The organism is Streptomyces sp. NPDC017529, assembly GCF_044329785.1.
Lineage (GTDB): Bacteria > Actinomycetota > Actinomycetes > Streptomycetales > Streptomycetaceae > Streptomyces.
The window spans coordinates 416,563-470,602 of record NZ_JBIRJY010000004.1; the positions used below are offsets into that span (position 1 = coordinate 416,563).

The 54,040-nt window shown below is 71.6% G+C and carries 54 protein-coding genes and 1 riboswitch (1 of these 55 cut by a window edge); of the genes, 22 read left to right on the forward strand and 32 right to left on the reverse strand.

The window, feature by feature from the left end:
* Positions 1 to 16 precede the first annotated feature (16 nt).
* Both ACH4K4_RS12565 and ACH4K4_RS12570 read right to left on the reverse strand, forming a co-directional pair.
* Complete coding sequence (locus ACH4K4_RS12565) at positions 17 to 211, reverse strand: hypothetical protein (protein ID WP_398166838.1); 195 nt, start codon at positions 209 to 211, stop codon at positions 17 to 19.
* Positions 212 to 318: 107 nt separating this feature from the next.
* Positions 319 to 738 carry a Fur family transcriptional regulator gene (locus ACH4K4_RS12570; protein ID WP_360133195.1) on the reverse strand — a complete coding sequence of 140 codons (420 nt, stop codon included), beginning with the start codon at positions 736 to 738 and terminating at the stop codon, positions 319 to 321.
* A gap of 156 nt (positions 739 to 894) precedes the next feature.
* Here ACH4K4_RS12570 and ACH4K4_RS12575 point away from each other — a divergent pair, with 156 nt between their 5' ends.
* The gene (locus ACH4K4_RS12575) at positions 895 to 2,358 is read left to right on the forward strand and encodes a catalase (RefSeq protein WP_398166840.1); all 1,464 of its coding nucleotides are present in this window, start codon (positions 895 to 897) and stop codon (positions 2,356 to 2,358) included.
* Positions 2,359 to 2,461: 103 nt separating this feature from the next.
* Here the strand turns inward: ACH4K4_RS12575 and ACH4K4_RS12580 are convergent, their stop codons facing one another.
* Positions 2,462 to 2,875 carry a cyclic nucleotide-binding/CBS domain-containing protein gene (locus ACH4K4_RS12580; RefSeq protein WP_398167190.1) on the reverse strand — a complete coding sequence of 138 codons (414 nt, stop codon included), beginning with the start codon at positions 2,873 to 2,875 and terminating at the stop codon, positions 2,462 to 2,464.
* A 162-nt stretch (positions 2,876 to 3,037) separates the two neighbouring features.
* The gene (hisN, locus tag ACH4K4_RS12585; RefSeq protein ID WP_360133189.1) at positions 3,038 to 3,841 is read right to left on the reverse strand and encodes a histidinol-phosphatase; all 804 of its coding nucleotides are present in this window, start codon (positions 3,839 to 3,841) and stop codon (positions 3,038 to 3,040) included.
* 141 nt (positions 3,842 to 3,982) lie between these two features.
* On the opposite strand from hisN, the gene ACH4K4_RS12590 reads away from it, so the two are divergent.
* Entirely contained in the window at positions 3,983 to 4,645 is a 663-nt protein-coding gene (locus ACH4K4_RS12590) for a TetR/AcrR family transcriptional regulator (protein WP_398166842.1), read from the forward strand.
* Positions 4,646 to 4,658: 13 nt separating this feature from the next.
* On the opposite strand, the gene ACH4K4_RS12595 is transcribed toward ACH4K4_RS12590, so the two are convergent.
* The 4 genes from ACH4K4_RS12595 to ACH4K4_RS12610 form a co-directional block, all read right to left on the reverse strand.
* Entirely contained in the window at positions 4,659 to 4,982 is a 324-nt protein-coding gene (locus ACH4K4_RS12595; protein WP_398166843.1) for a DMT family transporter, read from the reverse strand.
* A gap of 90 nt (positions 4,983 to 5,072) precedes the next feature.
* Positions 5,073 to 6,080, reverse strand: a complete 1,008-nt coding sequence (gene rsgA, locus ACH4K4_RS12600; RefSeq protein ID WP_398166845.1) for a ribosome small subunit-dependent GTPase A — start codon at positions 6,078 to 6,080, stop codon at positions 5,073 to 5,075.
* 13 nt (positions 6,081 to 6,093) lie between these two features.
* Entirely contained in the window at positions 6,094 to 7,461 is a 1,368-nt protein-coding gene (gene aroA / locus ACH4K4_RS12605) for a 3-phosphoshikimate 1-carboxyvinyltransferase (protein WP_398166846.1), read from the reverse strand.
* Positions 7,462 to 7,561: 100 nt separating this feature from the next.
* Positions 7,562 to 8,275 carry a M50 family metallopeptidase gene (locus ACH4K4_RS12610; protein WP_398166848.1) on the reverse strand — a complete coding sequence of 238 codons (714 nt, stop codon included), beginning with the start codon at positions 8,273 to 8,275 and terminating at the stop codon, positions 7,562 to 7,564.
* Between the two features lie 35 nt (positions 8,276 to 8,310).
* Between ACH4K4_RS12610 and ACH4K4_RS12615 the strand changes: the two genes are divergently transcribed.
* Together ACH4K4_RS12615 and ACH4K4_RS12620 are read left to right on the forward strand one after the other, a co-directional pair.
* On the forward strand, positions 8,311 to 9,129 hold the full coding sequence (locus ACH4K4_RS12615; RefSeq protein ID WP_398166850.1) for an SOS response-associated peptidase: 819 nt from the start codon (positions 8,311 to 8,313) through the stop codon (positions 9,127 to 9,129).
* A gap of 66 nt (positions 9,130 to 9,195) precedes the next feature.
* Positions 9,196 to 9,822: an alpha/beta family hydrolase gene (locus ACH4K4_RS12620; RefSeq protein ID WP_398166851.1), complete on the forward strand. Its 627-nt coding sequence runs from the start codon at positions 9,196 to 9,198 to the stop codon at positions 9,820 to 9,822.
* A 30-nt stretch (positions 9,823 to 9,852) separates the two neighbouring features.
* On the opposite strand, the gene ACH4K4_RS12625 is transcribed toward ACH4K4_RS12620, so the two are convergent.
* On the reverse strand, positions 9,853 to 10,446 hold the full coding sequence (locus ACH4K4_RS12625) for a helix-turn-helix domain-containing protein (RefSeq protein WP_398166852.1): 594 nt from the start codon (positions 10,444 to 10,446) through the stop codon (positions 9,853 to 9,855).
* Between the two features lie 344 nt (positions 10,447 to 10,790).
* Here ACH4K4_RS12625 and ACH4K4_RS12630 point away from each other — a divergent pair, with 344 nt between their 5' ends.
* From ACH4K4_RS12630 to def, 4 genes are all read left to right on the forward strand, one after another.
* Complete coding sequence (locus tag ACH4K4_RS12630) at positions 10,791 to 11,480, forward strand: sigma-70 family RNA polymerase sigma factor (RefSeq protein WP_398167192.1); 690 nt, start codon at positions 10,791 to 10,793, stop codon at positions 11,478 to 11,480.
* Positions 11,477 to 11,884 carry a mycothiol system anti-sigma-R factor gene (rsrA, locus tag ACH4K4_RS12635; RefSeq protein WP_398166854.1) on the forward strand — a complete coding sequence of 136 codons (408 nt, stop codon included), beginning with the start codon at positions 11,477 to 11,479 and terminating at the stop codon, positions 11,882 to 11,884. The genes ACH4K4_RS12630 and rsrA overlap by 4 nt, the downstream gene beginning before the upstream one ends.
* A gap of 634 nt (positions 11,885 to 12,518) precedes the next feature.
* Positions 12,519 to 13,505, forward strand: coding sequence for a tetratricopeptide repeat protein (locus tag ACH4K4_RS12640; protein WP_398166856.1), 987 nt, complete (start codon positions 12,519 to 12,521; stop codon positions 13,503 to 13,505).
* A 68-nt stretch (positions 13,506 to 13,573) separates the two neighbouring features.
* Positions 13,574 to 14,215, forward strand: coding sequence for a peptide deformylase (def, locus tag ACH4K4_RS12645; RefSeq protein WP_398166858.1), 642 nt, complete (start codon positions 13,574 to 13,576; stop codon positions 14,213 to 14,215).
* Between the two features lie 75 nt (positions 14,216 to 14,290).
* Here def and ACH4K4_RS12650 read toward each other — a convergent pair whose 3' ends face one another.
* Entirely contained in the window at positions 14,291 to 15,364 is a 1,074-nt protein-coding gene (locus tag ACH4K4_RS12650) for a ribonucleotide-diphosphate reductase subunit beta (protein ID WP_398166860.1), read from the reverse strand.
* A 2-nt stretch (positions 15,365 to 15,366) separates the two neighbouring features.
* A complete protein-coding gene (locus ACH4K4_RS12655; RefSeq protein WP_398166862.1) occupies positions 15,367 to 17,820 on the reverse strand; it encodes a ribonucleoside-diphosphate reductase subunit alpha in 2,454 nt (817 codons plus the stop codon).
* Between the two features lie 160 nt (positions 17,821 to 17,980).
* A riboswitch (cobalamin riboswitch) is annotated at positions 17,981 to 18,122 on the reverse strand.
* A gap of 299 nt (positions 18,123 to 18,421) precedes the next feature.
* On the opposite strand from ACH4K4_RS12655, the gene ACH4K4_RS12660 reads away from it, so the two are divergent.
* Positions 18,422 to 19,768, forward strand: a complete 1,347-nt coding sequence (locus ACH4K4_RS12660) for a TolB family protein (RefSeq protein ID WP_398166864.1) — start codon at positions 18,422 to 18,424, stop codon at positions 19,766 to 19,768.
* Between the two features lie 82 nt (positions 19,769 to 19,850).
* Positions 19,851 to 21,203, forward strand: a complete 1,353-nt coding sequence (locus ACH4K4_RS12665; RefSeq protein ID WP_398166865.1) for a TolB family protein — start codon at positions 19,851 to 19,853, stop codon at positions 21,201 to 21,203.
* A gap of 30 nt (positions 21,204 to 21,233) precedes the next feature.
* Here ACH4K4_RS12665 and ACH4K4_RS12670 read toward each other — a convergent pair whose 3' ends face one another.
* The 6 genes from ACH4K4_RS12670 to ACH4K4_RS12695 form a co-directional block, all read right to left on the reverse strand.
* Positions 21,234 to 21,746: a GNAT family N-acetyltransferase gene (locus ACH4K4_RS12670; protein ID WP_398166867.1), complete on the reverse strand. Its 513-nt coding sequence runs from the start codon at positions 21,744 to 21,746 to the stop codon at positions 21,234 to 21,236.
* 49 nt (positions 21,747 to 21,795) lie between these two features.
* Positions 21,796 to 23,430, reverse strand: coding sequence for a monocarboxylate uptake permease MctP (gene mctP / locus ACH4K4_RS12675; RefSeq protein ID WP_398166869.1), 1,635 nt, complete (start codon positions 23,428 to 23,430; stop codon positions 21,796 to 21,798).
* A complete protein-coding gene (locus ACH4K4_RS12680) occupies positions 23,427 to 23,702 on the reverse strand; it encodes a DUF3311 domain-containing protein (RefSeq protein ID WP_398166870.1) in 276 nt (91 codons plus the stop codon). Before ACH4K4_RS12680 ends, mctP begins: the two co-directional genes overlap by 4 nt.
* 125 nt (positions 23,703 to 23,827) lie before the next feature.
* The gene (locus ACH4K4_RS12685; RefSeq protein ID WP_398166872.1) at positions 23,828 to 24,025 is read right to left on the reverse strand and encodes a CstA-like transporter-associated (seleno)protein; all 198 of its coding nucleotides are present in this window, start codon (positions 24,023 to 24,025) and stop codon (positions 23,828 to 23,830) included.
* Positions 24,022 to 26,178 (reverse strand): carbon starvation CstA family protein, encoded by a 2,157-nt coding sequence (locus ACH4K4_RS12690; protein WP_398166874.1) that lies wholly within the window; start codon positions 26,176 to 26,178, stop codon positions 24,022 to 24,024. Before ACH4K4_RS12690 ends, ACH4K4_RS12685 begins: the two co-directional genes overlap by 4 nt.
* A gap of 77 nt (positions 26,179 to 26,255) precedes the next feature.
* Complete coding sequence (locus ACH4K4_RS12695) at positions 26,256 to 27,014, reverse strand: GntR family transcriptional regulator (protein ID WP_398167193.1); 759 nt, start codon at positions 27,012 to 27,014, stop codon at positions 26,256 to 26,258.
* Positions 27,015 to 27,361: 347 nt separating this feature from the next.
* On the opposite strand from ACH4K4_RS12695, the gene ACH4K4_RS12700 reads away from it, so the two are divergent.
* From ACH4K4_RS12700 to ACH4K4_RS12715, 4 genes are all read left to right on the forward strand, one after another.
* A complete protein-coding gene (locus tag ACH4K4_RS12700; RefSeq protein ID WP_398167194.1) occupies positions 27,362 to 28,594 on the forward strand; it encodes an extracellular solute-binding protein in 1,233 nt (410 codons plus the stop codon).
* Positions 28,595 to 28,737: 143 nt separating this feature from the next.
* A complete protein-coding gene (locus ACH4K4_RS12705) occupies positions 28,738 to 29,721 on the forward strand; it encodes a carbohydrate ABC transporter permease (RefSeq protein WP_398166875.1) in 984 nt (327 codons plus the stop codon).
* Positions 29,718 to 30,548, forward strand: coding sequence for a carbohydrate ABC transporter permease (locus ACH4K4_RS12710; RefSeq protein WP_398166877.1), 831 nt, complete (start codon positions 29,718 to 29,720; stop codon positions 30,546 to 30,548). The genes ACH4K4_RS12705 and ACH4K4_RS12710 overlap by 4 nt, the downstream gene beginning before the upstream one ends.
* Before the next feature lie 8 nt (positions 30,549 to 30,556).
* Positions 30,557 to 32,095, forward strand: a complete 1,539-nt coding sequence (locus ACH4K4_RS12715) for a glycoside hydrolase family 3 protein (protein WP_398166878.1) — start codon at positions 30,557 to 30,559, stop codon at positions 32,093 to 32,095.
* A gap of 133 nt (positions 32,096 to 32,228) precedes the next feature.
* Here the strand turns inward: ACH4K4_RS12715 and nagB are convergent, their stop codons facing one another.
* On the reverse strand, positions 32,229 to 33,011 hold the full coding sequence (nagB, locus tag ACH4K4_RS12720; RefSeq protein ID WP_398166879.1) for a glucosamine-6-phosphate deaminase: 783 nt from the start codon (positions 33,009 to 33,011) through the stop codon (positions 32,229 to 32,231).
* 321 nt (positions 33,012 to 33,332) lie between these two features.
* Between nagB and ACH4K4_RS12725 the strand changes: the two genes are divergently transcribed.
* The gene (locus ACH4K4_RS12725; protein ID WP_398167195.1) at positions 33,333 to 34,415 is read left to right on the forward strand and encodes an SIS domain-containing protein; all 1,083 of its coding nucleotides are present in this window, start codon (positions 33,333 to 33,335) and stop codon (positions 34,413 to 34,415) included.
* Between the two features lie 78 nt (positions 34,416 to 34,493).
* On the opposite strand, the gene ACH4K4_RS12730 is transcribed toward ACH4K4_RS12725, so the two are convergent.
* Positions 34,494 to 35,249, reverse strand: a complete 756-nt coding sequence (locus tag ACH4K4_RS12730; RefSeq protein ID WP_398166881.1) for an SDR family oxidoreductase — start codon at positions 35,247 to 35,249, stop codon at positions 34,494 to 34,496.
* A gap of 80 nt (positions 35,250 to 35,329) precedes the next feature.
* On the opposite strand from ACH4K4_RS12730, the gene ACH4K4_RS12735 reads away from it, so the two are divergent.
* Complete coding sequence (locus tag ACH4K4_RS12735; RefSeq protein ID WP_398166882.1) at positions 35,330 to 35,986, forward strand: TetR/AcrR family transcriptional regulator; 657 nt, start codon at positions 35,330 to 35,332, stop codon at positions 35,984 to 35,986.
* A 402-nt stretch (positions 35,987 to 36,388) separates the two neighbouring features.
* Positions 36,389 to 37,858 carry a sensor histidine kinase gene (locus ACH4K4_RS12740; RefSeq protein WP_398167196.1) on the forward strand — a complete coding sequence of 490 codons (1,470 nt, stop codon included), beginning with the start codon at positions 36,389 to 36,391 and terminating at the stop codon, positions 37,856 to 37,858.
* A 430-nt stretch (positions 37,859 to 38,288) separates the two neighbouring features.
* Here the strand turns inward: ACH4K4_RS12740 and ACH4K4_RS12745 are convergent, their stop codons facing one another.
* Positions 38,289 to 38,546: a WhiB family transcriptional regulator gene (locus ACH4K4_RS12745; protein ID WP_003983230.1), complete on the reverse strand. Its 258-nt coding sequence runs from the start codon at positions 38,544 to 38,546 to the stop codon at positions 38,289 to 38,291.
* A gap of 322 nt (positions 38,547 to 38,868) precedes the next feature.
* A complete protein-coding gene (locus ACH4K4_RS12750) occupies positions 38,869 to 39,837 on the reverse strand; it encodes a diacylglycerol/lipid kinase family protein (protein WP_398166884.1) in 969 nt (322 codons plus the stop codon).
* Between the two features lie 82 nt (positions 39,838 to 39,919).
* Between ACH4K4_RS12750 and ACH4K4_RS12755 the strand changes: the two genes are divergently transcribed.
* Positions 39,920 to 40,516: a hypothetical protein gene (locus ACH4K4_RS12755; protein WP_398166886.1), complete on the forward strand. Its 597-nt coding sequence runs from the start codon at positions 39,920 to 39,922 to the stop codon at positions 40,514 to 40,516.
* 263 nt (positions 40,517 to 40,779) lie between these two features.
* On the opposite strand, the gene ACH4K4_RS12760 is transcribed toward ACH4K4_RS12755, so the two are convergent.
* From ACH4K4_RS12760 to ACH4K4_RS12775, 4 genes are all read right to left on the reverse strand, one after another.
* Positions 40,780 to 41,709 (reverse strand): RNA polymerase sigma factor SigF, encoded by a 930-nt coding sequence (locus ACH4K4_RS12760; RefSeq protein ID WP_398167198.1) that lies wholly within the window; start codon positions 41,707 to 41,709, stop codon positions 40,780 to 40,782.
* A gap of 43 nt (positions 41,710 to 41,752) precedes the next feature.
* Complete coding sequence (locus ACH4K4_RS12765) at positions 41,753 to 42,166, reverse strand: anti-sigma regulatory factor (RefSeq protein ID WP_398166888.1); 414 nt, start codon at positions 42,164 to 42,166, stop codon at positions 41,753 to 41,755.
* A gap of 269 nt (positions 42,167 to 42,435) precedes the next feature.
* Complete coding sequence (locus tag ACH4K4_RS12770; protein ID WP_398166889.1) at positions 42,436 to 42,924, reverse strand: GNAT family N-acetyltransferase; 489 nt, start codon at positions 42,922 to 42,924, stop codon at positions 42,436 to 42,438.
* 72 nt (positions 42,925 to 42,996) lie between these two features.
* Positions 42,997 to 43,257: a UBP-type zinc finger domain-containing protein gene (locus ACH4K4_RS12775; protein ID WP_398166891.1), complete on the reverse strand. Its 261-nt coding sequence runs from the start codon at positions 43,255 to 43,257 to the stop codon at positions 42,997 to 42,999.
* A 99-nt stretch (positions 43,258 to 43,356) separates the two neighbouring features.
* On the opposite strand from ACH4K4_RS12775, the gene ACH4K4_RS12780 reads away from it, so the two are divergent.
* Positions 43,357 to 44,961 (forward strand): Na+/H+ antiporter, encoded by a 1,605-nt coding sequence (locus tag ACH4K4_RS12780; protein WP_398166893.1) that lies wholly within the window; start codon positions 43,357 to 43,359, stop codon positions 44,959 to 44,961.
* A gap of 19 nt (positions 44,962 to 44,980) precedes the next feature.
* Here ACH4K4_RS12780 and ACH4K4_RS12785 read toward each other — a convergent pair whose 3' ends face one another.
* The 3 genes from ACH4K4_RS12785 to ACH4K4_RS12795 all read right to left on the reverse strand — a co-directional run bounded on the left by ACH4K4_RS12785 (position 44,981) and on the right by ACH4K4_RS12795 (position 46,956).
* Entirely contained in the window at positions 44,981 to 45,898 is a 918-nt protein-coding gene (locus ACH4K4_RS12785; RefSeq protein WP_398166895.1) for a 1-aminocyclopropane-1-carboxylate deaminase/D-cysteine desulfhydrase, read from the reverse strand.
* Between the two features lie 28 nt (positions 45,899 to 45,926).
* Complete coding sequence (locus tag ACH4K4_RS12790; protein WP_398166896.1) at positions 45,927 to 46,520, reverse strand: N-acetylmuramoyl-L-alanine amidase; 594 nt, start codon at positions 46,518 to 46,520, stop codon at positions 45,927 to 45,929.
* A 202-nt stretch (positions 46,521 to 46,722) separates the two neighbouring features.
* On the reverse strand, positions 46,723 to 46,956 hold the full coding sequence (locus ACH4K4_RS12795) for a hypothetical protein (RefSeq protein WP_398166898.1): 234 nt from the start codon (positions 46,954 to 46,956) through the stop codon (positions 46,723 to 46,725).
* Between the two features lie 103 nt (positions 46,957 to 47,059).
* Here ACH4K4_RS12795 and ACH4K4_RS12800 point away from each other — a divergent pair, with 103 nt between their 5' ends.
* The 3 genes from ACH4K4_RS12800 (at position 47,060) to ACH4K4_RS12810 (ending at position 48,996) form a co-directional block, all read left to right on the forward strand.
* The gene (locus ACH4K4_RS12800; protein WP_398166899.1) at positions 47,060 to 47,779 is read left to right on the forward strand and encodes a helix-turn-helix domain-containing protein; all 720 of its coding nucleotides are present in this window, start codon (positions 47,060 to 47,062) and stop codon (positions 47,777 to 47,779) included.
* 10 nt (positions 47,780 to 47,789) lie between these two features.
* On the forward strand, positions 47,790 to 48,701 hold the full coding sequence (locus ACH4K4_RS12805; protein WP_398166901.1) for a glutaminase: 912 nt from the start codon (positions 47,790 to 47,792) through the stop codon (positions 48,699 to 48,701).
* A 70-nt stretch (positions 48,702 to 48,771) separates the two neighbouring features.
* The gene (locus ACH4K4_RS12810) at positions 48,772 to 48,996 is read left to right on the forward strand and encodes a hypothetical protein (protein WP_398166903.1); all 225 of its coding nucleotides are present in this window, start codon (positions 48,772 to 48,774) and stop codon (positions 48,994 to 48,996) included.
* Positions 48,997 to 49,053: 57 nt separating this feature from the next.
* On the opposite strand, the gene ACH4K4_RS12815 is transcribed toward ACH4K4_RS12810, so the two are convergent.
* The 4 genes from ACH4K4_RS12815 to ACH4K4_RS12830 all read right to left on the reverse strand — a co-directional run.
* Positions 49,054 to 49,479, reverse strand: a complete 426-nt coding sequence (locus tag ACH4K4_RS12815; protein WP_398166905.1) for a VOC family protein — start codon at positions 49,477 to 49,479, stop codon at positions 49,054 to 49,056.
* A 73-nt stretch (positions 49,480 to 49,552) separates the two neighbouring features.
* Positions 49,553 to 50,491, reverse strand: a complete 939-nt coding sequence (locus ACH4K4_RS12820; RefSeq protein ID WP_398166907.1) for a beta-ketoacyl-ACP synthase III — start codon at positions 50,489 to 50,491, stop codon at positions 49,553 to 49,555.
* Between the two features lie 223 nt (positions 50,492 to 50,714).
* Positions 50,715 to 52,991, reverse strand: a complete 2,277-nt coding sequence (locus tag ACH4K4_RS12825; protein ID WP_398166908.1) for a heavy metal translocating P-type ATPase — start codon at positions 52,989 to 52,991, stop codon at positions 50,715 to 50,717.
* 83 nt (positions 52,992 to 53,074) lie between these two features.
* A protein-coding gene (locus tag ACH4K4_RS12830; protein ID WP_398166910.1) for a helix-turn-helix transcriptional regulator crosses the window boundary here: on the reverse strand, positions 53,075 to 54,040 show its 3' portion. Its footprint extends 72 nt past the window's final position; only the last 966 of its 1,038 coding nucleotides appear in the window; its start codon lies beyond the right edge, outside the window; its stop codon occupies positions 53,075 to 53,077.

Below are 54,040 nucleotides of genomic sequence, written 5' to 3' on the forward strand. Positions count from 1 at the left end.
GGCTCCGCGTGGCGCGTCACCCGCCGGAGCGTTCGCCCTTCGGGCCCTGGCCGCGCCGGGTCCGCGGACCGCTGCTGCGCCAGCCCTCCTCGTTCTGGAGGGTCTCGTTGGCCTCCTCGTTGGCCTGCTGATCGTTGATTCCGCTGTTCTCGGCGTCCTTGCGGAGCCGCGCGCGGCGGGTGTCGTACTTCTTGCTACCGGGCTCGGGCACGGTGACCACCTCCTGGGCCCTGGGTGCCCCGGCGGATCGGGAGAAAACGCCCGATCCGGTGCATGGCGGTCAGGGCTCCAGGGATGTCGCCGTGGTGACGCGGTGGCTCAGGAGTGCGAGTGGCAGTTGGGGCAGATGCCCCGGTAGGTGACCGAGACCTCGGAGACCTGGAAGCCGAACCGTTCCGGCACCGGGAGCGCGGCCAGCGGGTCGCCGTCGAGGTGCACGTCCCTTATGGTCCCGCAGCGCGAGCACACCAGGTGCTGGTGGTCGTGGTGGGCGTTCGGGTCGTACCGCTTGGCGCGGCCGTCCGTGCTGACCTCGATCACCTCACCGAGCGAGACCAGCTCGCCCAGGGTGTTGTACACGGTCGCGCGCGAGATCTCCGGCAGTCGCTCGATCGCCCGCGCGTGCACTTCGTCAGCGGTGTAGTGGACGTGGTCCCCGTCGAGGACCTCGGCGACGACGCGTCGCTGCGCGGTCAGCCGCCAGCCGCGTCCCCGGAGTCGTTCCAGCAGGTCACTCATGCCAATCACCTATCAGTCAGATAAGGCAAGGGTAGCAGTGGCTCGTCCATCACCGGATCAGGTACGAGTTTCGGTAACTTCTTGACTTAGACAAAGTCCAATGTAGGATCTGTTTCGGCGCAAGCCAAGGGCAGGCAGAAGACTCAGGAGGCGCACGTGTCGGTACAGAGCAGCACCGGACCGCTGACCACGGAGGCCGGGGCTCCGGTCGCGGACAACCAGAACAGCGAGACGGCCGGCATCGGCGGCCCCGGACTCGTCCAGGACCAGCTCCTGATGGAGAAGCTCGCGCACTTCAACCGCGAGCGCATCCCGGAGCGCGTGGTGCACGCCCGCGGCGCCGGCGCCTACGGCACCTTCACGGTGACCGCCGACGTGACGAAGTACACCCGCGCCAAGTTCCTCTCCGAGGTCGGCAAGCAGACGGAGACGTTCCTGCGCTTCTCGACGGTCGCGGGCAACCTCGGCTCGGCCGACGCGGTGCGCGACCCGCGCGGCTTCGCGCTGAAGTTCTACACCGAGGACGGCAACTACGACCTCGTCGGCAACAACACCCCGGTGTTCTTCATCAAGGACGCCATCAAGTTCCCGGACTTCATCCACACCCAGAAGCGCGACCCCTACACCGGCTCCCAGGAGGCGGACAACGTCTGGGACTTCTGGGGCCTGTCGCCCGAGTCCACCCACCAGGTGACCTGGCTCTTCGGCGACCGCGGCATCCCGGCGTCCTACCGCCACATGGACGGCTTCGGCTCGCACACCTACCAGTGGAACAACGAGGCCGGCGAGGCCTTCTGGGTGAAGTACCACTTCAAGACCGACCAGGGCATCAAGTGCCTCACCCAGTCCGAGGCCGACAAGCTCGCCGGTGAGGACCCCGACAGCCACCAGCGCGACCTGCGCGAGGCCATCGAGCGCGGCGACTACCCGAGCTGGACCGTCCAGGTGCAGATCATGCCGGTCGCCGAGGCGGCGGCGTACCGCTTCAACCCGTTCGACCTGACCAAGGTCTGGCCGCACGAGGACTACCCGACGATCGAGATCGGCAAGCTGGAGCTCAACCGCAACCCGGAGAACGTCTTCGCCGAGGTCGAGCAGTCGATCTTCTCCCCGCACCACTTCGTGCCGGGCATCGGCCCCTCGCCCGACAAGATGCTCCAGGGCCGCCTGTTCGCGTACGGCGACGCGCACCGCTACCGCGTCGGCATCAACGCCGACCACCTGCCGGTGAACCGCCCGCACGCCACCGAGGCGCGCTCGCACGGCCGCGACGGCGCGCTCTACGACGGCCGCCACGGCCGCGCGAAGAACTACGAGCCGAACAGCTTCGGCGGCCCGGTGGAGACCGGCCGGGCGCTGTGGCAGCCGATCGCGGTGAACGGCACGACCGGCGAGTCGGAGGCGCCCTCGCACGCCGAGGACAACGACTACGTCCAGGCCGGCAACCTCTACCGCCTGATGACGGAGGACGAGAAGGAGCGCCTGATCAACAACCTGGCGGGCTTCATCTCGAAGGTCTCGCGCGACGACATAGCGCAGCGCGCGATCGAGAACTTCCGCAAGGCGGACGCGGACTACGGCAAGCGGTTGGAGGCCGCGGTCCAGGCCCTGCGTGGCTGACCCTCCCTTGCCGTAACACCGAAGAGGCCGGACGCCAGTGGGCTCCGGCCTCTTCGCGTACGCGGCGGGCGCCCCGCGCCCCGTCACTCCCGTTCGCGCTCCGTCACGCCGGTACGGCGCCGATCCGCTCCTCGCGCCGCTCCGAAACGGAGGCCCGGCACCGGATGATGTCGCGGACCGACACGATCCCCACCGGCTCCAGGTCGTCGAGCACGATCAGATGCCGGAAGCCGCCGTGCACCATGGCGTCGGCGGCCTCGTCGAGGGTCCACCCGGGCGCGGCGAAGACCACGTCCGAGGTCGTGTGGGCCTGTGCGGTCTCCAGATCCGGGTCCTCTCCCGCGCCGAGGGAGTTGAGGATGTCGCGTTCGGTGAGGATGCCGAGTCCGCTGGTGTCGGTGTCGAGGACGACGGCCGCGCCGACCCGGCGTGCCGCCATCAGGTGGGCTGCCTGGCGGAGCGTATGGGCGGGCCCGATGGTGAGGACCACCGTGCTCATGGCGTTGCGCACGTACATGGGCATGGGATGGAGCCACCTCCTTCGTGCTTGCGGGTGCACCTTGCGAATCGATTCACAAGTTCACAAGCGTCGGTGTTCTCATGTTCACATGCGCCCGGAGGAGCAACAAGGGGCGCGGAACGGACGGTTGCCGTTCCCGCGCCCCTGGGAAGCCGGTTCTCAGCGGCGGCCGTCGCCGATGTAGTTCAGCAGTTCCTCGTGCAGCAGGCCGTTGGAGGCCGCGGCGTTCCCGCTGTGCGGGCCCGGCACGCCGTCCAGGCCGGTGAACCGGCCGCCCGCCTCCTGCACGACGACGGCGCAGGCCGCCATGTCCCACAGCGACAGCTCCGGCTCCGCGCAGATGTCCACCGAGCCCTCGGCGACCATCATGTACGGCCAGAAGTCGCCGTAGCCCCGGGTGCGCCAGCAGTCCCGCGACAGTTCGAGGAAGCCGGGGAGCCGACCCTGCTCCTCCCAGCCGGTGAGCGAGGAGTACGCGAACGACGCGTCCTGGATGCGGCCCACCTGCGACGCCTGGAGCCGGCTCGCGGAGGTCAGACTGCGGCCCGTGTACGCGCCCAGGCCCTCCGCCGCCCACCAGCGGCGGTTGAGCGCGGGCGCGGAGACGACGCCGACCACCGGGCGGTCGCCGCCCTCGCCGCGCTCCATCAGGGCGATGAGCGTGGCCCAGACCGGGACCCCGCGCACGTAGTTCTTGGTGCCGTCGATGGGGTCGATGATCCAGCGGCGCGGGCCCGAGCCCTCGCTGCCGAACTCCTCGCCCAGGACGGCGTCCCGTGGACGGGCGCGCTGCAGATGACCGCGGATCAGTTCCTCGGCCGCCTTGTCGGCCTCGCTCACCGGGGTCATGTCCGGTTTGGTCTCGACCTTGAGGTCGAGAGCCTTGAACCGCTCCATGGTCGCGGCGTCGGCGGCGTCCGCCAGGACGTGACCGAGGCGGAGGTCATCGTGATAGTCGGGCATGTGCGAACAGTATCGATTGGTATACGACACGAGCCACATGACCACGATTCCCCGGCGCGTACGGACCCTTGACAGCTCCTGGTGGCGAGTCAATTCTGTGCGGCACACCGGCCATCTGGGCCGGCGGCCTGGGAGGCGACGATGCCTACAGCGCGTGAATCCTTGCTGGACGCCGCCTACGCGGCGCTCGCGGCCAGGCCGTGGGCGGGCGTCCGGATGGTCGATGTCGCGGCCGAGGCCGGGGTGTCCCGGCAGACCCTCTACAACGAGTTCGGCAGCAAGGAAGGGCTGGCCAGGGCCCTGGTGCGCCGGGAGACCGAGGGCTATATCGCCGGCGTGGCGCGGGCCCTGGAGGAACCGGCGCCGCCGGCCGGCGCGGGCACCGGCGCCGAGGCCCGGGTCGTCGCTGCGGCCACGTGGACCGTACGGGCAGCGCGGACCAATCCGCTGGTACGGGCGGCCCTGACGGGTTGCTGGAGCGAGCGCCTTCCCACGCCGGTGGGCGCGGTGTACGACTCGGGCGTACCGGGGCAGCGTGGGGCGCACACCGGCGCCGGCGCGCCGTTCGGCGGGGCGCACTCCGACGGGCCGCCGCCGGGGCCCACGGAGCTGGTGGGCCGGTTCTGCGACTGCGCGGTGGCCGCGCTGGAGGCCGACTGGCCCAAGGAAGACCTCCCCGAACTCGGCACCGCCTGCGCCACGGCGGCCCGCCTCACCCTGTCGTACGTCGTCGCCCCCGCCGAACCGGAGGACCTGACCCGCCAGCTCCACAAGGCCTTCGCCCAAGCGGCCCACCGGGGGTGAGCCCGGGTGCGAACTAGTGGGCCGAGCCCGACAGCTGGAGGCCGATGACGCCGACGATGACGAAGGAGATGGAGACCAGCTTGAGGGTGGAGACGAGGTCGCCGAGGAAGACCATGCCGTAGATGGCGGTGCCGGCGGCGCCGATGCCGGTCCAGACCGCGTAGGCCGGACCGACGTCGAGCTTCTTCAGGGAGAGCGTCAGCAGACCGAAGCTGCCGAGGGCGAAGCAGGCGAAGGCGATGGTGGGCCAGAGGCGGGTGAAGCCGTGCGAGAGCTTGAGGCAGACCGCGAACCCGGTCTCCAGGAGTCCCGCCACCACGACGAGCAGCCACGCCATGTCCATTGCCTCCGTACGGTCCGTGACCGCTTCGCCAGCCTTGGTGTGATTATGCATTTACCTCGGCGGAGGGGCGGCAAACTTGAGCGATCAGTCCCCCTCGCGTCGCTCCCTCGTGGCCAGCAGACGGCGTAGTGAATACAGGCGCGCCGGGTCCGCGTGGCCGTCGGCCACCCACTGGTCCAGGGCGCAGTCCGGCTCGTCGTGGCTGCACGCGCGGGGACAGCCGACGGTGCCGGGCACCAGGTCGGGGAAGGCGAGGACGACCCGGGACGGGTCCACGTGGTGGAGGCCGAAGGACCGGACGCCCGGCGTGTCGATGACCCAGCCCGCGTCGTCGGGCAGGGGCAGGGCGAGCGCGGAGGTCGTGGTGTGGCGGCCGCGCCCGGTGACCGCGTTGACGTGGCCGGTGGCCCGCTTCCGGGCCGGTACCAGGGCGTTGACGAGGGTGGTCTTGCCGACGCCGGAGTGGCCCACGAAGGCGGTCATGTGTCCGCGCAGCCGTTCGCGCACCCGGTCGGCGGCGGTGCCGTCGGCGAGTTCGTCGCGGTTGGTGACGAGGTAGGGGACGCCGATCGTGCCGTACGACTCCAGGAGCGTGTCGGGGGAGGCCAGGTCGGACTTGGTGAGGACCAGCAGCGGGTCCAGGCCCGCGTCGAACGCGGCGACCAGGCAGCGGTCGATCAGCCGCGGCCGCGGTTCCGGGTCGGCGAGCGCGGTGACGATCGCGAGCTGGTCGGCGTTGGCGACGACCACCCGCTCGAACGGGTCGTCGTCGTCCGCCGTGCGCCGCAGCGTGGAGCTGCGCGGCTCGACCCGGACGATCCGCGCGAGGGTGTCCTTCGCGCCGGACAGGTCGCCGACGACCGCGACCCGGTCGCCGACGACGGCGGACTTGCGGCCCAGCTCGCGGGCCTTCATCGCGGTGACCGTGCGGTCCTCGATCAGGCAGGTGATCCGGCCGCGGTCGACGGTCAGGACCAGGCCCTCGCTGGCGTCCTCGTGCTTGGGCCGGATGTTCGTACGGGGGCGGTTGCCCTTGCGGTTGGGACGGACGCGGATGTCGTCCTCGTCGGGGTTCTTGCCGTAGCGCCGCATGGTCGGAAGATCCTCAGCCTCTCCGCGCGGGGGCCGCGGCCTCGCCGAGCATCCCGGTCCACAGGGAGGGGAAGTCGGGGAGCGTCTTGGCGGTCGTCGCCACGTTCTCGACCTGTACGCCCGGGACGGCCAGGCCGATGATCGCGGCGGCGGTGGCCAGCCGGTGGTCCTCGTAGGTGTGGAAGATCCCGCCGTGCAGCGGGCGCGGCCGGATGTGCAGGCCGTCCTCGGTCTCCGTGACGTCGCCGCCCAGCTCGTTGATCTCCTTGGTGAGCGCCGCCAGCCGGTCGGTCTCGTGCAGGCGCAGGTGGGCGACGCCGCGCAGGGTGGAGGGGGAGTCGGCGAGGGCGGCGACCGCGGCGATGCCCGGCGTCAGCTCGCCGACCTCGCTCAGGTCGACGTCGATGCCGTGGATGCGCCCGGTGCCGGTGAAGGTCAGACCGCGCTCGGTCAGCTCGCAGGAGCCGCCCATGTCGGTGAAGATCTCGCGCAGCGCGTCGCCGGGCTGGGTGGTGCGCTCGGGCCAGTCGGGAATGGTGACCCGGCCGCCGGTGACCAGCGCCGCCGCCAGGAACGGCTGGGCGTTGGACAGGTCCGGCTCGACGATCAGGTCGCGGCCCAGCAGGGCGCCGGGGGTGACCCGCCAGACGTTCGGCTCGCCGCCGGACTCGGGGGTGTCCACCTGGGCGCCGACGCTGCGCAGCATGTCGACGGTCATCCGGATGTGCGGCATGGAGGGCAGCGCCGAGCCGACGTGCCGTACCTCGACGCCCTGGTTGAAGCGCGGCGCGGAGAGCAGCAGCGCGCTGACGAACTGGGACGAGGAGGAGGCGTCGATCCGTACGGCGCCGCCGTCCAGGGCGCCGCCGCCGTGCACCGTCAGGGGCAGCGCGCCGCGTCCGTCGTCGTCGATGCGGGCACCGAGCGAGCGCAGCGCGTTGATGACGCCGCCGAGAGGCCGCTCGTAGGAGCGCGGGTCGCCGTCGAAGCGGATGGGGCCGTCGGCGAGGGCGGCGACCGGAGGCAGGAAGCGCATGACCGTGCCGGCGTTGCCGACGTCGACGGTGGCCGGGCCGTGCAGCCCGGCCGGGATCACCCGCCACGCCTCGCCGCCGCCGCCGTCGGCGCCGGCCGTCGAGGCGTCGCTGGAGGGGGCGGTCTCCTCGATGCCGACGCCCATCGTGCGCAGCGCCTCGGCCATCAGGAGGGTGTCGCGGGAGCGCAGCGGGCGGCGCAGCCAGCCGGGTTCGGAGGACAGGGCGGCGAGGACGAGGCCACGGTTGGTGACCGATTTGGAGCCGGGTACGGTGACGGTCGCGTCGACCGCCCCGGCAGCGACGGGGGCGGGCCAGAGGGCGGGGTGCACGGGGCTCTCGGTCATGCCCCTCACTTTAATGGCTGGGCCGGGGTGCAAATCTTGATCAAAAGTGGCGCAACCTGCAGGAAACACGGCACTGGTAGTGCGGCCGGGACGCGCGGGCTCAGATGTCCAGCAGCCAGCGCCCGCCGCCGGCCAGTGAGCACAGTGTCACCAGGTGGAAGAGGCCGAGCCAGACGGCCGCCGGTACGCGGGTGAGGCGGGCCAGCTGGTCGGGGTCGGAGTCCCCGGCCCGGCCGCGGCGCCGTTTGCCCTGGAGCTCGAAGGGCGGCCGCACGCCGCCGAGCAGCAGGAACCACACCACCGCGTACGCGAACGCCGCCTGCACGTCGGGGGTGGTCAGCCAGGAGACGAGGAAGAAGGCGGCGCCGGAGAGGACGACGGTCAGCACGCCGTACGCGTTGCGGATCATCAGCAGCATCGCGGCGAGCAGCGCGGTGGCGCCCCACAGCAGCGCCGTGATGTGCCCGGAGGCCAGCAGCCAGGCGCCGAGGAGCCCCAGCAGGGACGGGGTGACGTACCCGGCGGCCGCGGTGAGGACCATGCCGAGGCCGGTGGGTTTGCCGCGCGAGACCGTCAGCCCCGAGGTGTCCGAGTGCAGCCGGATCCCGGACAGCCGGCGGCCGCTGAGCAGCGCCACCAGGCCGTGCCCGCCCTCGTGGGCGATGGTGATGGCGTTACGGGAGAGCCGCCAGGCGTTGTACGGGGCGATGGCGCCGAGGGCGACGACCGCCGCGGCGACGACCAGCCAGGCCGGCGGGTCGGGCTGGATGCCGAAAACCCTGTCCCATACGTCGGTGATATGACCGGTGTCCATCTCTCCCCTTGGTCTGGCGTGGCACTGTGGCATGCATGTGCGGACGGTATGCAGCGAGTCGCAGCCCCGAGGATCTGGCGGGGCTCTTCGAGGTCGAGAAGTGGGAGCCGGAGGAGACCCTGGCGCCCGACTGGAACATCGCGCCGACGAAGCACGTCCACGCGGTGCTCGAACGTCCCCTTAAAGACGCGGAAGACCGGCGTCCGGTTCGCCAGTTGCGGAGACTGACCTGGGGACTGGTCCCCTCGTGGGCGAAATCACCCGATGTCGGAGTGAAGATGATCAACGCTCGTGCCGAGACGGTGCACGAGAAGCCCTCGTTCCGGCGGCCGTTCGCGGCCCGCCGCTGCCTGCTGCCCGGCGACGGCTACTACGAGTGGGTCACGGCCGCCGCCGAACGGCAGCTGGAAGAGCAGGGCAAGAAGAAGCGCCCCCGCAAGCAGCCGTACTTCGTCACCCCGGCGGACGGACAGGTGATGGCGCTGGCCGGCCTGTACGAGTTCTGGCGCGACCGCACGCTGCCCGACGACCACCCGCAGGCGTGGTGGGCGACCTGCACGGTCGTCACCACCGAGGCCGAGACCACCCCGCTGGCGAACGCGGACGGCGGCGAGGGCCCGCAGGCGCTCGCCGACATCCACCCCCGGATGCCGCTGGTCATGACGCCCGACAAGTGGGACGCCTGGCTCGACCCGGCCCGTACGGACGTGGCCGACCTGCTGCCGCTGCTCGCGCCGCCGCCCGCCGGGCTGATGCGCGCGTACCCGGTGCCGACCGAGGTGAGCAACGTCCGCAACAACGGTCCCGAGCTGGTCAAGGAGCTGGCGGCGCCGGAGGCGGGCACGCTGTTCTGAGGGCCGGCGCCGGTCCGCCGCGCGCCCCGGCGCCGCCGCGCCCGAGCGAGGCGGCAGGATGAGCCCGTGAGCGAAACAGTCGAGACTCCTGTGGGTGAGGCCCGGATCACCTGGCATCCGGCGGAGGGCGCGCGGGCCGTCCTCGCCGTGAGCCACGGCGCCGGCGGCGGTATCGAGGCGCGGGACCTGCGGGCCCTGGCGGCGCGGCTGCCCGCGCGCGGGTACACGGTGGCGCTGGTCGAGCAGCCGTGGCGGGTGGCGGGCAAGAAGCTGGCGCCGGCTCCCAAGACGCTGGACGCGGCGTGGACCGCGCTGTGGCCCGCGCTGGCGAAGCCGGGCCTGCCGGTGGTCGCGGGCGGGCGCAGCGCGGGGGCGCGGGTGGCCTGCCGTACGGCGCGCGACCTGGGCGCGCACGCCGTACTGGCGCTGAGCTTCCCGCTGCATCCGCCGGGCAAGCCGGAGAAGTCGCGCGCGGACGAGCTGACCGGTGCCGGGGTGCCGACGCTGGTGGTGCAGGGCGGCCGCGACCCGTTCGGGCGGCCGTCGGAGTTCCCGGCGGGCACCCGCATCACCGAGGTGCCGTACGCGGACCACGGGTTCGCCGTGCCGAAGAAGGCGGACCTCGACGAGCCGGCGGCCATGGCCGTGATCACGGACGCGGTGGGCGACTGGCTGGACGGGCTCCTCGCCTGACCCGCCGGGCCCGTCCTCGTCCGCGGGCTCTCAGTCCTCCTTGTCCCTGCCGCGCGGCTTGGCGCGTACGTGCATCCGCTCGCCCTGCCGCCCGAAGAGGCTGAGGACTTCCACCGGTTCGTCGCCCGCCGGGCCGAACCAGTGCGGCAGCCGGGTGTCGAACTCGGCGGCCTCCCCCGACCGCAGCACCACGTCCCGGTCCGCGAGCAGCAGCCGCAGCCGCCCGGAGAGCACGTACATCCACTCGTAGCCCTCGTGGGTGCGCTGTTCGGGCGGACCGGCCACCGGCTCGATGACCATCTTGTACGCCTGGAGCCCGCCGGGCTGCCGGGTCAGCGGCACGATCGTCATGTGGTCCCTGCGGTGCGGCACGGCACGCACCCGCGGATCGCCGACCTCGGGCGCGCCGACCAGTTCGTCCAGCGGCACCTGGTGGGCCTGGGCGAGCGGCAGCAGCAGTTCGAGGGTGGCCTTGCGGCCGCCCGATTCGAGGCGCGAGAGAGTACTCACCGAGATGCCCGTGGTCTCCGCGAGGGCCGTGAGCGTCACCCCCCGTTCCTGCCGCAGCCGCCGCAGCCGCGGTCCCACGTCCGCCAGCACCCGTTCGTACGCCTTGTCGTTCATCTCTTCATTGCCGAAGCGGCAACGGCTTTTGTCAAGCGCTGTGGCCGGATCCGGCGGGTGGCGGACCGGGCCGTGACCGGGCTCACGGCCCGGTCGCCCGGTGCGGGAATGACGTGCGGGGTGCGGCTGTTGTGCGGGTTGTAGGAACGCCGGGAGAACCTTGAGGAATGGGAGTCCGCCGCATGGGAATCGCTTGCCCAGCCCGCCCGCAGGCCGCTGACCTGCAGTGGACACAGCTGCGGGGCACGCAGACCGCCATGGCTGGAGCGGCGGCCATACCGGATCGTCGTCTATTCTCCGATTCGAGCGGGTCCGCATCCGGATCCGTCACGGTGTTGGAGGAGGTGGGTCCGGTCACCGGTACCGACGCAGGGACCGACGGCACGGCAGAGGGACACGCTGGACGTGGGAACAAGGAGACGGACGCCGAGCGCAACGCGCGTTTCGAGCGGGACGCGCTCACTTTCCTGGACCAGATGTATTCGGCCGCGCTGCGCATGACGCGCAACCCGGCCGATGCGGAGGACCTGGTTCAGGAGACGTACGCGAAGGCGTATGCGTCGTTCCACCAGTTCCGTGAGGGAACGAACCTCAAGGCGTGGCTGTACCGCATCCTCACGAACACCTTCATCAACTCCTACCGCAAGAAGCAGCGCGAACCCCAGCGCAGTGCCGCCGAGGAGATCGAGGACTGGCAGCTGGCGCGCGCCGAGTCGCACATGTCGACGGGGCTGCGCTCCGCCGAGTCGCAGGCGCTGGACCACCTGCCCGACTCCGACGTGAAGGCCGCGCTCCAGGCCATTCCGGAGGAATTCCGCATCGCGGTCTATCTCGCGGACGTCGAGGGCTTTGCGTACAAGGAGATCGCCGACATCATGGGTACACCCATCGGCACGGTGATGTCCCGTCTGCACCGCGGCCGGCGCCAACTGCGCGGCATGCTGGAGGATTACGCCCGTGAGCGTGGGCTGGTCCCCGCCGGGGCAGGCGCTGCGACCGCGCAGTCGCACGATCGGAAAGGCTCGGGATCATGAGCTGCGGAGAGCCGCACGAGAAGGACTGCTCAGAGGTCCTCGATCACCTGTACGAGTATCTGGACCGCGAAATGCCGGCCGGTGAGTGCGAGAAGTTCCAGGAGCACTTCGACGAGTGCTCGCCCTGCCTGGAGAAGTACGGGCTGGAGCAGGCCGTCAAGAAGCTCGTCAAGCGCTGCTGCGGCCACGACGACGTACCGGTCGACCTGCGCTCGAAGGTCATGGGCCGGATCGACCTGATCCGCGCGGGCGAGGCGGTGCCCGAGCAGAGCGTGCTCGAACAGGCCAAGCAGGAGCAGGCGGCGGCCCGTGCCGCCGCGGCCGCCAAGGCCCCCGAGCAGCCGTCCGGGCCCGGCCCGGACGCCGCGCTCGACGCGCGTGGTGAGACCGCGCGGGCCGAATAAGACGGCATATCACCCTATGGGGTGAGGGGGCGGGGCGATGCGTCCCGCCCGAACCCCCTCCCGCCGTGGGCCAACTCCCTTATGCGGAGCCGCAGCTGCCGTTCGCCCCGCCGCCCGCCGTGTCCGCTCACCGGCCCGCGCCGCGAAAGATCGCCGGCCACACCTCGCACGTCCGTTCCCGCGGGACGGGTGAACTGGATCCCGCCGCCCGGAACTTGGGCGTGCGGCGCTGGTGCGCGACACCGGGCAGCGGTGGACCGTACGGCTCGGCGGCGGGGGAGCCGGACGACGGTCCCCCGTACGAGCCACCCGGGGGTCGCTCATCCGTTCCCGGCATTCCCGTCCAGACCTCCGCAAAACCGTATGCAAGGTCATGGAACCCATGGGTAATGAGCGCCCTCGCAGATGGGCATGGTTGGATGCGAAGGAACCCCCGCGAAGGGGGATTCAGGGGGTCGGCGAAAGGCAAGGAGCCGGTGAGGGGGCCGGCAGCGGGCCGCGGGCGGCGCGGCAACCGGGCTGAGCCCGGCGGCAATCTGTGGCAGGTTGTCGAGTGGGCCCCCGAGCGGCCTTCGGCCTCCGTCCGGGACACCGCCCGGGGCGGCATCCAGAGAGCAACCGGCAGGCGGGAATCGTGAGGATCTTCGGCAAGGTACGGCACCGGCCCTCCGCCTCGTGGCGGCAGGCGACCGACCGCGCTTTCACGCTGATCGGCGACGGCCGTTACGAGGACGCGGGCGCGCTGCTGACGCGGGCGGCCGACATGGAGCCGTGGCTGTCGGAGTCCTGGTTCAATCTCGCGCTGCTGCACAAGTTCCGGCACGACTGGGAGCAGGCGCGCGCCGCCGGGCTCCGCGCGGTCGCCCTGCTGGACCGCGAGACCGGGGCCCCCGACTGGTGGAACGTGGGCATCGCCGCCACCGCCCTGCAGGACTGGCCGCTGGCGCGGCGGGCCTGGCAGGCGTACGGCCTCAAGGTCCCCGGCGAGGGCTCGCCGTCCGCCGAACCGGTCGGCATGGAACTGGGCAGCGCCGCTGTCCGCCTCTCGCCGGAGGGCGAGGCCGAGGTGGTCTGGGGCCGCCGCCTGGACCCGGCCCGTATCGAGGTGCTCTCCATCCCGCTGCCGTCCTCCGGGCGGCGCTGGGGCGAGGTGGTCCTCCACGACGGCGTGCCGAACGGCGAGCGCACCACCGCCGCCGGCCCGTCCTTCCCCGTGTTCGACGAGATCGAACTGTGGGCGCCGTCGCCGGTGCCCACCTGGGTCGTGCTCCTGGAGGCCGCGACGGAGACCGACCGGGACGCCCTGGAGCGCCTGGCCGCCGACGCGGGCTTCGCCGCCGAGGACTGGTCCTCCTCCGTACGCCTGCTGTGCCGTACGTGCTCCGAGAGCCGGATGCCCAGCGACGAGGGCGAGGGCGAGCACCTGGACCCGCACGACCACAGCGAGCCGGGCCACCCCGGTCCGCTCGGCCACCGCACGGCGGGCTCCGGCTCGCTGTGGGTGCCGGAGCGCGAATGCGGCATCGCGGCCCCCGCGGGCCTGGTGCGCGGCCTGCTGGACGGCTGGGTCGCGGACAGCCCGGACACCCGCGAGTGGCGCGATCTCGAAGAGGTCTGCTGAGCGCGCGCACGGTGCCCCGTAGGCTTGAGGACGAATAGTTCGGGTTTCCAGGAAGGCGTACGGCGGTCATGGCGCAACAGCCTGTTTTTGATCACAACGAGGAGCGGGCGGCGGAGGGCTTCGTCGACGACGTGACCGGCGCGGCGGAGCGGGAGGCGGCGCACCGCGAGCGCGGCACGTCCCGGCCGATCACCGTCGTCGGCAACCCGGTGCTGCACAAGGAGTGCAAGGACGTCACCGAGTTCGACGAGAAGCTGGCCCAGCTCGTCGACGACATGTTCGCCAGCCAGCGCACGGCCGAGGGCGTCGGCCTGGCCGCCAACCAGATCGGCGTGGACCTGAAGGTCTTCGTCTACGACTGCATGGACGACGAGGGCGTCCGGCACGTCGGCGCGGTCTGCAACCCGGTCCTGGACGAGGTGCCGGTCGAGCGGCGGGTGCTGGACGACTCCAACGAGGGCTGCCTGTCGGTGCCCGGCGCCTACGCCGAGCTGGCCCGCCCCGACTACGCCGTGGTCCGCGGCCAGGACACCGAGGGCAACCCGGTCGCCATCGAGGGCACCGGTTACTTCGCGCGCTGCCTCCAGCACGAGACCGACCACCTGTACGGCTACCTGTACATCGACCGGCTCTCCAAGCGTGACCGCAAGGACGCGCTGAAGCAGATGGCCGAGCGCGAGCCGCGCTACCCCGTCGTCGCCAACGACTGACAGCGCGGACACATACGCCCGAAGGCGGGCCCTGGACGCGTCCAGGGCCCGCCTTCGTATGCCGTGCGGAGCGCTTTAGAACTCGTCGTCGAAGGAGACCGAGCCCTCGACGGCGACCTGGTAGGCCGAGGCGCGCCGCTCGAAGAAGTTGGTCAGCTCCTGGACGTTCTGCAGCTCCATGAAGGAGAACGGGTTCTCCGAGCCGTACACCGGCGCGAAGCCGAGGCGCTGCAGGCGCTGGTCGGCGACGCACTGGAGGTACTCGCGCATCGAGTCGGTGTTCATGCCCGGCAGGCCCTCGCCGCACAGGTCACGGCCGAACTGCAGCTCGGCCTCGACGGCCTCCTTGAGCATGTCGGTGACCTGGCGCTCCAGCTCGTCGTCGAAGAGGTCCGGCTCCTCCTCGCGCACCGTGTCCACGACCGAGAACGCGAAGTTCATGTGCATGGTCTCGTCGCGGAAGACCCAGTTGGTGCCGGTGGCCAGGCCGTGCAGCAGGCCGCGCGAGCGGAACCAGTACACGTACGCGAAGGCGCCGTAGAAGAAGAGGCCCTCGATGCAGGCCGCGAAGCAGATGAGGTTCAGCAGGAAGCGGCGGCGGTCGGCCTTCGACTCCAGGCGGTCGATGGACTCGACCGAGTCCATCCACTTGAAGCAGAACTCGGCCTTCTCACGGATGGAGGGGATGTTCTCCACCGCGGCGAACGCGGCGGCGCGGTCCTCCGGGTCGGGCAGGTAGGTGTCCAGCAGCGTCAGGTAGAACTGGACGTGCACGGCCTCCTCGAACAGCTGCCGGCTCAGGTAGAGCCGCGCCTCGGGGGAGTTGATGTGCTTGTAGAGCGTCAGCACGAGGTTGTTCGCCACGATCGAGTCGCCGGTCGCGAAGAACGCGACGAGCCGGCCGATCATGTGCTGCTCGCCGGGCGACAGCTTGGCGAGGTCGGCCACGTCGGAGTGGAGGTCGACCTCCTCCACGGTCCAGGTGTTCTTGATCGCGTCCCGGTAGCGGTCGTAGAAGTCCGGGTAGCGCATCGGGCGCAGGGTCAGCTCGAAGCCCGGGTCGAGCAGGTTCTTGCTGCCGGTGGTGGCGGTGTGCGAGGCGGCCGCGGTCGTCTCGGGCGTGTCGTTCTTCTCGGGTGCGGTAGTCATGGTTACTGGCATGCCTCGCAGGACTCGGGGTTTTCCAGGGAGCAGGCGACGGCCTCGGGATCGGCCGCCTGAGCGGGTACGGGAGCGGTCTGCGCGCCCCCGCCCGTGCCGCGCGCGGACTGGGCGATACGGGTCGCCGGACGCGAGCGGAGGTAGTACGTGGTCTTGATGCCGCGCTTCCAGGCGTACGCGTACATCGAGCTGAGCTTGCCGATGGTCGGCGAGGCCATGAACAGGTTCAGCGACTGGCTCTGGTCGAGGTAGGGCGTACGGGCCGCCGCCATGTCGATCAGCGCGCGCTGCGGGATCTCCCAGGCCGTGCGGTACAGCTCGCGGGTCTCGGCGGGAATCCAGTCCAGCTCCTGCACCGAGCCGTTGGCCTCGCGCAGCGCGTCACGGGTCCGGGCGTCCCACAGGCCCAGCGCTTTCAACTCCTCGATCAGGTACGCGTTGACCTGGAGGAACTCACCCGACAGCGTCTCCCGCTTGAACAGGTTGGAGACCTGCGGCTCGATGCACTCGTAGACGCCCGCGATCGAGGCGATGGTGGCGGTCGGCGCGATGGCCAGCAGCAGCGAGTTGCGCATGCCGGTCGCCGCGATACGGGTGCGCAGCGCGTCCCACCGGTCCGTCCAGCGCGGCTCGGCGTTCGGGTAGTGGTCGGGGTGCAGCACGCCGCGGGCCGTGCGGGTCGCGGACCAGGCCGGGTGCGGGCCGTGCCGCTCGGCGAGGTCGGCGGACGCCTCGTACGCCGCGAGCATGATCCGTTCCGAGATGCGGGTGGACAGCTCCTGGGCCTCGGGCGAGTCGAAGCGCAGCCGCAGCCGGAAGAAGACGTCCTGGAGGCCCATCAGGCCCAGGCCCACCGGGCGCCAGCGGGAGTTGGAGGTGCCGGCCTGCTCGGTCGGGTAGAAGTTGATGTCCACGACACGGTCGAGGAAGGTGACCGCCGTGCGGACGGTGGCGTCCAGCCGCTCCCAGTCCATTGCCTCCTCCCAGCCGCCGGCCTCGTTGCCCAGGTGGGCGGCGAGGTTGACCGAGCCGAGGTTGCAGACGGCCGTCTCGCCGTCGTCCGTGACCTCCAGGATCTCGGTGCACAGGTTCGAGGAGTGCACGACCTTGCCGGGCTCGGCGGTCTGGTTCGCGGTGCGGTTGGCGGCGTCCTTGAAGGTCATCCAGCCGTTGCCGGTCTGCGCGAGGGTGCGCATCATCCGCGAGTACAGGACGCGGGCCGGGATCTGCTTGACGGCGCGGCCCTCGGCCTCGGCCTTGCGGTACGCGGCGTCGAACTCGTCGCCGTACAGGTCCACCAGCTCGGGCGCGTCGCTGGGGGAGAACAGCGACCAGTCGGCGTCGGCCTCCACGCGGCGCATGAACTCGTCGGGGATCCAGTGCGCGATGTTGAGGTTGTGGGTGCGCCGGGCCTCCTCGCCCGTGTTGTCGCGCAGCTCCAGGAACTCCTCCAGGTCCGCGTGCCAGGTCTCCAGGTAGACGCAGGCGGCGCCCTTGCGCCGGCCGCCCTGGTTCACGGCCGCGACCGAGGCGTCCAGGGTGCGCAGGAACGGCACGATGCCGTTGGAGTGGCCGTTGGTGCCGCGGATCAGCGAGCCGCGGGCGCGGACCCGGGAGTACGACAGGCCGATGCCGCCGGCGTGCTTCGACAGGCGCGCCACCTGGTGGTAGCGGTCGTAGATCGAGTCCAGCTCGTCCAGCGGGGAGTCCAGCAGGTAGCAGGAGGACATCTGCGGGTGGCGGGTGCCGGAGTTGAACAGGGTGGGCGAGGAGGGCAGGTACGACAGCGTGCTGGTCAGGCGGTACAGCTCGGCGACGTCGGCGAGCGCCCGCTCGCTGTGGTCCTCGGCCAGGCCGCAGGCCACCCGCAGCAGGAAGTGCTGCGGGGTCTCGATCACCTGGCGGGAGATCGGGTGGCGCAGCAGGTAGCGGGAGTGCAGGGTGCGCAGGCCGAAGTAGCCGAACCGGTCGTCGGCGCCGTCCGCCAGGGCGCGGTCGACCAGCGCGTCCAGGCGGTCCGCGTGGGTGCGCACGAACTCGGCCGTGGAGTCGGCGATCAGGCCCTCGCGGTGGCCGGTGGCGACGGAGGCGGAGAAGGCGACCGCCCCCTCCGCGGCCGCCTCCTCCGCGATGGCACGGGTCAGCAGGCGGGCGGCCAGCTTGGAGTACTGCGGCTCGTCGCCGATCAGGCCCGCCGCGGCCTCCATGGCCAGGGAGCGCAGCTCGGCCTCGTCCGAACCGGGGTGGCGGCCGCGCAGCGCGGCGGCGGCGATCTTGCCAGGGTCGGTGGCGGCCAGGTCGGCGGTGAGGTCGGTCAGCGTGCGCAGCAGGGCGGCGCCGGGGCCGTCCTCGGCCCGGCCGTCGGCGCCCTGCCGGGGCTGCGTGTCCTTCGCGGGCTGCACGACCTGCTCGGCTGCTGCGGGCTCCGTTGGCGCGATGGTCACGTGCTGCTCTCCCTCACTCGGCGGGGGCCTGGGGGAGAAGCGCGACGGTCGCGTGCGGGCGTGCGGCACCCCCGGCACGGCAAGGGGCACGCGGGCACACCGCGCAGCGTCCACCGGCCCAACCCGCGAGACCCGGACGTATCGACGACCGCGCCGGTCCTGGCGCGGGCGTACTGTGGGCAGGTCTTCGGACTTACGGGTGCGGATTTACGCACTTCGTACACCGTTGCGGGACAGTTCCGGATTCGCACCGGATTCCCCTGCGACGACAGCGAGCACGAGCATACATCTTGTGCCGCCTCGTGCACCCACCCCCATATCTTGTGTCGCGTTGCGACGGTCTTGTCCGAAGCCGTGGTATTCGGGGGCCGCTCCGAGGTCATTTTCCGGGCCCTGTGGGGCGCCCTGCGGCCCGCCACGGGGCCGCTTCCGGCCTGCCGCGGGGCGGTTCGGGGGGCGCCTGGACGGGGGCTGATGCAGGGGGCGTATTGGTGGCGCGGAACATCCCTGACGCGTTGACCGGGACCCTTGAAGCGTATTGGCTCCTTGTCTGCTCTGTCGTCCGATGGGGCGGGTGGGGGACAAGTGTGAGGGGGGAGACATGCGAAGAACCGGTGCGCCGCGTGGCGCGGTCCGGATGGCCGGGCTGATGGCGGGGGCCTGCGTCATGGCAGGCGCGCTGCCCGCCACGGCCGTCGCGGAGGGGGTGGCGGCCCCGGCCACCCAGCGGGTCAGCGTCGCCGCGGACGGGACGCAGGGAAACGGTTTTTCGGGCGATCCGCGGCTCAGCGCGAACGGGCGGTTCGTGGCATTCTCCTCGGACGCCACCAATCTGGGCCCCGCCGACACCAACGGCCGGCAGGACGTCTACGTCAAGGATTTACGGACGGGAAAGGTCGACCTGGTCAGCGTCGGCAGTGACGGCACGCAGGGCAACGCCCTGTCCGGCGCGCCCGAGATCAGCGCGGACGGCCGGTATGTCGCCTTCTACTCCTCGGCGTCGAACCTGGTGGCAGGCGACACCAACGGCGAGGGCGACGTCTTCGTGCACGACCGCCGGACCGGGCGCACCACCAGCCCCACGGCGGGCGCCGGCACCTCGCCGTACGGCTTCGGAGTGCAGAACTTCGCCGTCAGCGGCAGCGGCCGGTACCTCGCTTTCGGCTCCTACCGCGCGGACCTGGTACCCGGCGACACCAACGAGCGCCTGGACGTCTTCGTCCACGATGTGCAGAAGGGAACGACGAAACGGGTGAGCGTGGCGAGCGACGGCAGCCAGGCCGACGGCCCGTCCGGCTTCCCGTCGCTCAGCGCCGACGGCCGCCGGGTGTCGTTCACCTCCACGGCGACCAACCTCACCCCCGCCGGGCCCGGTTTCCGCCGCCCGCCGCCGCAGGACCCCATGTACGTCCACGACCTGGGCACCGGGCGCACGAGCGTGGCGAGCCTCAGCTCCGAGGACGCCGTGGTCGGCGTGTCACCGTTCCCCAGGCTCAGCCCGGACGGCCGCTACGCGATCTTCGAAGCCGTGGCCGCCGACGTGGTGCCGGACGACACCAACGGCACGTACGACGTCTTCGCCCGCGACCTCGAACGGGGCACCACCCGGCTGCTGTCCCGCGCGCACGACGGGGCCCAGGGCAACGGCTGGTCCGCCGACGGGCGGCTCAGCGCGGACAACCGGTGGCTCTTCTTCAGCGCCATGGCGTCCAACCTCGTGCCCGGCGACACCAACGGGCAGGCGGACGGCTTCGTCCGCGACCTGCGCACCGGCCGGGTCGAGCGGATCAACGTCGGCGCGGACGGCGCCCAGTCGGACTCCTGGACGAACGAGATCACCCCCGACGCCACCGGACGGCTGGCGTCCTTCGACTCCCGCGACAACGAACTGGTGCCCGGCGACACGAACGACACGGGCGACGTCTTCGTCCGGCGGTTGCAGCACTGACGTACCGACGCACTGACGCACCGACGCACCGACGCACCGACGCACCGATGCACCGATGCACCGACCAGGAGGGGAACCCGCCATGAGGACCACCCGCACCGTACGAAGACTCGCCGCCGTGACAGGGGCGTGCGCGCTGGCCGCGCTGCTGCCCGCGGCGACGGCCGGCGCCCAGCCCGCGCCGCGCACCGAACGTGCCAGCGTCACCGCCGACGGCACGCAGGCCGAAGGGGGTTCGGCCGGCTCGGCGCTCAGCGCGGACGGCCGGTACGTCACCTTCGACTCCACCGCGGCCAACCTCGTGCCCGGCGACACCAACGGGCAGCCGGACATCTTCGTGAAGGACCTGAAAACCGGCGTCGTCGAGCGCGTCAACGTGGCGAGCGACGGCACCCAGGCCGACTCCTGGTCGTCCTCGCCCACCATCAGCGCCGACGGCCGGTACGTCGCCTTCGCGTCCGACGCGGCCAACCTCGTCCCGGGCGACACCAACGCCGACACCGACATCTTCGTCCGCGACCGCAGGACCGGGCGGACCGAGAGCGTGACGCTCGACGGCCGCCCGCCGCAGGGCAGACAGGGCTCCCAGATGCCGGTGATCAGCGCCAACGGCCGGTCCGTCGCGTTCGCTTCCAGCCGTGCGGACCTGGTGCCCGGCGACACCAACGGCGCCCAGGACATCTTCGTGCGGGACCGTGGGACCGGCACCGTGACGCGGGTCAGCGTCTCCGTCACCGGCGAGCAGGCGAACGGCCCTTCGGCGGCCCCGGTGCTCAGCTACGACGGCCGCAAGGTCGGCTTCATCTCCAAGGCGCAGAACCTGCCCCCGGCCCCGGCCCAGGCCGCCCCCGGGGAGCCAGGCCCGCGCAGGCCGCACAGCTACCCGTTCTTCCTGCACGACCTGGACACCGGCCGCACGAGCGTGGCGAGCCTCAGCTCGGCCGGCGAGACGGTGGGCGCCTGGAACGCCTCGCTCAGCCCCGACGGCCGCCACGCGGTCTTCTCCAGCCAGTACGCGGAGGTGGTGCCCGGCCACCCGGCGGGCAAGGCCGACCTGTTCGTACGGGACCTCGCCAAGGGCACGACGGCGCAGATGACGTACACCTACGACGGCAAGCAGCCGCAGAAGGGCCGATCCGGCAACGGCGTCCTGTCCGCCGACAACCGCCGCCTGTTCTTCGAGTCCTCGGTCCCGGACCTGGTGCGGGACGACACCAACGGCGCGCAGGACGTCTTCGTGCGCGACATGAGGACCGGTGCCGTCGAGCGGGTCAGTCAGGCCGCCGGCGGCAGCACACCGGACCCGGGCTGGTCCTCCCACCCGTCCACCGACGCCACGGGCCGCCTCGCCGCTTTCGACTCCGACGCGGCGACCCTGGTGCCGGGCGACACGAACGGGGCGACGGACGTGTTCGTCCACAGGGTGCGGCCGTAAGACCGGCGCTCGGTCCCGGCCCGGTCGTCGCTAGGCCGCCTCCTCCAGCCCGCAGGCGAACGCCCACAGGGTGACGGTCGGTACCGGGTCCCAGTCCCGCTCGGGAATGTGGCGGAAGCCGAGACGTTCGTACAGGCGGTGGGCGGCCAGGGTGTGCGGCTGGGTGGAGAGCACCATGCCGGTCAGGCCGAGGGAGCGGGCGCGGTCCATGCAGGCGCGCACCAGCGCCTCGCCGATGCCGCGCCCGCGCCCGCCGGGAGCCACGGCCAGCATCCGGAACTCCCCTTCGGCCGGCCCGGATATCTCGGCGTACCTGGTGCCGGGCGCGACGAAGGTGACCGTGCCCAGCACCGCGCCGCTGCCGGCGTCGGCGGCGGTCAGCAGCTCGGCGTGCTCGGCGCGGTGGGCCGCCTTGCGCAGCTCGTGCACGTACGGGTCGCGGTCCCCGAACGACAGCAGTCCGTCCGCCAGGTAGGCGGACACGAGGAGCTCGCCGATCTCCTCGAACTCCTCGGGCCGGGCGGGCCTGATGACGATGTCCATGAGGCAAGTGTGCACGGGGGGTCTGACAACGCCCCCCGTGCCCCTCGGCTCAGTGCCCGACCGGCGCTCCCGCCGTGGCCGGGGGCAGTTCGACCTGGACGCCCTTGTCGCCCGCGTCCGCCGTGTAGTCCCCGGGGGACGTCTCGTCGACGCCGTCCGGGGCCTTCACGGCGCGCAGGACGACGGTCAGCACGACCGTCACGAGGACGTTGAGGACGAACGCGGTCAGGCCGATGTAGCCGATCTCGCCGATGCCGGGGATCTCCGCGCTGGAGCCGCCGAAGTGCTTCTGCGTGGGGCTGGCCACCCCGTACGCCGCGAGGGTGCCGTAGAGCATGCCGGCCGCCCAGCCCGCCAGCAGCGCCCACCGGTGGAACCAGCGGGTGAACAGGCCGCCGACCAGGGCCGGCATGGTCTGCAGGATCCAGATGCCGCCGAGCAGCTGGAAGTTGATGGCGACGGTCTTGTCCATGGTCAGGACGAAGACCAGCGCGCCCACCTTCACCAGCAGCGACACCAGCTTGGCGACCTTGTGCTCCTGCGCGGGTGTGGCGCCGGGTTTGAGGAAGTCCTTGTAGATGTTGCGGGTGAAGAGGTTCGCCGCGGCGATGGACATGATCGCCGCCGGCACCAGCGCGCCGATGCCGATCGCGGCGAACGCCACGCCGGTGAACCAGTCGGGGAACATGTTCTCGAACAGCTGCGGAATGGCCAGCTGCCCGTTCTGCACCTTGATCCCGGCCGCCACCGCCATGAAGCCGAGCAGCGCGAGCAGCCCCAGCATCAGGGAGTACAGCGGCAGGATGGTGGTGTTGCGGCGGATCACGTTGCGGTTGCGGGAGGACAGCGTCGCCGTGATCGAGTGCGGGTACATGAACAGCGCGAGCGCGGAGCCGAGGGCCAGCGTCGCGTACGCCCACTGCGCGTTGGGCCCGCTGGCCAGTTCGCCGCGTGGTGTGCCGGTCGCCGGGTTCTTCTGCGCGAAGGTGTCCTTGGCGACCGCGAAGATGTGGTCGAAGCCGCCCAGCTTGATCGGGATGTAGACGATCGCGACGGCGATGACCAGGTAGATCAGGCCGTCCTTGACGAACGCGATCAGCGCGGGCGCCCGCAGCCCGGACGAGTACGTGTACGCCGCCAGCACGCCGAAGGCGATCAGCAGCGGCAGGTCCTTGACGAACCAGTGGGTGTTCTCGCCGCCGCCGACGCCCATCACGTCCAGCACGGCCTGGATGCCGACGAGCTGCAGCGCGATGTACGGCATCGTGGCGAGGATGCCGGTGACCGCCACGGCCAGCGACAGGCTCTTGGAACCGAACCGGCCGCGCACGAAGTCGGAGGTGGTGACGTAGCCGTGCTGGTGCGAGACCGACCACAGTCGCGGCAGGAAGGTGAAGATCAGCGGGTAGACGAGGATCGTGTACGGCACGGCGAAGAACCCGGCAGCGCCCGCCGCGTAGATCGCCGCGGGCACGGCGACGAAGGTGTACGCGGTGTAGAGGTCGCCGCCGAGCAGGAACCAGGTCACCCAGGTGCCGAAGCTGCGGCCGCCCAGGCCCCATTCGTCGAGGTTGTCGGACTGCTCGGCCTTGCGCCAGCGCGCCGCCAGGAAGCCCATGACCGTGACGGCCACGAAGAAGAAGATGAAGACGGCGAGCGCGACGCCGTTCACGCCGTCCTTCACCGGGACGCACCCCCCTTGCGGAGGCGCTGCTCCCGCTGGACCAGCTTGTAGGCGGTCATGGTGAGCGCGGTCGAGATCAGCACCCAGAGCATCTGGTACCAGTAGAAGAACGGGACGCCGGCGAGCGTCGGCTCGACCTTGGCGTACGAGCTCACCCACAGCATCGCCACGAAAGGCGCGACCAGGCACAGCCCGGCGATCACGCGCGTGGGCGTGACGACCGGGGCGGCTCTGCCCGCTGGTGTTCCGGCTGACTCGGACGGCTCTGGCATGGCCGTGGCTCCGTTCCCTGGCGGTCCCTTGGTGATCACGGGTGTAATGGGCAGGAAATCTAAGCCAGGGAAGTTGTACGCGTCACTACCTGTCCGCATATCGGTACGGCAACGAACCGGCCACCTCAGCAGCAGCGGAACCCGGAACGGGGGTCGCCCTCGCGCGCTGCGGCGCGCCGCCGCTCGAATTCCCGGCGGCTGGGAACCGGCGCGTCCGGCGCCTCTCGCCGGACATGCGCGACGTAGTGCTCGTACGCGCTCTCGCCGGTCAATTCCCGTACGTACCAGCGGACCCAGCGCAGGGCGCGCCGTACCGCGGTCACGGCCCGCTCCGCCCGGCCGCGGCGAGTTCCGCCTTCTCCTCCTTGGACGCCACCAGCCCGGCGGGCGCGACGATCGCCGACCTCCGGTACGGGGCCTCGCTGAGCCGGGAGGCGGCCGGGTCGCGCAGGTGGCGTACGCACACCCGGGCCGCGTCCGCGATCACCACCACGATCAGCAGCGCGAGCACAGCGGACAGCACGCCGTCCACCGTCGAGTTGGTGACGACCGTGTGCATGTCGCTCATGTTCTTGGCGGGCGGCAGCACCTTCCCGGCGTCGATGGCGTCCTGGTAGACCGAACGCTGGGTGAAGAAGCCGACCTTGGGGTCGCCGGAGAAGACCTTCTGCCAGCTCGCGGTGAGCGTGACGACGGCGTCCCAGACGAGCGGAACGCCGGTGATCCAGGCCCACTTCAGGCGCCCGGACTTGATCAGAAGGGTGGTGCAGACGGTCAGGGCCACCGCCGCGAGCAGTTGGTTGGCGATGCCGAAGACCGGGAAGAGCTGGTTGATGCCGCCGAGCGGCTCGTGCACGCCGACCCACAGGAAGTAGCCCCACAGCGTGACCACAGCCGCGCTGCACAGCACCAGGCCGGGCTTCCAACTCACGTTGCGGAACGGCTTGTAGACGTTGCCCAGCATGTCCTGGAGCATGAAGCGGCCCACCCGGGTGCCCGCGTCCAGCGCCGTGAGGATGAACAGTGCCTCGAACATGATGGCGAAGTGGTACCAGAACGCCTTCATCCCGGCGCCGCCGAAGACCTGCGAGAAGATGTCCGCGACACCGACGGCGAGGGTGGGCGCCCCGCCCGTACGGGACAGCAGGGTGTGCTCCTCCACGGCCTTGGCCGCGGCCGCCAACTGGTCGGGGGAGATGCTGTATCCGAACTGCGCCACGGCCTGGGAAGCGGACTGGACGGTGTCGCCGATCACCCCGGCCGGCGCGTTCATCGCGAAGTACAGGCCCGGGTCGATGATCGACGCGGCCACCAGCGCCATCACCGCCACGAACGACTCCATGAGCATCGAGCCGTAGCCGATCATGCGGATCTGCGTCTCCTTCTGCACCATCTTGGGCGTGGTGCCGGAGGAGATGAGGGCGTGGAAGCCGGAGAGCGCCCCGCAGGCGATGGTGATGAAGACGAACGGGAAGAGCGAGCCCGCGAAGACCGGGCCGTCGCCGCGCCCGGCGAAGTGGGTGACCGCGTCCATCTTCAGGTTCGGCAGCGTGATGAGCACGCCGACGGCCAGCAGCCCGATCGTGCCGATCTTCATGAAGGTGGAGAGGTAGTCGCGGGGCGCCAGCAGCGTCCACACCGGCAGCACGGAGGCGATGAACCCGTACGCCACCAGCCAGATTACCAGCGTCTTCGGCTCCAGCGTGAACGTGTCCGCCCAGGACGAGTCGGCGACCCAGCGGCCCGCGACGAGTGCGAGCAGCAGCAGCGCGACGCCGATCAGGGAGACCTCGGTGACCCGGCCGGGGCGCAGTACCCGCAGGTAGAAGCCCATCAGCAGGGCGATCGGGATCGTCATGCCGATGGAGAAGGTGCCCCAGGGGGACTGCGCCAGCGCGTTGACGATGATCAGCGCCAGCACGCCGAGCAGAATGATCATGATGGCGAAGGCGGCGAGCAGCGCGGCGGCCCCGCCGGCCACGCCGATCTCCTCGCGCGCCATCTGCCCCAGCGACCTGCCGTCGCGCCGGGTGGAGAAGAACAGGACGACCATGTCCTGGACGGCGCCCGCGAAGACGACCCCGACGATGATCCAGATCGTGCCGGGCAGATAGCCCATCTGGGCGGCGAGCACCGGCCCGACCAGCGGTCCCGCGCCCGCGATGGCCGCGAAGTGGTGGCCGAGCAGCACCCGCCGGTCGGTGGGGTGGAAGTCGACGCCGTCGTTCAGCCGTTCGGCGGGGGTGGCCCGGGACTTGTCGAACTTCAGTACGCGGGTGGCGATGAACCGCGCGTAGAAGCGGTAGGCGATGGCGTACGTGCCGAGGGCCGCGGCGACCATCCAGGCGGCCGAGACCTGCTCGCCGCGGGACAGCGCGAGCAGCGTCCAGCCGGCGGCACCGGCGAGCGCCACGGCCGTCCACAGCGCGACCTTCCGGGGGTTGGCGGCGGTTCGCGGCCGGCCTGCTGGGCTCACCTGTACGTCCTCCCGTCGACGCGACGACGGAAGGACCGTAGAGGCAGGAGGGCGGGTCGCGCCATACCCCCCGTGCGTCAGTCCGCGGGCCGCCGGAGCCTGGCGACGAACTTGTAGCGGTCACCGCGGTAGACCGAGCGCACCCATTCCACCGGGGCGCCCTCGGTGTCGAGCGAGTGCCGGGAGAGCATCAGCATCGGCAGGCCCACGTCCGTACCGAGCAGCCCGGCCTCGCGCGGCGTGGCCAGCGAGGTCTCGATGGTCTCCTCGGCCTCCGCGGGCCGGACGCCGTAGACCTCGGACAGCGCCGTGTAGAGCGAGGTGTACTTGACGAGATTGCGGCGCAGGGCCGGGAACCGCTTGGCCGACAGGTGGGTGGTCTCGATGGCCATCGGCTCGCCGCTGGCCAGCCGGAGCCGTTCGATGCGCAGGACGCGGCCGCCGGCCGTGATGTCCAGCAGCCCGGCGAGCCGGTCGTCGGCGGTGACGTAGCCGATGTCCAGCAGCTGCGAGGCGGGCTCCAGGCCCTGGGCCCGCATGTCCTCGGTGTACGAGGTCAGTTGCAGGGCCTGCGAGACCTTGGGCTTGGCGACGAACGTGCCCTTGCCCTGGATGCGCTCCAGCCGGCCTTCGACGACCAGTTCCTGGAGGGCCTGGCGTACCGTCGTGCGGGAGGTGTCGAACTCGGCGGCGAGGGTCCGCTCCGGCGGTACCGGCGTGCCCGGCGGCAGCGTCTCGGTGATCTCCAGCAAGTGGCGCTTGAGGCGGTAGTACTTGGGCACGCGGGCGGTGCGTGCGCCGCCGCCGTTGTCCGCACTGCCCCCGTCGGTCTCCATGACCCGCCTCTCCGACTCCTGTCGCGCTGCCGTCACCGGCTCCTCCGTACGTAGCGGCTCACATCGTGGCACGGGTGGGGTCCCGATGCTCCCTTGCTGGTCCGTGCCCGTCCGTGGGGCCTGTCGCCAACGTAGCGGCTGACCCGCGGACGGGCGCCACCGGCGCGGTCACAGGCCCCAGATGTCGGTCCGGTAACGGACCTGACAGCGACTCTTATACACCCTTGACACCCCAAAAGGTCTAGGCCAAGCTGCGGGCACTGGTCTAAACCATTAAAGACCACTCACGGCCTTTAGGGGAGAGCGCAATGAAGCGTGGACTCATAGCGGCGACGGCAGTCGCGGGAATGTTGGTGAGTGTCGCTGCCTGTGGGTCCAGCGACAGCAAGTCGGCGGGGGCCGGCAGCTTCAAGGGCAAGAAGCTGATCGTCTGGGTGATGGACGGCTCCAATCCGACGCAGTGGACCAAGCAGGTCTCCGAGGACTTCACGAACAAGACCGGCGCCACGGTCGAATTCCGCGTCCAGCAGTGGAACGGCATCCAGCAGAAGCTGACCACCGCCCTGTCCGAGGACAGCCCGCCCGACGTCGTCGAGATCGGCAACACCCAGACCGCCGCGTACGCCAAGGCCGGCGCGCTCGCGGACCTGGGCGACCTGAAGAAGGAGATCGGCGCCGACTGGAACGACTCCTTCAACAAGGCGGCCATGGCCGACGGCAAGCAGTACGCCCTCCCCTGGTACGCGGGCAACCGCGTGGTGATGTACAACAAGAAGATCTGGGCGCAGGCGGGCATCAAGGAACTGCCCAAGACCCGCTCGGAACTGTTCAAGGCCTTCGACACCATCAAGCAGAAGACCGAGGCCGAGCCGCTCTACCTGCCCGGCCAGAACTGGTACTTCTTCGACGGCCTGACCATCGGGACCGGCGCCGACCTGGTGAAGAAGCAGGGCGACAAGTGGGTCTCCAACCTCGGCGACCCCAAGATCTCCAAGGCCATGGACATCTACAAGCAGTACCAGGCGTTCAGCACCGCCCCGAAGAACAAGGACGAGGCCACCCCGCAGCAGGCGGAGATCTTCTCCAAGGGCAAGACCGGCGCGCTCATCGCGATGGGCTACGAGGCCAACACCGCCGTGAAGGCCAACCCGGCCATCAAGGACGACATCGGCTTCTTCCCCATCCCGGGCGAGACCGCCGACAAGCCCGAGGGCGTCTTCCTCGGCGGCTCCAACTTCGCCGTCGCCGGCGGCGGCCAGAACCAGGAGCTGGCCAAGGAGTTCCTGAAGGTCGCGCTGTCCAAGAAGAACGACGGGCAGATGGTCAAGGAGGTCGGCTGGAGCCCGAAGTCCCCCGACCTCCAGGAAGCCGCCAAGAGCAACCCGGCCGCCGCGGCCGCCGCGCCCGGCGCCGCCAAGTCCAGCGGCACCACCCCGCTGATCCCCGAGTGGGCCCAGGTCGAGAACACCCCGAACCCGATCAAGAGCTACATGACCGCGGTTCTGAACGGCAAGGCCCCCGCGGACGCCGCCAAGGACGTCGAGGGCGAGATCAACAAGCGGCTGGCGCAGAAGCAGTAAGCCCGCCGCACCGATGAACGCGGTCCCCGCGGCGCCCGCCGGGGGGACCGCCACCGTACGGGTTCCGTACGGGAGCCGGCCGTCCCGGCCCCCGTACGGAACCACCAGCTTGAGCACGACCGGGTGATGGGGAGAAGCGGGACATGTCAGTGCAGATCGAGGACGCGGTGCAGGACTCCGCGCCGCGGATCGGCAAGGGCGGCGCCCCGCCGCCACGGCGCGGCCGCGGGACCGGCCGGGCCGGCAGAAGCGCCCCCTACCTGCTGCTGATCCCGGCCCTGGCCGCCACCGCGGTCTTCCTGGGCTGGCCCATGGTGCGGAACCTGGTCATCTCGTTCCAGAACCTGAACATGAAGCAGCTGATCCAGCACCTCACGGAGTGGCGCGGCTTCGGCAACTACGCGGACATCCTGGGCGGCGAGCAGTTCTGGCGGGTCGCCCTGCGCACCATCGTCTTCACCGCCGTCAACGTCACCCTGATCATGGTGCTGGGCGTGCTCATCGGCCTCCTGCTGGCCAGGCTGGGCAAGAAGATGCGGCTGACGCTGTCCGTCGCGCTCGTCCTGACCTGGGCGATGCCCGCCATCGCCGCCACCACCGTCTTCCAGTGGCTGTTCGACTCCCGCTACGGCGTCGTCAACTGGGTGCTGGACGCGCTGGGCTGGCACTCCATGGCGCGCTACGACTGGGTCGGCAGCCAGCTGTCCACCTTCTTCGTCATCACCGTACTGATCGTCTGGCAGTCGCTGCCGTTCGTCGCCCTGAACCTCTACGCCGCGACCACGACCATCCCCAAGGAGCTGTACGAAGCGGCCCGGATGGACGGCGCCGGAACCTGGAAGGTCTTCACCAACGTCACCTTCCCCTTCCTCAAGCCGTTCTTCCTGGCCACGACATTCCTCGAGGTCATCTGGGTCTTCAAGGCGTTCCCGCAGATCTTCGCGATCAACGAGGGCGGCCCCGACCGGCTCACCGAGACACTGCCGATCTACGCCTTCACCGAAGGCGTCGGCAACCTCCACTTCGGCATGGGCGCGGCCATCTCCCTGCTGACCATCATCGTGCTGCTCGCCATGACCGCGTACTACCTGCGACTGACCCTGAAGCAAGAGGAGGACGAGCTGTGAACCGCTCACTGCTCGGCCGCATCTGGCCCAACGCGACGGCGATCGTGCTCGCCCTCGGATTCGTCTTCCCCGTGTACTGGATGTTCACCACGGCCTTCAAGCCGAACAGCGACATCATCACCGAGGACCCGGTGTGGTTCCCGGTCCACGGCACCCTCGAACACTTCTCGACCGCCGTGAACGCCCCGAACTTCTGGACCCTGGTGGGCAACTCCGTCACCGTCACCGTGCTGGCGGTCGGACTCTCCCTGCTGATCGCCCTGTGCGGGTCCTTCGCCATCGCCCGGATGCGCTTCAAGGGCCGCAAGGGCATCATCCTGACCTTCATGGTCGCCCAGATGGCGCCCTGGGAGGTCCTGGTCATCTCGGTCTACATGGTCGTGCGCGACGCCGACATGCTCAACAGCCTGGTGCCCTTGACCTTCTTCTACATGCTCATGGTGCTGCCCTTCACCCTCCTGACGCTGCGCGGCTACGTCGCCGCCGTGCCCAAGGAGCTGGAGGAGTCCGCGATGGTCGACGGCTGCACCCGCCGGCAGGCGTTCGTGAAGGTGATCTTCCCGCTGCTGGCGCCCGGCCTGATGGCCACCTCCCTGTTCGGCTTCATCACCGCCTGGAACGAATTCCCGATGGTGCTGGTTCTCAACAAGGAGCCGGACAAGGGCACGCTGCCGCTGTGGCTCTCGCAGTTCCAGAGCCAGTTCGGCGACGACTGGGGCGCCACGATGGCCGCCGCCTCGATCTTCGCCCTGCCGATCCTGGTCCTGTTCCTGTTCCTGCAACGCAAGGCGGTCGGCGGACTGACCGCCGGCGCAGTGAAGGGATGACGCGCGCCATGACGACACTCCTCAACTCGGCCGGCACCCTCACCCGCGACGCGCTCACCGTCCTCCAGCCCGGCTTCACCGGCACCGAAGCGCCCGACTGGCTGCTGCGCCGGCTCGGCGAGGGCCTCGCCTCCGTCGGCCTGTTCGGCCGCAACATCGCCTCGCCCGACCAGCTCGCCGCGCTCACCGCCCAGCTGCGGGCCGAGCGCGAGGACATCCTGGTCGCCATCGACGAGGAGGGCGGCGACGTCACCCGCCTCGAAGTGCGCGGCGGCTCCTCCTTCCCCGGCAACCTCGCCCTCGGCGCGGTCGACGACACACAGCTCACCCGCGACGTGGCCCGCGAACTCGGCCGCCGCCTGGCCGAGTGCGGCGTCAACCTCAACTGGGCGCCGTCCGCCGACGTCAACTCCAACCCCGCCAACCCGGTCATCGGCGTCCGGTCCTTCGGCGCCGACCCCCTCCTGGTCGCCCGGCACACCGCCGCATACGTCGAAGGGCTCCAGTCCGCCGGCGTCGCCGCCTGCGCCAAGCACTTCCCCGGCCACGGCGACACCGCCGTCGACTCCCACCACGACCTGCCGCGCATCGCCGCCGGACTGCGCACCCTCCAGGAGCGCGAGCTGGTGCCCTTCCGCGCCGCCATCGCCGCCGGCACCAAGGCCGTGATGAGCGCGCACATCCTGCTCCCGGCCCTGGACGGCACGCTGCCCGCCACCCTGAGCCGCAACGTGCTCACCGGCCTGCTGCGCGCCCCCGCCTCCGAAGGCGGCCTCGGCTTCGACGGGCTGATCGTCACCGACGGCATGGAGATGCAGGCCATCTCCGCGGTGTACGGCATCGAGCGGGGCAGCGTCCTGGCCATCGCCGCCGGCGCCGACGCCATCTGCGTCGGCGGGGGACTGGCCGACGAAGACACCGTGCTGCGGCTGCGGGACGCCCTGGTCAGGGCGGTACGCGACGGAGAGCTGTCGGAGAAGCGGCTCGCCGACGCCGCGGCCCGGGTCCGCGCCCTGGCGCGGTGGACCCGGAGTGCGGGCGCGACACCGGGGGCCCTCCCTGGGGAGCGAGGGGTCGCGCCCGCACCCGAGGCCGGCCTCGTCGCGGCCCGCCGCGCACTGCGCGTCACCCGCAACGGCCCGTACGAGCCGCTCACCGCGCCCGCGTACGTCGCGGCCTTCACACCCGTCGCCAACATCGCCGTCGGCGACGAGACCCCCTGGGGCGTCGCCGCCGAACTGGCCCGGCTGGTGCCTGGGACGGAGACGGGGACGTACGGGAACAGCGGCGCGGCCGGGACGCGCGCCCAGATCGCAGAGGTGCTGCGGGCGGCGGGGGAGCGGCGGATCGTCGCCGTCGTACGCGACGCCCACCGGCACGCCTGGATGAGCGGCGCCCTGGACGCGCTGCTCGACGCCCGCCCGGACACGGTGGTCGTCGAGATGGGAGTCCCGCAGGCCGCTCCGCGCGGGGCCCTGCACATCGCCACCCACGGCGCGGCCCGCGTCTGCGGCCGCGCCGCCGCGGAGGTCATCGCGGGTGGGTGATCCCCTGCCGGGCCGCGGAAGGGGAGCCGCCGGCCCGGCGGGGGACACACGTCCGGTGGGATGACACGACTCGGCCGGGGCGCCTTCACGGGGGCGCCCCGGCCGAGTCGTGTGCGAACAGCGGTCCGCTCGCTTACAGCCCCTGCCACTCCGGCTTGGCGGCATAGGTGGCGCGGAAGTAGTCGGCCAGCTTGAGCTTGGACGCCGCGGCCTCGTCCACGACGACCGTCGCGTGCGGGTGCAGCTGGAGCGCGGAGGCGGGTACGAGTGCCGAGACCGGGCCCTCGACGGACTGCGCGACGGCGTCCGCCTTGCCCTCGCCGGTGGCGAGCAGCACCAGGTGGCGGGCCTCCAGGATGGTGCCGATGCCCTGGGTGATGACGTGGTGGGGCACCTCGTCCAGGCTGTCGAAGAACCGGGCGTTGTCCTCCCGGGTCTGCTGCGTCAGCGTTTTGATCCGGGTCCGGGAGGCGAGCGAGGAACACGGCTCGTTGAAGCCGATGTGCCCGTCGGTGCCGATACCCAGCAGCTGCAGGTCCACCCCGCCGGCCCCGCTCAGCGCCCGGTCGTACGCCTCACAGGCCGCCTGCACGTCCTCGGCGGTGCCGTCGGGCCCCATGAACGCCTGCTCGCCCAGCCCCAGCGGCTCGACGACCTCGCGCAGCACCACGGAACGGTACGACTCCGGGTGCCCGGCGGGCAGCCCGACGTACTCGTCGAGCTGGCAGACGCGGGCACGCGAGACATCCACGTCGCCGCCGCGGACCTTGCCCGCCAGCGCTTCGTAGACGGGCAGCGGAGTCGATCCAGTGGCCACACCCAACAGCGCCTCGGGCTTGCGGCGCACCAGGGCGGCCATGGCCTCCGCGATCAGCTCGCCGCCTGCCTTGGCGTCCGGGACGATGACAACTTCCACGCTTTGCCTGCCGATCTGGAGAAAAGGACCATGTGGTATAGACCAATCTACCAGAGCCCGCCCCTCCGGACCCGGTGACATCCGGCAACTCCGGCGTTAACAGACAGGGAACGCGAGCCCCGTCCCCGCACGTCCGCCCTACGCGGGTACCCGACCCGCGACCGGTGTACCGGCAACCCGGCACCCGGCCGGAGCCCCAGGCGCGCAGGCACGGACAGTCGTCGGAAGGCGGTCGCAATGCCCGGCTCGGAGAACCGCACGGAGGACCGCTCGGAAAGCCGCCCCCTGGGTGGCGGGCCCGGCGGGCGGCCGGGGCGCTTCATGGCCGCCGAGATGGCCGAGCAGCCGGCCGTGCTGCGCCGCATCCTCGCCGAGGGCGAGGCGGACATCCGTACGGTCGCCGAGCGGATCGCCGCCCGCGAGCCGCGATTCGTCCTGCTCACCGCGCGCGGCACGTCGGACAACGCGGCCCTCTACGCCAAGTACCTGTTCGAAGTGCGGCTCGGCAAACCCTGCGGTCTCACCTCCATGTCCACGACCACCGCCTACGGCGCACGGCCCGACCTCCGGGACTGCCTGGTCGTCGCGGTCAGCCAGTCCGGCGGGTCGCCCGACCTCGTCGCGTCCACCAGGGCCGCCCGCGAGGCCGGTGCGATCACCCTCGCGGTGACCAACAACGCCGCTTCGGCGCTCGCCGAGGCCGGCGAGTTCCACATCGACGTACTGGCCGGCCCGGAGCGCGCCCTGCCCGCCACGAAGACCTACACCGCCGAACTCCTCGCCCTGTACCTCCTCGTCGAGGGCCTGCGCGACAGCCGGAACCACCCCGGCCCGGCCGCCCCACGCGGAGCCGCCGGACGAGGAGCCGGCGCCGCGGCGGGCCCGGCCGTGCAGCGGCTGCCCGACCTCGCCGCATCCGTCCTCGCCCGCCACGACGAGGTCAAGGCCCTCGCCGCCCGCTACCGGTTCGCGGAGCGCATGGTGCTCACCTCCCGTGGTTACGGCTATCCGACGGCCAAGGAAGCCGCCCTCAAGCTGATGGAGACCAGCTACATCCCGGCCCTCTCCTACTCCGGCGCCGACCTCCTGCACGGCCCGCTCGCCATGGTCGACAACATCTCCCCGGTCATCGCGATCGTCACCGAGGGCAGGGGCGGCGAGGCGCTGCGGCCCGTACTGGAGCGGCTGCGCGACCGCGGCGCCGACCTGGTGGTCGTCGGCAGCCGCGCCGAGGCCGCCCGCGCCGTGGCCGGCTTCGCGCTGCCGACCGACGGCGTACCCGAGGAGCTCCAGCCCGTCCTGGAGATCCTGCCGCTGCAGAGGTTGGCCTACGAGGTCACGCTCGCCCGGGGCCAGGACCCGGACGCCCCTCGTTCCCTGGCCAAGGTCACGGAAACCCGTTGAGGGGGGCCGGGCAGACCGAGCGGCGGGCCGAGCGACGGGCCGGGCGGCAGGCCGGTTGGCAAGCCCGTCCGCCGGGGCTCAGAGCAGGGCGCCTCCGGTCGCGTCGATCCACTGGCCGGTGATCCAGCGGCTGTCGTCGGAGGCGAGGAAGGCGACGATGTCGCCGATGTCGCGCGACTCGCCGACACGGCCCAGGGCGGTTATGTCCGCCGACGCCTGCCACGCCTTGTCGTCGGAGCGCAGCCAGCCCGCGTTCATGTCCGTGTCGGTGACGCCGGGGGCGACCGCGTTGACCGTGATGCCGCGGGGGCCCAGGTCCTTGGCGAGCGTCGAGGTGAAGACGTCGATCGCGCCCTTGGACATCGAGTAGGCGATCAGCTCGGGCATGGCGTGGCCGCGCGTGAGGCCCGTCGAGATGTTGACGATGCGGCCGCCGTCGCGCAGGCGCTCCAGGCCGAGCCGGGTGAGGAAGAAGGGCGCCTTCGTGTTGATCGCGAAGATGCGGTCGAATCCTTCCTCGGTCATGTCCGACAGCGGTGCGATCGGGGTGTTCGTGCCGGCGTTGTTCACCAGGATGTCCAGGCCGTCGGCCTGCGCGTCGAACGCGGACCACAGGGTCTGAGCATCCCCCGGCACCCCCAGCTCGGCCCGCACGGCGAACGCCTGGCCGCCCGCCTCCTCGATCGCCGCCACCGTCTCCTTCGCGGCGGCCTCGTCGCGGCCGTAGTGCACCGCGACCCGCGCGCCGTCCCGCCCCAGCCGCTCCGCGATCGCCCGGCCGATCCCCCTGCTGCCGCCCGTGACCAGCGCCGTCCTGCCCGTGAGCACGCCCATGACCGTGCCCCCCTTTCTGTATCGGTTGCTACAGAAAGAATGTAGCAGGCTTTCCGTAGCGAGCGCTATAGAATTGAGGAATGGCGACGAAACAGCGTGGACGACCCCGGTCCTTCGACCGGGAGACGGCCCTGGAGCAGGCGATGCGGGCCTTCTGGGAACACGGCTACGAAGCGGTCTCCATCGCCGACCTCACCGAGACCATGGGGATCAAGGCGCCGAGCCTGTACGCGGCGTTCGGTGACAAGCGCACGCTCTTCGAGGAGACGGTCGAGGCGTACGTCCGGGACTTCGGCGCCTTCTCCGGCCGCGCCCTCGCCGAGGAGCCGACCGCGCGCCGGGCCGTGGCCCGGCTGCTGCATGAGGCGGCGGCCTTCCACACCCTGCCGGGCTATCCGCGCGGCTGCATGGTCATCACGGCCGCCACCAACTGCACGGCGCAGTCCGAGGACGTCATGCGCAGCCTTCAGGAGCGCCGCCGCCGGAACACGGAGCTGATCGAGGAGCGGATCCACGGCGACATCGCGGCCGGCGAGCTGCCCGACGGCACCGACGCGCACGCGCTCGCGAGCTACAGCGTGACCGTGCTCCAGGGCATGTCCCAGCAGGCGCGGGACGGCGCGGACCGTACGACGCTGGAGCGGGTGGCCGAGCTGGCGATGGCCGCTTGGCCGCCCGGCCGCGGCGAAGGCGGGGAGGCGAAGGGGGAGAAGGCCGGGGCCTCCGATGGGGGCTGAGGTGCGGGGCGGGCGTAACCGCCCCGGAAACACCCGCGGGCCGCGGCGCCGGGACAGGACCCTCAACCTGTCCGGCACCGCAGCCCGGAGCTTCATCGGCCGGCCCGGCGGCGGGACGCGCCCCACGTGCGGCAGGAACGCACGCCCGCCCAAAGACCGGTCGACCTGAGGCCGCCGCGCAGTCAGGGCAGAGAGCGCCTGGGCCTCTATCCGCTCTCCTGTGCGGGGAGAGCGGAGGTATCTGCAGTTCTGAAGTCTGGTTCCGCCACCGCCGGGGGCCCGGGGGTCGTCCCATCGGAGTGCGGTACCAACTCATTGTGGACTAGACCATTCTGATCTGTCCATGCCCTTGCAAAGGCAACAACCCCACCGTACGCCGGTAGGCTCCCATGCGTGCCCTCCATGAACGATCTCGTACGCCAGCACACCGCCCTCAGCGACTCCGACCTGGAGTGGCTGCACCTGCTGGTCTCGGAGTGGCAGCTGCTCTCCGACCTCTCCTTCGCCGACCTCGTCCTGTGGGTCCCCACCCTGGACGGCACCCGCTATGTGTCCGTCGCCCAGATGCGGCCCAACACCGGACCGACCTCCTACCAGGACGACATGGTCGGCCACCTCGTCCCGCGCGGCCGCCGACCCATGCTCGACTCCGCCCTGGACGAGGGACGGATCGTACGGGAGGGCGACCCCGAGTGGCGCGAGGAGGTGCCGGTACGCGTCGAGTCGATCCCGGTGCGCCGCGAGGGCCGGGTGCTGGGCGTGATCGCCCGCAACACGAACCTGCTGACGGTACGGACGCCGAGCCGGCTGGAGCTCACGTACCTCCAGAGCGCCTCCGACCTCGCCCAGATGATCGCCGCAGGATCCTTTCCCTTCCCCGGCCAGCAGGTCGACATGGACGCCTCGCCGCGCGCCGGCGACGGCCTGATCCGGCTCGACGCGGACGGCGTCGTCCAGTACGCCAGCCCGAACGCCCTCTCGGCCTACCACCGCCTGGGCCTCGCCGCCGACCTGGTGGGCCACCACCTCGGCCAGGCCACCGCCGAACTGGCGCCCGCGCGCGGCCCGGTCGACGAGGCGCTGGTCAAGCTGGCCAGCGGCTGGGCGCCGCGGGAGTTCGAGGTCGAGGGCGAGGACGGGGTGATCCAGCTGCGCGCCATCCCGCTCAAGCCCAAGGGCACGCACATCGGTTCGCTGGTCCTGCTGCGCGACGTCACCGAACTCCGGCGCCGGGAACGGGAACTGATCACCAAGGACGCCACCATCCGGGAGATCCACCACCGGGTGAAGAACAACTTGCAGACCGTGGCCGCCCTGCTGCGCCTCCAGTCCCGCCGGATGGACTCCGAACAGGGGCGCGAGGCGCTCAACGAGGCCGTACGCAGGGTCGGTTCGATCGCGATCGTCCACGAGACGCTGTCCCAGAACCTCGACGAGCGCGTCGAGTTCGACGAGATCGCCGACCGGGTGCTGGCGATGGTCGCGGAGATCGCTCCGGGCGCGGTGGCCACGCGCCGTACCGGCCGCTTCGGAATACTCGACGCCGAGGTCGCCACGCCGCTCTCCATGGTCCTCACGGAGATCCTTCAGAACGCCCTCGAACACGCCTTCGTTCCAGGGGATCAGGGCACCGTCGAGGTCGGCGCGGTACGCGGTGGCAGCCGTACGGAGCCCCGCCTGCTGGTCACCGTCCAGGACAACGGCCGTGGCCTGCCGGAAGGGTTCGATCCGCACCGGGCGGGGAATCTCGGCCTGCAGATCGTGCGCACGCTGGTGGAAGGCGAGTTGGGCGGGAAGTTCGACATGCTGCCCGGGGCCGAGCGGGGCACTCAGGTGATCCTCGATATTCCCGTACGAGCGGAGAAGCACTGAGGGAAGCACCGATGATGCGGTCTTTCATCAAGTGAGCGGTTCTCGTGGCCAATTCGTGAATACGCCGGTGTGCACTCGGTGTCCGTAACGCGGTGAGGCGCGCGGCACTCGGGTCGCCGGGATTCACGTACCGCAGACCGAAGTCACGGAAGAGTGACGGCGGCGGCAGTAAATGGACAACGGTGGGCCGCCGTTGTCCGCCGGGCGTGTGGGCGCAAAGGTCCGGACCTGACCGGAGCGACGGCCGGCACCCGCACCCGGGACACGCCCGCACCCGGAACGCGCCCGCACAGCAGTAAGCCCCGGACCCATCTGGTCCGGGGCTCAAAGCTCACGTTGCGTGGGGGCTTCTCCCGAGCGCTCAAGGGCGCCGGGGGAGCGGTGGGGGTACTGCGCGCTGCGGCTCGGGGGCCACGGGGGCGTCTGGCGGTCAGGCGCTGGCGTTGCGCGCCCGGTTGCGAGCTGCGCGGCGCTTCATGGCGCGGCGCTCGTCTTCGCTGAGACCACCCCAGACGCCGGAGTCCTGGCCGGACTCCAGCGCCCACTGCAGGCACTGCTCCATGACGGGGCAGCGGCGGCAGACGGCCTTGGCTTCCTCGATCTGCAGCAGCGCAGGACCGGTGTTGCCGATGGGGAAGAAGAGCTCGGGGTCTTCCTCGCGGCAAACGGCGCGGTGACGCCAGTCCATGGCTGCTCCATCTCCTCGTGTGACGGGATCGTTGCTTGTGAATGTGAACGCTTTCACGAATCCCTCCACAAGGGAAGGGCCGAACCCCAGTCGGAGAACTGGTGCGGTCCTGAAGAATGAGGAGGAGGATTCGGGCTCTCAAGGGGGCCGGTAGAAACGGCCGTCCCGATCGCCATGAAGAGACTCGCAAACCTCGGCGGCGGATACAACCCCTTCCGGAAACTTTTTTTTGATTCCTTGGTGTCGCCTAGGTCACAGCCGTACTTCTAGGGGGTGGAAGTCAGCCTAAACGTTCGAGTGAAAGGACTTTAGGCCCTACTGCTCACACAATCACACGCAGTGCACGGCGAACGCCTGTGAACGTCACGCTCGTACGGAGTCCCAGGTGGTCACCGTCCATCTGAAAGGGCAGTGGGGCCTGCGAATGCAAGGTGAAGTCCGTCAAGTCATGGAGTGAGACCACGTGCTTGCCCCGGGGTCCGCGCTCCGGTGTTGACGCCAGCAGCTGGGTCGCGTAGCGGGTCACCGCAGAGGCGGACAACTTGGACAGGGCGAACACGTCCAGCGCCGCGTCGAAGGACGCCGCGGGCGCCGGGTAGACCGGCCGGTTGCCCAGGTAGGTCCAGGGAGCGGTGTTGCAGATTATCGACATCACCAGGTGCTCCACGGGGTCCTCGCCCGGGCGCTCCAGCGTGATCGTGCCGTGCCGCCGGTTCGACTCGCCGACGTACTGGCGCAGCACCTGCCGCATGTACAGCGCGTGTGTCGACCGCTTGCCGCGCTCCCGCTGCTGCTCGACCCGCCCGACCACGCCGGCGTCGAAGCCGAAGCCCGCGCAGAACGTGAACCAGCGGGCCGGCACGCCCTCGTCCTCGGTGCCCGGGGTGCCGGCGGCCAGGCCCAGGCCGACCGTGCGCTCGCTGTCGTCACGCAGCGCGTCCAGAAGGGCACCCGTCGCCTCGACCACGTCGTTCGGCAGGCCGAGGGCGCGGGCGAAGACGTTGGTGGAGCCGCCGGGGACGACGGCGAGGCGCGGGAGCGCGTCCGGATCGGGGCCGTGCGTCAGCAGACCGTTGACGACCTCGTTCACCGTGCCGTCGCCGCCGAGCGCGACGACCAGCTCGACCTGGCCGCCCTCGGCCGCCTGCCGGGCCAGGTCGCGGGCGTGTCCGCGGTACCGGGTCTCGGCGACCTCCAGTTTCAGATCGCTGGCCAGCGCGTGGGCGAGGACGTCACGCGTGCGCGCACTGGTGGTGGTAGCTGCGGGATTGACCACGAGAAGTGCGCGCATGTGGAGCAGGGTACCTACCTGCCGGTACCCGACTCACTCCCTGCCCACCGAGCGGAAGGGTGCCCGGGGCTACCCTGCTGGGGTGAGCAGTAAGCAGAAGCGGCCCGCGGCCAAGGCGGCCCAGCAGTCCCGGCCGGCCGAGGCGACGCAGGCGGACAAAGCGGACGGACGGCGCGTACGGGCCGGTGGCGCGAAGACCGGCGCCCGCCGCGAACCGGCGAAGGGCGGCCCGTCCGCCAAGAGCGCCAAGCCGGGGCAGGCGGCCGGGTCGGCCGCGCCCGCGCCGGAAGGGCCGCGTCCTGTCCGGCTGGGTGTCGCCGCGGTGCTCACCGCTCTCGAAGGGGTCGCGCTGGCCGCCCTCGGCATCTCCATGCTGGTCGTGGGCCTGACCGGCTCGCCCGACAGCCCCCGGCAGGCGGAGACGGGCGGTCTGACGGTGCTCGCGCTGGCGGTGCTGCCGCTGATCGCGGCGCGCGGACTGTGGCTGCGCCGCCGCTGGAGCCGCGGGCCCTCGCTGATCACACAGATCGTCGCGCTGCCGGTGGCCTGGACGCTGGTCAACGGCGGCGGCGCACTGATCGCGGGCGGCATCGGGCTGGCGGTGGTCGCGCTCGTGGTGCTCGCCCTGCTGGTGAACCCGACGGCCACCGAAGCGCTGGGCATCGCGCCGCGGGACTGAGGACGCACCGGAAGAGGTACGCCCGAAAGAGGTACGCGTCGTACGCGTTGCGGGGTGGTGGTCCGTCCGCTCGGGGCGACGGGGCGCGAGCCCGGAGCGGTGCGTGAACCGGGCGGTGCGGCCGGGTGCGGTACGGGCCGGGCGGTAGGGGTCCCGAACCGCCACGGCCGGCCGACGCGGGGATGAGCCGGGTCCGGGCGGCCGCGTACGCCGCCGGTCGTCCGGCGCCGACGGCGGGCCGCCCGCATCCAGGCGCGGCGGGGCTACTCCTCCACCAGGAGCTTCTCGCGGAGCTGGGCCAGGGTGCGGGCCAGCAGGCGGGAGACGTGCATCTGGGAGATGCCGACCTCCTGGGCGATCTGCGACTGGGTCATGTTGCCGAAGAAGCGCAGCAGCAGGATCTTCTTCTCGCGCGGCGGCAGGTCCTCCAGCAGCGGCTTGAGGGACTCGCGGTACTCCACGCCCTCCAGCGCCTCGTCCTCGGCGCCCAGGGTGTCGGCGACGGCCGGTGACTCGTCGTCGGTGTCCGGGACGTCGAGGGAGAGCGTGCTGTAGGCGTTCGCCGATTCGAGGCCCTCCAGGACCTCTTCCTCGGAGATCGACAGATGCTCGGCCAGCTCGTGGACCGTGGGGGCGCGGCCGTGGCGCTGGGAGAGCTCGGCGGTCGCCGTGGTCAGCGACAGCCGCAGCTCCTGGAGGCGGCGGGGCACGCGGACCGCCCAGCCCTTGTCGCGGAAGTGCCGCTTGATCTCGCCGACGACGGTGGGCGTGGCGTACGTGGAGAACTCCACGCCGCGGTCCGGGTCGAAGCGGTCCACGGACTTGATCAGGCCGATGGTGGCGACCTGGGTCAGGTCGTCCAGCGGCTCGCCGCGGTTGCGGAAGCGCCGGGCCAGGTGCTCGACGAGCGGCAGGTGCATGCGCACGAGCGTGTTGCGCAGCTCGGCGCGCTCCGTCGAGCCGTCGGGGAGCTTGCGCAGCTCGTAGAACATCGCCCGCGCGCCGCTCCGGTCATGGGGGTCATGAGGGTGGTGCGGGGTGTGCGGATCGCGCTCTTCGTGCCTGTGCTCGCTCTGGTCCATGTGGTCCGCCCGCTCTGCCTGCTCCGCCGCGTCCAACCGGCCGCCGTGGTCATCCGCGCCCACCGGTTGCGGCCGGGCATGCTGCTCGGGGATGGCCACGCCGGGCGCCATCCGCGTGCCGCGTTCAAGATCCTTCACGGGGCCCCCTGTTCGGTCATGACGGTCCGGGACCGGTGCCGCGCTCCTTGTACAGGCTGATCGTGACTGTACGGTCGTCCGCGACGGTGGAGTCGACCTTGCCGGCCAGCGCGGAGAGCACCGTCCAGGCGAAGGTGTCGCGCTCGGGGGCGCGGCCGTCGGTCGTCGGGGCCGTGACGGTCACCTGCAGCGCGTCGTCCACCAGGTGGAAGACGCAGCTCAGCACGCTGCCCGGCACGGCCTGTTGCAGAAGGATCGCGCACGCCTCGTCCACGGCGATGCGCAAGTCCTCGATCTCGTCGAGGGTGAAGTCCAAGCGGGCTGCGAGGCCGGCCGTGGCCGTACGCAGCACCGACAGGTAGGCACCCGCAGCGGGCAGCCGGACTTCCACGAAGTCCTGGGTCCCGGGCTCGCCTGCGATCTGGGACACCCTCACCTCCAAGGTGACACAAGCTGGTTGAGCTGATATTCGCGCCGGTCGCGGCTCCTCTCGTGACAAGAGGAGAACGATCCGGCGCGGCACATGGTTCGCCTGCGACGCTATCGCGATCTGCGGGGCGGTGTCGCCCGGGAGGGGCAGGGTCGCCTCCCGGCACGACGGTCGGACTCACAACGCCCCGTAGTCGTACGACTGTCACTCATTGTAAGCCTACGGGTACGGACAGTGGCTAGGGGTCTGCACCGCCAAATCGAAACTGATTACGCTGCGTTGACGCTCCGAGCGCTCGCGAGGTTGTGCAGCGCATCTCCAGTGAGCCGGAAGACGGTCCATTCGTCCATGGGTTCCGCGCCGATCGACCGGTAAAAACCGATGGACGGTTCGTTCCAATCCAGGACTGACCACTCGAAACGCTCGTAGCCGCGCTCGACGCAGATCTCCGCGAGGGCCGCCAGGAGCGCCTTGCCGTGGCCGCCGCCGCGCGCCTCGGGGCGGACGTAGAGATCCTCCAGATAGACACCGTGCGTGCCCGTCCACGTGGAGAAGTTGCGGAACCACAGAGCGAAGCCGACGGGGCCTTCGACACCCTCGGCTATGAGCGCGAACACGGCCGGGTGCGCACCGAAGAGCGCCTCGCGAAGCTGTGCCTCGGTCGCCTTGGCGGCCTCCGGGACCCGCTCGTACGTGGCCAGCTCACGGATCATCGTGCGGAGGACGGGTACGTCGTCGACCGTCGCGGTACGGATCATGCCTGAAGGCTAGCGGGCGCCACTGACAACAGGCGCCGGGGACCGGAAAACCCGGCTCCGGGCGGGGTGGTGTCAGACCAGGGCCTGGTCCGCGAAGCACCAGCGCCAGCTCTCGCCGGGTTCGAAGGAGCGCATGACGGGGTGGCCGGTCGCCGCGAAATGTCCCGTCGCGTGCCGGTACGGCGAGGAGTCGCAGCAGCCGACGTGCCCGCACACCAGGCACAGCCGCAGCTGGACGGGGTGGCTGCCGGCGGCCAGGCACTCCCGGCAGGTCTCGCTCAGCGGGGCCGGCTCGGGGCGCGGCAGTTCGGGAACGTGCGTGCACTCGCTCATGATTGCCAGGTTAGAGCGCGTTGACGGTCGCGGCGGACGCGACCGTGGAGACCGGGGCGGCGCGGTGCGGCCACGGCGGAACGGGACGGGACGAAACCGATGGACGTGATGCCACTTCTGCTGCTGGTCGCGGGGAGCGCGGCGGTCGCCGGGGCCGCCCGGCGCACGCCCGTGCCGGGGCCGCTGCTGCTCGTCGCCGCCGGGCTGGCGGCCGCGTACATCCCCGGCGTACCCGATTACACGCTCGATCCGCACATCGTGCTGCCGCTGCTGCTGCCCCCGCTGCTGCACACCGCGGCGCTGGAGAGCTCGTACCTGGACCTGCGGGCCAATCTGCGGCCGGTGGCGCTGCTGTCGGTCGGCTACGTGCTGTTCGCGACGGTCGTCGTCGGGTACGCCGCGTACCTGGTGATCCCGGACCTGCCGCTGGCGGCGGCGCTCGTCCTGGGCGCGGTGATCGCGCCGCCGGACGCGGTGGCCGCCACCGCCATCGCGCGCAAGCTGGGCCTGCCGAACCGCATCACGACCATCCTCCAGGGCGAGTCGCTGGTCAACGACGCCACCGCGATCACCGCCTACAAGGTCGCGCTGGCCGCGGCCGCCGGTGTGGGCGCGACCTGGACCGACGGCATCCGGGAGTTCGCCGTCGCGGCGCTGGGCGGGATCGGCGTCGGCGTGGTGCTGATGATCCCGCTGCACTGGCTGCGCTGCCGGCTGCGGGACGCGCCGCTGCTGGAGAACACCCTGTCGCTGCTCATCCCGTTCGTGGCCTACCAGGTCGCCGAGCAGTTCGGGGCGTCCGGCGTGCTGGCCGTCGTCGTGGTCGGGCTCTACCTCGGGCACCGGTCCTGGCAGGTGGACTTCGAGACGCGGCTCCAGGAGGAGGCCGTGTGGAAGATGGTCTCCTTCGTGCTGGAGTCCACGGTCTTCGCGCTGATCGGGCTGCAGCTGCCGGTGGTGCTGCGCGGGCTGGGGGAGTTCAGCGGGGAGCAGGCCGCCTGGTACGCGGTGGTGGTCTTCGTGGTGGCGGTGATCGCGCGCTTCGTGTGGGTGTTCCCCGCGACGTTCGTGCCGCGGCTGTCGGCCCGCGTCCGGGAGCGGGAGCCCGGTACGAACTGGAAGGCGCCGGTCATCGTCGGCTGGGCCGGGATGCGCGGCGTGGTGTCGCTGGCGATCGCCTTCTCGGTCCCGGTGGCGGTGCGGGACGGCGACGCGTTCCCGGCGCGCAACCTGGTGCTCTTCCTGACGTTCACGACGGTCATCGGCACGCTAGTCGTCCAGGGGCTGACGCTGCCGCCCCTGATCCGCGCGTTGCGGCTGCCCGCGCGGGACGTACGGGCCGAGACGCTCGCCGAGGCGCAGGCGCAGAACGAGGCGTCACGGGCCGCGGAGCGGCGCCTGGACGAGTTGCTGGCGGAGGAGCACAACGCGCTGCCGGGGCCGCTGGCCGACCGGTTGCGCACGGTCATGGAACGGCGCCGCAACGCGGTGTGGGAGCGGCTGGGGACGGTCCACGAGGTGACGGGGGAGTCGGCGGACGACACCTACCGGCGGCTGGCCCGGGAGATGATCGACGCGGAGCGGAAGGTGTTCGTCGGGCTGCGGGACGCGCGGCGGATCGACGACGAGATGCTGCGGGTGCTGCTGAAGCGGCTGGACTTGGAGGAGGCGGCGGCGTACCGGGAAGGGGCGGACACTCCCTAGGCCCTGAGAGAACCGGGGCTCAGTCGGAGGGGGCGCCCGTGATCACTGCGGTGACGGTGGTGCCAGGGGTGAAGGCGCCCTCTTCCGTCAGGGTGGTCAGGGCGAGCAGGAGCTTGGCCACGTAGAGGCGCTCCAGGGGGAGGCCGTGGCGGGCCTCGAAGCCGGCGGCGAAGGTCTCCAGTTCGGGGGTGCGGCGGGCGTAGCCGCCGCAGTGGAAGCGGTCGTCCAGGTCCCAGGTGCCGCGCCGGGCGCCGAAGGCCGCGTGCTGGAGGCGCTCGGTGTCCGCCGTGAGGAAGTGCGGGGTGCCGCCCTTGAGGACGGGGATGCCCAGGGCCCGCTGGCCGGGTGCCAGGCCCGCGGCGAGGCCGGCCAGGGTGCCGCCGGTCCCGCAGGCGACGGCGGCCACGTCGGTGACGCCGCGCAGTTCCCGGCCCAGGGCCGTGCACCCCTGGACGGCGAGGGCGTTGCTGCCCCCTTCCGGGATGGCGTAGTGCGGGCCGAAGCGCTCCCGGAGGGCCGCGCGGGCCTCCGGTTCGTCCTTGCGGCGGTAGGCGGCCCGGTCGACGAAGTGCAGGCGCATGCCGTCGGCGGCGCAGCGCGCCAGGGACGGGTTGAGCGGCTTGTCCGCCAGCTCCGCGCCGCGTATGACGCCCACCGTCGCGAACCCCAGGAGGCGGCCGGCCGCCGCGGTGGCCCGCAGGTGGTTGGAGTAGGCGCCGCCGAACGTCAGGAGTGTGCGCTCGCCGGCCTCGGCGGCCGCCCGCAGGTTGTGCTCCAGCTTGCGCCACTTGTTGCCGGGCAGCTCGGGATGTATCAGGTCGTCCCGTTTGAGGAGCAGCCGCACACCGCGGCGCGCGAACCGTTCGTCCTCGATGTGCTGGAGGGGTGACGGCAGGCGCGGCCGCAGTGCGGCGAGGTCGGGGACGGGGCTGGTCACGCGACCATTGTCGCGCTCGGGCGGTGGGCTACTTGAGCCGGGCGCCGATACGGGCGCGCATGTCCTCCATGGTGAAGCCCTTGGGGTCTATCTTGTCCGCCCGCCATTCCAGGTGGCCGATGACCGAGTACTCGTTCCAGCCATGGAAGCGGCACAGCGCCGCCGAGGCCTTCTCGATGGCCTCCAGCTGGACTTCGGGCCAGGGGTCCGTGCCGTTGCCCAGGTTCTCGCACTCGAAGCCGTAGAAGTGGACGTTGCCGTCGGCGTTGTACTGGTTGGTGGGGGGCAGCTGTTTCTTCTCGGCGATCACGGCCTTCAGGACGTCGCGGTCGCCGCTGCCCGCGTGGTTGGCGCGGCCGCAGCCGACGAGGTGGACCCGGCCGTCCTTGGTGATGACGCCGTGGCACAGCGGTCCCGGCAGGGCCGAGGTGCCGTCGTAGCACAGGCGTACCGTGCTCTCGGTCCCGGACGTGACGGTGTGGTGGATCACCACGCCGTGCACCGGGCCCCAGTCGCCGTGGCCGGCGCGGTTGTGCGTGCGCCACTCGCCGACCTCGACGATGTCCAGCCCCTCGTCTCTGAGGGCCTTGAGGAAGCTGTTCGCGGACATGGGTGGGGCCATGGCCGACTCCGTTCGGTGCGCGGCGGCCGCCGACCGCGCACCGCCTCATAAAACGCTTGTACTGGAACGTCAGGACCCAGACCAGCCGTTTGGCGCGTGTACGACCCGCTGAGCGAGCGGTTTCGGCCGCTATCCACCGCTTTCAGCCGGGGGCGGTCCGTGCCACCGGCAGCTTTCGGCCGGGCCGCCGCCTCGTCCGCCGTCAGCCGCGCAGGAAGCTGTCGCCGTGGGTGGAGATGTGCGCCTCCAGTGCGCTGAGCGCTTCTTGGGTGGCCTGCGGGGTGCCGCTGCCGCGGCGCTCCGCGTAGTACGCCGCGCCCAGCTTCTTCAGCAGGTCGTTGCCCGCCCGCTGCTGCTGGACCTCGTCGACCTTCTGCTTGCCCTGGTTCAGCGCGCTCTGCGCCTGCTCTTTGGCGCGGTCCAGAAAGCCTGCCATTGCTGCCTCCGTGAGGTTGGGGAGGGACGGACCGCTGGGGTAGCGGCGTCGTACCGGATCAACGGACGGGACGCTACCCGCGTTCCCGTGCCAGTCTGGGGACATGTGCGCGGACACGGGCGGGTACCGGGAGCGGGCCGCGCGGCTGTCCGGCGCGGTGGTCTGGGAGAAGCGGGCGCCCGGCGGCGTACCGGCGCCGCCGCGGCGGGTGCTGCCCGACGGCTGTACGGACCTCCTGTGGATGGAGGACCGTCTGGTGGTGGCCGGGCCGGACACCAGGGCGCACCTGCCCGCCACGCGGCCGGGTGAACTCGTCGTCGGGCTGCGCTTCGCCCCTGGTCAGGGACCCGCCTTCTTCGGTGTCCCGGCGCACGCCCTGCGCGATCAACGGGTCCCGCTGGACGTGCTGTGGCCCCGGGACCAGGTGGAGCGACTGGCCGGGACAGTGGCCGGGAACGGATCACCCGGACGGGTGTTGGAGGAGATCGCCCTGCGCCGCTTCCGGGAGGCGGCGGGCCCGCCCGACCCGGCGCGCGAAGTGATCGCCGCGGCGCTCGGCCGCGGCCGGCCCGTGGCGGAGGTCGCCCGGACGGTCGGGGTCGGCGAGCGGCAGCTGCACCGCCGCTGCCTGGAGGCGTTCGGGTACGGGCCCAAGACCTTGGCCAGGGTGCTGCGCCTCGTACGCGCGCTGGAGCTGGCCCGCGGCGGGCTGCCGTACGCGGACGTGGCGGCCCGTGCCGGGTACGCGGACCAAGCGCATCTGGCGCGCGAGGTGAAGGCGCTGGCGGGGGCCCCGCTGGGGGTGATCCTGGCTCCGGGTTAGCGTGTCCGTCATGGACTACCAGGCCGTTCTTGAGGAGGTAGCGGCCTATGCGAGGCCGTATGTCGGGCATGGGCAGGTTGCCGACTACATACCGGCGCTCGAAAAAGTGTCGGCGGATCGTTTCGGCATAGCCATCGCCGACATCAACGGCGAGGTGTACGGGGCGGGGGACTGGGAGGTCCCGTTCTCCGTGCAGTCCATATCGAAGGCCTTCTCGCTGGCGCTGGTCATGGCCAACGACAACGACGACATCTGGAAGCGGGTCGGCCGCGAACCGTCCGGCACGCCCTTCAATTCGCTGGTGCAACTGGAGTGGGAGAACGGCGTACCGCGCAACCCGTTCATCAACGCGGGCGCGCTGGTCATCACCGACCGTCTCCAGACGCTGACCGGCGACGCCAGCACCACGATGCTGCACTTCCTGCGCGAGGAGAGCGGCAACCCGGACCTCGCCTTCGACCAGGCCGTCGCCGACTCCGAGGCCGAGCACGGCGACCGCAACGCCGCGCTCGCCCACTTCATGGCCAGCTTCGGCAACCTGGAGAACCCCGTCCCCAGCGTCATCGAGCACTACTTCTGGCAGTGCTCGATCGAGATGAGCTGCCGCGACCTGGCGACGGCCGGCGGCTTCCTGGCCCGGCACGGGCTGCGTGCCGACGGCAGCCGCCTGCTGGAGGCACGCGAGGCCAAGCGGATCAACGCGGTGATGCTGACCTGCGGCACGTACGACGCGGCCGGGGAGTTCGCCTACCGGGTGGGGCTGCCCGCCAAGAGCGGCGTCGGGGGCGGCATCGTCGCGGTGGTGCCGGGGCGCTGCACGCTGTGTGTGTGGAGCCCCGGGCTGGACCGCCGGGGCAACTCGGTCGCCGGGGCGGCGGCCCTGGACCACTTCACGACGCTGACCGGCTGGTCGGTGTTCTGAGCGGAGCCGCCTCACAAGTGGCGGGGGGCGCGCTCCCGGGCGCATCGTGGGGGCGAGGAGGTGCGTCGTCATGGAGCACGAGATGCGTGCGGAGTACGCGGACGGCGGCTCGCCGGGCGGGGCGGACGCCCCGGTGCGGATGTGGCACATGGTGCGACTGGACGGCACCCTGTCCATGTGCGGACGTGAACTGCAACCGGAAGCGGCGGTACAGTCCGCGGACGCCTGGGGTACGCCGGCGGCCGAACCCTTCTGCCACTCCTGCGGGGCGCTCTACCTGCGCGAGGTGCCGTAGGAGAGCCAGCGAAGCGCTACTGGCCGCACGCCCGCGGGGCGCCCGGCGCCCGTCCGTTCACGGCAGCGGCGCGAACAGGTCCACCCCGTGCCCGTCCGGGTCCCGGACGACGGCGTACCGCTGCCCCCAGGGCGCGTCCCACGGCTGCTTCTCGCCGGTGTACCCCGCGCCGACCAGTTCCGCGTAGACCTTGTCGACCTCGGCCGGGCCCGCGCACTCGAAGGCGAGGCCGGTAGGGGTGCCGCTGCCCGGTGGCGTCCATGCGGGGTCGATGGCGCGCAGGGTGTCGTAGGAGTCCCACATCAGGCGCAGCCCGCCGGGCAGCGCCGCCTCGGCGTGCGGGGCGGTGTCGGCCTCGGGCGGCACCGCGAGACCGAGGCGGCGGTAGAAGGCGAGTGCGGCCGCCATGTCGGAGACGGCCACGCCGATCGCCGCGAGGCGCGGCGTCGTGGTCACGGGTGTGCGGTGGATTGCGTCGCTCATACGGGGAGCGTAGAAGGCGGGGCCGCCCCCGGTCTTGAAGGAATCGGACACCGGTACGCAGCGGCGCCCGGCCTCACGGACACGCGATGACCTGGCCCGCGTACGACAGGTTGCCGCCGAAGCCGAAGAGCAGCACCGGGGCGCCGGACGGCACCTCGCGGCGCTCCACCAGCTTGGACAGGGCCAGCGGCACCGAGGCGGCCGAGGTGTTGCCGGACTCGACGACATCGCGCGCGACGACCGCGTTGACCGCGCCGATGCGCTCCGCCAGCGGCTCGATCAGCCGCAGGTTGGCCTGGTGCAGGACGACACCGGCCAGGTCCGCCGGCTCGATGCCGGACCGCTCGCACACCTGGCGGGCGATGGCCGGCAGCCGGGTGGTCGCCCAGCGGTAGACGGCCTGGCCCTGCTGGGAGAAGCGGGCCGGTTCCCCCTCGATGCGGACGGCGTCGCCCATCTCCGGCACCGAGCCCCACAGCACCGGGCCGATGCCCGGTTCCGGCGACGCCGAGACGACCGCGGCGCCCGCGCCGTCCCCGACGAGCACGCAGGTCGAGCGGTCCGTCCAGTCCACCACGTCGGTGAACTTCTCGGCGCCGACGACCAGCGCGTTGACGGCGGAGCCGGCCCGGATGGCGTGGTCGGCGGTGGCCAGGGCGTGGGTGAAGCCCGAGCAGACGACGTTGATGTCCATGGCCGCGGGCGCCGGCAGGCCGAGCCGGGCGGCGACGCGCGCCGCGGTGTTGGGGCTGCGGTCGGTGGCCGTGCAGGTGGCCACCAGGACGAGGTCGATGTCCCGCGCCTCCAGGTTGCCGGCGGCGAGCGCCTTGGCCGCCGCCGCGGCGGCCATCGCGTCCACGCTCTCGCCGGGTGCCGCGACGTGACGGGTGCGGATGCCGACGCGGCTGCTGATCCAGGCGTCGTCGGTGTCGACGATCTTCGCGAGGTCGTCGTTGGTGAGCACCTCGGAGGGCTGGTAGTGGCCGAGAGCCAGGACGCGTGACCCCGTCATGGGAACCCCTGTGCGTGTGCGGAGGCGGTACCTGACCAGTGTTGGGGGTGCGGCTCCTGTGGACGTTGCGTGATCTGCCAATTCTCGGGGGCGAGATCTGGAGGGAACGCCACCTTCGCCGCGTACGCCGTGCGGGCGGGCCTTCCGGCGCGCCCTCCCGCGTACGGCCCGGCCCCGGCAGTGGATCTGCCGGGGCCGGGCCGCCCGCCGGTGCTCCCGCCGCTCAGCCGAGCGGCGTGAAGCGGCGCAGCCGCAGGCTGTTGGCCACCACGAAGACCGAGGAGAAGGCCATCGCGGCGCCCGCGATCATCGGGTTGAGCAGCCCGGCGGCGGCCAGCGGCAGCGCGGCGACGTTGTAGCCGAAGGCCCAGAACAGGTTGGCCTTGATGGTGCCGAGGGTGCGGCGGGCGAGGCGGATGGCGTCCGCGGCGGCGCGCAGGTCGCCCCGTACCAGCGTCAGGTCACCCGCCTCGATGGCGGCGTCCGTGCCGGTGCCCATCGCCAGGCCCAGGTCGGCCTGGGCGAGCGCGGCCGCGTCGTTGACCCCGTCGCCGACCATGGCCACCGACTTCCCCTCGGCCTGGAGGGCCTTGACGACCGAGACCTTGTCCGCCGGCAGCACCTCGGCGATCACGTGTGCCGCGTCGATGCCGACCTCGGCGGCCACCGAGCGGGCGACGGCCGCGTTGTCGCCGGTCAGCAGCACCGGGGTGAGGCCGAGGGCGCGCAGCCGCCGGACCGCCTCGGCGCTGGTGGGCTTGACCGCGTCGGCGACGACGAGCACGGCGCGCGCCTCCCCGTCCCAGGCGACGGCGACCGCGGTGTGCCCGGCCTCCTCCGCGGCGGCCTGGGCGTCGGCCAGCGTGGCGGGCAGCTGGATGGCCCGGTCCGCGAGGAGCGAGGTACGGCCGACGAGGACGGCGTGGCCCTCGACGACACCCTGGACACCGCGCCCCGCCACGTTCTGGAAGTCCTCGGGGACCGGCAGGTCACCCGTACGCTCGGCCGCCGCACCGGCGACGGCGCGGGCGATGGGGTGCTCGGAGGAGTGTTCCAGCGCGCCGGCCAGGCGCAGCGCGTCCGCCTCGGTCACCCCGTCGGCGAGGTGGACGGCGGTGAGCGCCATCGCGCCGGTGGTGACGGTGCCGGTCTTGTCCAGGACGACGGTGTCGACGCGGCGGGTGGACTCCAGGACCTCGGGCCCCTTGATCAGGATGCCGAGCTGGGCACCGCGGCCGGTGCCGACCATGAGGGCGGTCGGTGTGGCCAGGCCCAGCGCGCAAGGGCAGGCGATGATCAGGACGGCGACCGCGGCGGTGAACGCGGCGACCGCGCCCGCGCCGGTGGCGAGCCAGTAGCCGAGGGTGCCCAGGGCCAGCGCGATGACGACCGGGACGAAGACGGCGGAGATCCGGTCGGCCAGGCGCTGGGCGGCGGCCTTGCCGTTCTGCGCGTCCTCGACCAGCCGCGCCATGCGGGCCAGCTGGGTGTCCGCGCCGATCCGGGACGCCTCGACGACGATCCGGCCGCCCGCGTTGACGGTGGCGCCGGTGACCCGGTCGCCGGGGGAGACCTCGACGGGCACGGACTCGCCGGTGAGCAAGGAGGCGTCCACGGCGGAGGACCCGTCCACGACCGTGCCGTCGGTGGCGATCTTCTCTCCGGGGCGTACCACGAACCGGTCGCCGACCGCCAGTTCGCTCACCGGGACACGCACCTCGCGCCCGTCCCGCAGCACCGCCACGTCCTTGGCGCCCAGTTCCAGCAGCGCCTTCAGGGCGGCGCCGGCCCGGCGCTTGGAGCGGGCCTCGAAGTAGCGCCCGGCCAGGATGAAGGCGGTGACGCCGGCCGCGGCCTCCAGGTAGATGTTGCCGCCGCCGTCGCCCCGCGCGATGGTCAGCTCGAACGGGTGGGTCATGCCGGGCATTCCGGCGTGGCCGAAGAACAGGGCCCACAGCGACCAGCCGAGCGCGGCGAGCGTGCCCATGGAGACCAGGGTGTCCATGGTGGCCGTGCCGTGCCGCAGGTTGGTCCAGGCGGCCTTGTGGAACGGCCAGGCGCCGTACGCCACGACCGGCGCCGCCAACGTCAGCGACAGCCACTGCCAGTTGGTGAACTGGAGCGCCGGGACCATCGCCATCAGGATCACCGGTACGGCGAGGAGCACGGAGACGGTCAGGCGCTGCCGCAGCTGGGCGAGCGGGTCGCCGCCCGGGTCCGGCGCGGGGGCTTGGTCGGGGGACGACGGTGGTGGGGCGGGGGCCGGGGGTTCCGGTACGGCGGCCGTGTAGCCGGTCTTCTCGACGGTGGCGATCAGGTCGGCGACGCCGATGCCGGCGCCCTCCTCGTAGCTGACCTGCGCCTTCTCCGTCGCGTAGTTGACGGTGGCGGTGACGCCGTCCATCCGGTTGAGCTTCTTCTCGACACGGGCGGCGCAGGAGGCGCAGGTCATGCCGCCGATCGCCAGCTCGATCCGGTGTCCGTCGACGGTGGTGGTCATGGCTGCTCCTTGGGAGGCGGGGGTGGCGGCGGGATGCCGTCGCGTCCACTGCCTGGACTGTATACCCCCTGGGGGTATTAATGCTACCCCCAGGGGGTATCAGCCGCCCGTGCGGCACCGGCACCGGTATCGGCGCCGGCATCGGCACCGGCGCCCCCACCCTCGTCCTCCGCGGCCCGCAGGACCCGGCCGCCGAGTTGCCGCAGGTGCGCCGTCAGCTCCGCCGGTTCGTGCACGGTGAACTCGCAGCCCAGCATCGCCAGCCGGAACGCCGTCCACTCCAGGGAGTCCGGCGAGGTCCGCAGGCGGCACGCCCCCTCGCCGAGCGGTTCCACCTCGGCCGCCGCGTGCCCCAGCCGGGCGCGCACCTCGGCGGCGGGCAGGTGCACGGTGGCCACCGCGACGACCCCGGGGGCCATGCCGTGCATCCGCTCCGTCACGTACGCGGCGGCGTCCGCCGCGGGCAGCTCGCGCGGTGGCGTCCGTACCCCCGTGGGGTACGGCTCGCTCAGCCGGTCCACCCGGAAGATCCGCCAGTCCGCGCGCTCGTTGTCGTACGCCACCAGATACCAGCGGCGCCCCGCCGAGACCAGTCGGTGCGGCTCCACCAGGCGTTTGGTGCGGGTGCCGTCGAACGCTTCATAGGCGAAGCGCAGCCGCTCCTGGTTGGCGACGGCCGCCGCCAGGACGGTCAGGTGTTCCGGGGAGACCGTCGGCCCGTCCCCGAAGGGCATCGGGACGGTGGCCGAGCCGAGCGTGCCCACGCGCCGCCGCAGCCGGGACGGCAGGACCTGCTCCAGCTTGGCCAGTGCGCGCACGGACGCCTCTTCGATTCCGTCGACGGCGTGACCGGCCGCCGAGCGCAGGCCGACGGCGATGGCCACGGCTTCCTCGTCGTCCAGGAGCAGTGGCGGCATCGCGGTGCCCGCCGCGAGCCGGTAGCCGCCCTCGGCGCCCATCGTGGCGTGCACCGGATAGCCGAGGTCGCGCAGGCGTCCGATGTCGCGGCGGATGGTGCGCGGGGTGACCCGCAGGCGCTCGGCGAGTTC

What these genes read in the sequence shown, in the direction of transcription:
- ACH4K4_RS12570 (WP_360133195.1), bottom strand. Translation starts at nt 738, where the DNA reads ATGAGTGACCTGCTGGAACGACTCCGGGGACGCGGCTGGCGGCTGACC.
- ACH4K4_RS12580 (WP_398167190.1), bottom strand. Translation starts at nt 2,875, where the DNA reads ATGTACGTGCGCAACGCCATGAGCACGGTGGTCCTCACCATCGGGCCC.
- hisN (WP_360133189.1), bottom strand. Translation starts at nt 3,841, where the DNA reads ATGCCCGACTATCACGATGACCTCCGCCTCGGTCACGTCCTGGCGGAC.
- ACH4K4_RS12590 (WP_398166842.1), top strand. Translation starts at nt 3,983, where the DNA reads ATGCCTACAGCGCGTGAATCCTTGCTGGACGCCGCCTACGCGGCGCTC.
- ACH4K4_RS12595 (WP_398166843.1), bottom strand. Translation starts at nt 4,982, where the DNA reads ATGGCGTGGCTGCTCGTCGTGGTGGCGGGACTCCTGGAGACCGGGTTC.
- rsgA (WP_398166845.1), bottom strand. Translation starts at nt 6,080, where the DNA reads ATGCGGCGCTACGGCAAGAACCCCGACGAGGACGACATCCGCGTCCGT.
- aroA (WP_398166846.1), bottom strand. Translation starts at nt 7,461, where the DNA reads ATGACCGAGAGCCCCGTGCACCCCGCCCTCTGGCCCGCCCCCGTCGCT.
- ACH4K4_RS12610 (WP_398166848.1), bottom strand. Translation starts at nt 8,275, where the DNA reads ATGGACACCGGTCATATCACCGACGTATGGGACAGGGTTTTCGGCATC.
- ACH4K4_RS12615 (WP_398166850.1), top strand. Translation starts at nt 8,311, where the DNA reads ATGTGCGGACGGTATGCAGCGAGTCGCAGCCCCGAGGATCTGGCGGGG.
- ACH4K4_RS12625 (WP_398166852.1), bottom strand. Translation starts at nt 10,446, where the DNA reads ATGAACGACAAGGCGTACGAACGGGTGCTGGCGGACGTGGGACCGCGG.
- rsrA (WP_398166854.1), top strand. Translation starts at nt 11,477, where the DNA reads ATGAGCTGCGGAGAGCCGCACGAGAAGGACTGCTCAGAGGTCCTCGAT.
- def (WP_398166858.1), top strand. Translation starts at nt 13,574, where the DNA reads ATGGCGCAACAGCCTGTTTTTGATCACAACGAGGAGCGGGCGGCGGAG.
- ACH4K4_RS12650 (WP_398166860.1), bottom strand. Translation starts at nt 15,364, where the DNA reads ATGACTACCGCACCCGAGAAGAACGACACGCCCGAGACGACCGCGGCC.
- ACH4K4_RS12660 (WP_398166864.1), top strand. Translation starts at nt 18,422, where the DNA reads ATGCGAAGAACCGGTGCGCCGCGTGGCGCGGTCCGGATGGCCGGGCTG.
- ACH4K4_RS12665 (WP_398166865.1), top strand. Translation starts at nt 19,851, where the DNA reads ATGAGGACCACCCGCACCGTACGAAGACTCGCCGCCGTGACAGGGGCG.
- ACH4K4_RS12670 (WP_398166867.1), bottom strand. Translation starts at nt 21,746, where the DNA reads ATGGACATCGTCATCAGGCCCGCCCGGCCCGAGGAGTTCGAGGAGATC.
- ACH4K4_RS12680 (WP_398166870.1), bottom strand. Translation starts at nt 23,702, where the DNA reads ATGCCAGAGCCGTCCGAGTCAGCCGGAACACCAGCGGGCAGAGCCGCC.
- ACH4K4_RS12695 (WP_398167193.1), bottom strand. Translation starts at nt 27,014, where the DNA reads ATGGAGACCGACGGGGGCAGTGCGGACAACGGCGGCGGCGCACGCACC.
- ACH4K4_RS12700 (WP_398167194.1), top strand. Translation starts at nt 27,362, where the DNA reads ATGTTGGTGAGTGTCGCTGCCTGTGGGTCCAGCGACAGCAAGTCGGCG.
- ACH4K4_RS12705 (WP_398166875.1), top strand. Translation starts at nt 28,738, where the DNA reads ATGTCAGTGCAGATCGAGGACGCGGTGCAGGACTCCGCGCCGCGGATC.
- ACH4K4_RS12715 (WP_398166878.1), top strand. Translation starts at nt 30,557, where the DNA reads ATGACGACACTCCTCAACTCGGCCGGCACCCTCACCCGCGACGCGCTC.
- ACH4K4_RS12725 (WP_398167195.1), top strand. Translation starts at nt 33,333, where the DNA reads ATGGCCGCCGAGATGGCCGAGCAGCCGGCCGTGCTGCGCCGCATCCTC.
- ACH4K4_RS12730 (WP_398166881.1), bottom strand. Translation starts at nt 35,249, where the DNA reads ATGGGCGTGCTCACGGGCAGGACGGCGCTGGTCACGGGCGGCAGCAGG.
- ACH4K4_RS12735 (WP_398166882.1), top strand. Translation starts at nt 35,330, where the DNA reads ATGGCGACGAAACAGCGTGGACGACCCCGGTCCTTCGACCGGGAGACG.
- ACH4K4_RS12740 (WP_398167196.1), top strand. Translation starts at nt 36,389, where the DNA reads ATGAACGATCTCGTACGCCAGCACACCGCCCTCAGCGACTCCGACCTG.
- ACH4K4_RS12745 (WP_003983230.1), bottom strand. Translation starts at nt 38,546, where the DNA reads ATGGACTGGCGTCACCGCGCCGTTTGCCGCGAGGAAGACCCCGAGCTC.
- ACH4K4_RS12750 (WP_398166884.1), bottom strand. Translation starts at nt 39,837, where the DNA reads ATGCGCGCACTTCTCGTGGTCAATCCCGCAGCTACCACCACCAGTGCG.
- ACH4K4_RS12760 (WP_398167198.1), bottom strand. Translation starts at nt 41,709, where the DNA reads ATGGCGCCCGGCGTGGCCATCCCCGAGCAGCATGCCCGGCCGCAACCG.
- ACH4K4_RS12770 (WP_398166889.1), bottom strand. Translation starts at nt 42,924, where the DNA reads ATGATCCGTACCGCGACGGTCGACGACGTACCCGTCCTCCGCACGATG.
- ACH4K4_RS12775 (WP_398166891.1), bottom strand. Translation starts at nt 43,257, where the DNA reads ATGAGCGAGTGCACGCACGTTCCCGAACTGCCGCGCCCCGAGCCGGCC.
- ACH4K4_RS12780 (WP_398166893.1), top strand. Translation starts at nt 43,357, where the DNA reads ATGGACGTGATGCCACTTCTGCTGCTGGTCGCGGGGAGCGCGGCGGTC.
- ACH4K4_RS12790 (WP_398166896.1), bottom strand. Translation starts at nt 46,520, where the DNA reads ATGGCCCCACCCATGTCCGCGAACAGCTTCCTCAAGGCCCTCAGAGAC.
- ACH4K4_RS12795 (WP_398166898.1), bottom strand. Translation starts at nt 46,956, where the DNA reads ATGGCAGGCTTTCTGGACCGCGCCAAAGAGCAGGCGCAGAGCGCGCTG.
- ACH4K4_RS12800 (WP_398166899.1), top strand. Translation starts at nt 47,060, where the DNA reads ATGTGCGCGGACACGGGCGGGTACCGGGAGCGGGCCGCGCGGCTGTCC.
- ACH4K4_RS12805 (WP_398166901.1), top strand. Translation starts at nt 47,790, where the DNA reads ATGGACTACCAGGCCGTTCTTGAGGAGGTAGCGGCCTATGCGAGGCCG.
- ACH4K4_RS12810 (WP_398166903.1), top strand. Translation starts at nt 48,772, where the DNA reads ATGGAGCACGAGATGCGTGCGGAGTACGCGGACGGCGGCTCGCCGGGC.
- ACH4K4_RS12815 (WP_398166905.1), bottom strand. Translation starts at nt 49,479, where the DNA reads ATGAGCGACGCAATCCACCGCACACCCGTGACCACGACGCCGCGCCTC.
- ACH4K4_RS12820 (WP_398166907.1), bottom strand. Translation starts at nt 50,491, where the DNA reads ATGACGGGGTCACGCGTCCTGGCTCTCGGCCACTACCAGCCCTCCGAG.
- ACH4K4_RS12825 (WP_398166908.1), bottom strand. Translation starts at nt 52,991, where the DNA reads ATGACCACCACCGTCGACGGACACCGGATCGAGCTGGCGATCGGCGGC.